54 protein-coding genes (2 of these 54 running past the window's edge) are annotated in these 55,217 nt (G+C 67.2%); 24 read left to right on the forward strand and 30 right to left on the reverse strand.

Annotation, left to right across the window (positions count from 1 at the left end):
• Positions 1–2,542: the 5' portion of a 2-oxoglutarate dehydrogenase E1 component gene (locus tag H3309_RS15950; protein ID WP_182295979.1), read on the reverse strand. It extends 287 nt beyond the left edge of the window; only the first 2,542 of its 2,829 coding nucleotides appear in the window; it begins with the start codon at positions 2,540–2,542; its stop codon lies beyond the left edge, outside the window.
• Between the two features lie 446 nt (positions 2,543–2,988).
• Between H3309_RS15950 and H3309_RS15955 the strand changes: the two genes are divergently transcribed.
• The gene (locus tag H3309_RS15955; protein ID WP_182295981.1) at positions 2,989–3,693 is read left to right on the forward strand and encodes a DUF5343 domain-containing protein; all 705 of its coding nucleotides are present in this window, start codon (positions 2,989–2,991) and stop codon (positions 3,691–3,693) included.
• A 76-nt stretch (positions 3,694–3,769) separates the two neighbouring features.
• Positions 3,770–4,246 (forward strand): TIGR02391 family protein, encoded by a 477-nt coding sequence (locus H3309_RS15960; protein ID WP_182295983.1) that lies wholly within the window; start codon positions 3,770–3,772, stop codon positions 4,244–4,246.
• Between the two features lie 480 nt (positions 4,247–4,726).
• On the opposite strand, the gene H3309_RS15965 is transcribed toward H3309_RS15960, so the two are convergent.
• From H3309_RS15965 to sucC, 3 genes are all read right to left on the reverse strand, one after another.
• Positions 4,727–5,041, reverse strand: a complete 315-nt coding sequence (locus H3309_RS15965) for a GIY-YIG nuclease family protein (protein ID WP_182295985.1) — start codon at positions 5,039–5,041, stop codon at positions 4,727–4,729.
• A 190-nt stretch (positions 5,042–5,231) separates the two neighbouring features.
• Positions 5,232–6,116 carry a succinate--CoA ligase subunit alpha gene (gene sucD, locus H3309_RS15970; protein WP_182295987.1) on the reverse strand — a complete coding sequence of 295 codons (885 nt, stop codon included), beginning with the start codon at positions 6,114–6,116 and terminating at the stop codon, positions 5,232–5,234.
• On the reverse strand, positions 6,116–7,315 hold the full coding sequence (gene sucC / locus H3309_RS15975) for an ADP-forming succinate--CoA ligase subunit beta (RefSeq protein ID WP_182295989.1): 1,200 nt from the start codon (positions 7,313–7,315) through the stop codon (positions 6,116–6,118). Before sucC ends, sucD begins: the two co-directional genes overlap by 1 nt.
• 182 nt (positions 7,316–7,497) lie before the next feature.
• On the opposite strand from sucC, the gene H3309_RS15980 reads away from it, so the two are divergent.
• Positions 7,498–8,508: a DUF2853 family protein gene (locus H3309_RS15980; RefSeq protein ID WP_182295991.1), complete on the forward strand. Its 1,011-nt coding sequence runs from the start codon at positions 7,498–7,500 to the stop codon at positions 8,506–8,508.
• A gap of 3 nt (positions 8,509–8,511) precedes the next feature.
• Here H3309_RS15980 and H3309_RS15985 read toward each other — a convergent pair whose 3' ends face one another.
• The 5 genes from H3309_RS15985 to H3309_RS17485 all read right to left on the reverse strand — a co-directional run bounded on the left by H3309_RS15985 (position 8,512) and on the right by H3309_RS17485 (position 12,065).
• Positions 8,512–8,697 (reverse strand): hypothetical protein, encoded by a 186-nt coding sequence (locus tag H3309_RS15985; RefSeq protein ID WP_182295993.1) that lies wholly within the window; start codon positions 8,695–8,697, stop codon positions 8,512–8,514.
• Positions 8,694–9,359 (reverse strand): MT-A70 family methyltransferase, encoded by a 666-nt coding sequence (locus H3309_RS15990; protein ID WP_182295995.1) that lies wholly within the window; start codon positions 9,357–9,359, stop codon positions 8,694–8,696. Before H3309_RS15990 ends, H3309_RS15985 begins: the two co-directional genes overlap by 4 nt.
• Positions 9,349–9,933, reverse strand: a complete 585-nt coding sequence (locus H3309_RS15995; protein WP_182295997.1) for a BglII/BstYI family type II restriction endonuclease — start codon at positions 9,931–9,933, stop codon at positions 9,349–9,351. The genes H3309_RS15990 and H3309_RS15995 overlap by 11 nt, the downstream gene beginning before the upstream one ends.
• Before the next feature lie 3 nt (positions 9,934–9,936).
• Positions 9,937–10,899 carry a malate dehydrogenase gene (mdh, locus tag H3309_RS16000; RefSeq protein ID WP_182295999.1) on the reverse strand — a complete coding sequence of 321 codons (963 nt, stop codon included), beginning with the start codon at positions 10,897–10,899 and terminating at the stop codon, positions 9,937–9,939.
• 134 nt (positions 10,900–11,033) lie between these two features.
• A complete protein-coding gene (locus H3309_RS17485) occupies positions 11,034–12,065 on the reverse strand; it encodes a PEPxxWA-CTERM sorting domain-containing protein (RefSeq protein WP_243453777.1) in 1,032 nt (343 codons plus the stop codon).
• Here H3309_RS17485 and H3309_RS16010 point away from each other — a divergent pair.
• Positions 12,053–13,324 (forward strand): helix-turn-helix transcriptional regulator, encoded by a 1,272-nt coding sequence (locus H3309_RS16010; protein WP_182296001.1) that lies wholly within the window; start codon positions 12,053–12,055, stop codon positions 13,322–13,324. The two genes, H3309_RS17485 and H3309_RS16010, sit on opposite strands and share 13 nt — an antisense overlap.
• Positions 13,325–13,400: 76 nt before the next feature.
• On the opposite strand, the gene H3309_RS16015 is transcribed toward H3309_RS16010, so the two are convergent.
• From H3309_RS16015 to H3309_RS16030, 4 genes are all read right to left on the reverse strand, one after another.
• On the reverse strand, positions 13,401–15,008 hold the full coding sequence (locus H3309_RS16015) for a DHA2 family efflux MFS transporter permease subunit (RefSeq protein ID WP_182296003.1): 1,608 nt from the start codon (positions 15,006–15,008) through the stop codon (positions 13,401–13,403).
• The gene (locus tag H3309_RS16020; protein WP_182296005.1) at positions 15,008–16,036 is read right to left on the reverse strand and encodes an HlyD family secretion protein; all 1,029 of its coding nucleotides are present in this window, start codon (positions 16,034–16,036) and stop codon (positions 15,008–15,010) included. Before H3309_RS16020 ends, H3309_RS16015 begins: the two co-directional genes overlap by 1 nt.
• A gap of 129 nt (positions 16,037–16,165) precedes the next feature.
• Entirely contained in the window at positions 16,166–17,287 is a 1,122-nt protein-coding gene (gene zapE, locus H3309_RS16025; protein ID WP_182296007.1) for a cell division protein ZapE, read from the reverse strand.
• Complete coding sequence (locus H3309_RS16030; RefSeq protein ID WP_182296009.1) at positions 17,284–17,733, reverse strand: PaaI family thioesterase; 450 nt, start codon at positions 17,731–17,733, stop codon at positions 17,284–17,286. The genes zapE and H3309_RS16030 overlap by 4 nt, the downstream gene beginning before the upstream one ends.
• Positions 17,734–17,906: 173 nt before the next feature.
• Between H3309_RS16030 and clpA the strand changes: the two genes are divergently transcribed.
• A complete protein-coding gene (gene clpA, locus H3309_RS16035; protein ID WP_182296011.1) occupies positions 17,907–20,243 on the forward strand; it encodes an ATP-dependent Clp protease ATP-binding subunit ClpA in 2,337 nt (778 codons plus the stop codon).
• A 4-nt stretch (positions 20,244–20,247) separates the two neighbouring features.
• Here the strand turns inward: clpA and H3309_RS16040 are convergent, their stop codons facing one another.
• From H3309_RS16040 to H3309_RS16055, 4 genes are read right to left on the reverse strand one after another with little or no spacing between them, the layout of a single operon-like run.
• Positions 20,248–22,515, reverse strand: coding sequence for an ATP-dependent helicase (locus tag H3309_RS16040; protein WP_182296013.1), 2,268 nt, complete (start codon positions 22,513–22,515; stop codon positions 20,248–20,250).
• A 17-nt stretch (positions 22,516–22,532) separates the two neighbouring features.
• A complete protein-coding gene (gene rsmD / locus H3309_RS16045; protein WP_182296015.1) occupies positions 22,533–23,090 on the reverse strand; it encodes a 16S rRNA (guanine(966)-N(2))-methyltransferase RsmD in 558 nt (185 codons plus the stop codon).
• Between the two features lie 3 nt (positions 23,091–23,093).
• Positions 23,094–24,134, reverse strand: coding sequence for a pseudouridine synthase (locus H3309_RS16050; RefSeq protein WP_182296017.1), 1,041 nt, complete (start codon positions 24,132–24,134; stop codon positions 23,094–23,096).
• Positions 24,127–24,615, reverse strand: a complete 489-nt coding sequence (locus tag H3309_RS16055) for an Lrp/AsnC family transcriptional regulator (protein ID WP_182296019.1) — start codon at positions 24,613–24,615, stop codon at positions 24,127–24,129. Before H3309_RS16055 ends, H3309_RS16050 begins: the two co-directional genes overlap by 8 nt.
• Before the next feature lie 99 nt (positions 24,616–24,714).
• On the opposite strand from H3309_RS16055, the gene trxB reads away from it, so the two are divergent.
• Together trxB and H3309_RS16065 are read left to right on the forward strand one after the other, a co-directional pair.
• Positions 24,715–25,653 carry a thioredoxin-disulfide reductase gene (trxB, locus tag H3309_RS16060; RefSeq protein ID WP_182296021.1) on the forward strand — a complete coding sequence of 313 codons (939 nt, stop codon included), beginning with the start codon at positions 24,715–24,717 and terminating at the stop codon, positions 25,651–25,653.
• Complete coding sequence (locus H3309_RS16065; RefSeq protein ID WP_182296022.1) at positions 25,653–26,555, forward strand: LysR family transcriptional regulator; 903 nt, start codon at positions 25,653–25,655, stop codon at positions 26,553–26,555. Before trxB ends, H3309_RS16065 begins: the two co-directional genes overlap by 1 nt.
• A gap of 9 nt (positions 26,556–26,564) precedes the next feature.
• Here H3309_RS16065 and H3309_RS16070 read toward each other — a convergent pair whose 3' ends face one another.
• From H3309_RS16070 to H3309_RS16080, 3 genes are read right to left on the reverse strand one after another with little or no spacing between them, the layout of a single operon-like run.
• Positions 26,565–27,431 carry a phytanoyl-CoA dioxygenase family protein gene (locus tag H3309_RS16070; protein WP_207791530.1) on the reverse strand — a complete coding sequence of 289 codons (867 nt, stop codon included), beginning with the start codon at positions 27,429–27,431 and terminating at the stop codon, positions 26,565–26,567.
• Entirely contained in the window at positions 27,413–28,210 is a 798-nt protein-coding gene (locus H3309_RS16075) for a phytanoyl-CoA dioxygenase family protein (protein ID WP_182296025.1), read from the reverse strand. Before H3309_RS16075 ends, H3309_RS16070 begins: the two co-directional genes overlap by 19 nt.
• A gap of 10 nt (positions 28,211–28,220) precedes the next feature.
• Positions 28,221–30,557, reverse strand: a complete 2,337-nt coding sequence (locus tag H3309_RS16080; RefSeq protein WP_182296027.1) for a TonB-dependent receptor — start codon at positions 30,555–30,557, stop codon at positions 28,221–28,223.
• A gap of 230 nt (positions 30,558–30,787) precedes the next feature.
• Here H3309_RS16080 and H3309_RS16085 point away from each other — a divergent pair, with 230 nt between their 5' ends.
• Genes H3309_RS16085 through H3309_RS16110 form a run of 6 tightly spaced genes read left to right on the forward strand, consistent with a single transcriptional unit; the run spans position 30,788 to position 38,122 of the window.
• Positions 30,788–31,363 carry a TetR/AcrR family transcriptional regulator gene (locus tag H3309_RS16085; RefSeq protein WP_182296029.1) on the forward strand — a complete coding sequence of 192 codons (576 nt, stop codon included), beginning with the start codon at positions 30,788–30,790 and terminating at the stop codon, positions 31,361–31,363.
• Positions 31,360–32,877, forward strand: coding sequence for a hypothetical protein (locus tag H3309_RS16090; protein WP_182296030.1), 1,518 nt, complete (start codon positions 31,360–31,362; stop codon positions 32,875–32,877). The genes H3309_RS16085 and H3309_RS16090 overlap by 4 nt, the downstream gene beginning before the upstream one ends.
• Complete coding sequence (locus tag H3309_RS16095) at positions 32,874–34,202, forward strand: sulfatase family protein (protein WP_182296032.1); 1,329 nt, start codon at positions 32,874–32,876, stop codon at positions 34,200–34,202. The genes H3309_RS16090 and H3309_RS16095 overlap by 4 nt, the downstream gene beginning before the upstream one ends.
• 8 nt (positions 34,203–34,210) lie before the next feature.
• The gene (locus tag H3309_RS16100) at positions 34,211–36,319 is read left to right on the forward strand and encodes a beta-glucosidase family protein (RefSeq protein ID WP_182296034.1); all 2,109 of its coding nucleotides are present in this window, start codon (positions 34,211–34,213) and stop codon (positions 36,317–36,319) included.
• 4 nt (positions 36,320–36,323) lie between these two features.
• On the forward strand, positions 36,324–36,761 hold the full coding sequence (locus H3309_RS16105; protein ID WP_182296036.1) for an SRPBCC domain-containing protein: 438 nt from the start codon (positions 36,324–36,326) through the stop codon (positions 36,759–36,761).
• Positions 36,758–38,122 (forward strand): MFS transporter, encoded by a 1,365-nt coding sequence (locus H3309_RS16110; RefSeq protein ID WP_182296038.1) that lies wholly within the window; start codon positions 36,758–36,760, stop codon positions 38,120–38,122. Before H3309_RS16105 ends, H3309_RS16110 begins: the two co-directional genes overlap by 4 nt.
• Here H3309_RS16110 and H3309_RS16115 read toward each other — a convergent pair.
• From H3309_RS16115 to H3309_RS16130, 4 genes are read right to left on the reverse strand one after another with little or no spacing between them, the layout of a single operon-like run.
• Entirely contained in the window at positions 38,085–38,477 is a 393-nt protein-coding gene (locus H3309_RS16115; protein ID WP_182296040.1) for a hypothetical protein, read from the reverse strand. The two genes, H3309_RS16110 and H3309_RS16115, sit on opposite strands and share 38 nt — an antisense overlap.
• The gene (gene gloB, locus H3309_RS16120; protein WP_182296042.1) at positions 38,461–39,183 is read right to left on the reverse strand and encodes a hydroxyacylglutathione hydrolase; all 723 of its coding nucleotides are present in this window, start codon (positions 39,181–39,183) and stop codon (positions 38,461–38,463) included. The genes H3309_RS16115 and gloB overlap by 17 nt, the downstream gene beginning before the upstream one ends.
• Positions 39,183–39,599, reverse strand: coding sequence for a VOC family protein (locus H3309_RS16125; RefSeq protein ID WP_182296044.1), 417 nt, complete (start codon positions 39,597–39,599; stop codon positions 39,183–39,185). Before H3309_RS16125 ends, gloB begins: the two co-directional genes overlap by 1 nt.
• Positions 39,596–40,030, reverse strand: coding sequence for an acyl-CoA thioesterase (locus tag H3309_RS16130; protein ID WP_182296046.1), 435 nt, complete (start codon positions 40,028–40,030; stop codon positions 39,596–39,598). The genes H3309_RS16125 and H3309_RS16130 overlap by 4 nt, the downstream gene beginning before the upstream one ends.
• 85 nt (positions 40,031–40,115) lie before the next feature.
• On the opposite strand from H3309_RS16130, the gene H3309_RS16135 reads away from it, so the two are divergent.
• The 3 genes from H3309_RS16135 to H3309_RS16145 are packed head-to-tail and all read left to right on the forward strand — an operon-like array spanning position 40,116 to position 42,882.
• Positions 40,116–40,829, forward strand: a complete 714-nt coding sequence (locus tag H3309_RS16135) for an SIMPL domain-containing protein (RefSeq protein WP_182296048.1) — start codon at positions 40,116–40,118, stop codon at positions 40,827–40,829.
• 44 nt (positions 40,830–40,873) lie between these two features.
• The gene (locus H3309_RS16140; protein WP_182296050.1) at positions 40,874–42,256 is read left to right on the forward strand and encodes an MATE family efflux transporter; all 1,383 of its coding nucleotides are present in this window, start codon (positions 40,874–40,876) and stop codon (positions 42,254–42,256) included.
• Positions 42,256–42,882: a queuosine precursor transporter gene (locus tag H3309_RS16145; RefSeq protein WP_182296052.1), complete on the forward strand. Its 627-nt coding sequence runs from the start codon at positions 42,256–42,258 to the stop codon at positions 42,880–42,882. The genes H3309_RS16140 and H3309_RS16145 overlap by 1 nt, the downstream gene beginning before the upstream one ends.
• Here H3309_RS16145 and H3309_RS16150 read toward each other — a convergent pair whose 3' ends face one another.
• From H3309_RS16150 to H3309_RS16170, 5 genes are all read right to left on the reverse strand, one after another.
• Complete coding sequence (locus H3309_RS16150) at positions 42,883–43,347, reverse strand: cell wall hydrolase (protein ID WP_182296054.1); 465 nt, start codon at positions 43,345–43,347, stop codon at positions 42,883–42,885.
• A gap of 304 nt (positions 43,348–43,651) precedes the next feature.
• On the reverse strand, positions 43,652–43,975 hold the full coding sequence (locus H3309_RS16155; RefSeq protein ID WP_182296056.1) for a DUF1491 family protein: 324 nt from the start codon (positions 43,973–43,975) through the stop codon (positions 43,652–43,654).
• The gene (locus H3309_RS16160) at positions 43,972–44,412 is read right to left on the reverse strand and encodes a PaaI family thioesterase (protein ID WP_182296058.1); all 441 of its coding nucleotides are present in this window, start codon (positions 44,410–44,412) and stop codon (positions 43,972–43,974) included. The genes H3309_RS16155 and H3309_RS16160 overlap by 4 nt, the downstream gene beginning before the upstream one ends.
• Entirely contained in the window at positions 44,405–45,724 is a 1,320-nt protein-coding gene (gene purB / locus H3309_RS16165; protein WP_182296060.1) for an adenylosuccinate lyase, read from the reverse strand. Before purB ends, H3309_RS16160 begins: the two co-directional genes overlap by 8 nt.
• Before the next feature lie 82 nt (positions 45,725–45,806).
• Entirely contained in the window at positions 45,807–47,462 is a 1,656-nt protein-coding gene (locus H3309_RS16170) for an alkaline phosphatase D family protein (protein WP_182296062.1), read from the reverse strand.
• Positions 47,463–47,547: 85 nt separating this feature from the next.
• Between H3309_RS16170 and H3309_RS16175 the strand changes: the two genes are divergently transcribed.
• Together H3309_RS16175 and H3309_RS16180 are read left to right on the forward strand one after the other, a co-directional pair.
• The gene (locus tag H3309_RS16175; protein ID WP_182296063.1) at positions 47,548–47,706 is read left to right on the forward strand and encodes a DUF2256 domain-containing protein; all 159 of its coding nucleotides are present in this window, start codon (positions 47,548–47,550) and stop codon (positions 47,704–47,706) included.
• A 5-nt stretch (positions 47,707–47,711) separates the two neighbouring features.
• A complete protein-coding gene (locus H3309_RS16180; RefSeq protein ID WP_182296065.1) occupies positions 47,712–48,488 on the forward strand; it encodes a class II aldolase/adducin family protein in 777 nt (258 codons plus the stop codon).
• Between the two features lie 204 nt (positions 48,489–48,692).
• Here the strand turns inward: H3309_RS16180 and H3309_RS16185 are convergent, their stop codons facing one another.
• Positions 48,693–51,173 (reverse strand): penicillin-binding protein 1A, encoded by a 2,481-nt coding sequence (locus H3309_RS16185; RefSeq protein WP_182296067.1) that lies wholly within the window; start codon positions 51,171–51,173, stop codon positions 48,693–48,695.
• A 112-nt stretch (positions 51,174–51,285) separates the two neighbouring features.
• Here H3309_RS16185 and cobA point away from each other — a divergent pair, with 112 nt between their 5' ends.
• The 6 genes in view from cobA to H3309_RS16215 are tightly spaced (at most 32 nt apart) and all read left to right on the forward strand, a layout consistent with a single transcriptional unit that may run on beyond the window.
• Positions 51,286–52,068 carry a uroporphyrinogen-III C-methyltransferase gene (cobA, locus tag H3309_RS16190; protein ID WP_182296069.1) on the forward strand — a complete coding sequence of 261 codons (783 nt, stop codon included), beginning with the start codon at positions 51,286–51,288 and terminating at the stop codon, positions 52,066–52,068.
• Positions 52,065–52,346 (forward strand): DUF2849 domain-containing protein, encoded by a 282-nt coding sequence (locus H3309_RS16195; protein WP_182296071.1) that lies wholly within the window; start codon positions 52,065–52,067, stop codon positions 52,344–52,346. The genes cobA and H3309_RS16195 overlap by 4 nt, the downstream gene beginning before the upstream one ends.
• A complete protein-coding gene (locus tag H3309_RS16200; RefSeq protein ID WP_182296073.1) occupies positions 52,346–53,968 on the forward strand; it encodes a nitrite/sulfite reductase in 1,623 nt (540 codons plus the stop codon). Before H3309_RS16195 ends, H3309_RS16200 begins: the two co-directional genes overlap by 1 nt.
• Positions 53,961–54,353, forward strand: a complete 393-nt coding sequence (locus H3309_RS16205; RefSeq protein WP_182296075.1) for a DUF934 domain-containing protein — start codon at positions 53,961–53,963, stop codon at positions 54,351–54,353. The genes H3309_RS16200 and H3309_RS16205 overlap by 8 nt, the downstream gene beginning before the upstream one ends.
• Positions 54,346–55,068 (forward strand): phosphoadenylyl-sulfate reductase, encoded by a 723-nt coding sequence (locus tag H3309_RS16210; RefSeq protein ID WP_182296077.1) that lies wholly within the window; start codon positions 54,346–54,348, stop codon positions 55,066–55,068. The genes H3309_RS16205 and H3309_RS16210 overlap by 8 nt, the downstream gene beginning before the upstream one ends.
• Before the next feature lie 32 nt (positions 55,069–55,100).
• On the forward strand, positions 55,101–55,217 hold the 5' end (the start) of the coding sequence (locus H3309_RS16215; protein WP_182296079.1) for a VOC family protein. 558 nt of this gene lie beyond the right edge of the window; the window shows 117 of its 675 coding nt (coding positions 1–117); it begins with the start codon at positions 55,101–55,103; its stop codon lies off the right edge, out of view.

The following is a 55,217-nucleotide window of genomic DNA, read 5'->3' on the forward strand; positions in this document are numbered from 1 at the left end:
CATAGTCGCGGATCACGTCCGCCGGGAAGGGATAGAGCTGCTCGACCCGCAGGATATAGACATCGTCCCGCCCCTCGGCATCGCGCGCGTCGGCCAGTTCGAAATAGAGCTTGCCGCTGCACAGCACCAGCCGCTTCACCTTGTCCTTCGGCCCGGCGCCCTCGTCGTCCAGGCAGCGGTGGAAGCTGCTGCCGGTCGACAGCTCCTCCAGCCGGCTGACCGCCTTCTTGTGCCGCAGCAGCGATTTCGGCGTCATGATGATCAGCGGCTTGCGGAACGGCCGCAGCATCTGGCGGCGCAGGATGTGGAAATAGTTGGACGGTGTGGTGCAGTTGGCGACCTGGAGATTGTCCTCCGCGCAAAGCTGCAGATAGCGTTCCAGCCGCGCACTGCTGTGTTCCGGCCCCTGGCCTTCATAGCCGTGCGGCAGCAGCATGACCAGGCCGTTCGCCCGCAGCCACTTGGCTTCGCCGGCGGCAATGAACTGGTCGATCATCACCTGTGCGCCGTTGGCGAAATCGCCGAACTGCGCCTCCCACATCACCAGCGTGCGCGGGTCGGTCAGGGAGTAGCCATATTCGAAGCCCAGCACGCCGAATTCCGACAGCGGGCTGTCGAGGATTTCCGCCGCGCGGGAGATGGCGGAGAAAGGGAAATATTTCTCGCCGGTCACCTGGTCGTTCCAGCGCGCGTGGCGCTGGCTGAAGGTGCCGCGGCAACTGTCCTGCCCGGACAGGCGCACGCCCCAGCCCTCGTGCAGCAGGCTGCCGAAGGCCAGCGCCTCGGCGGTCGCCCAGTCGAGACCCTGGCCGGTGCGCAGCATCTCGGCGCGGCCGTCCAGGATGCGCGCCAGCGTCTTGTGGATGGTGAAGCCCTCAGGTGGCGTGGTGATGACCTTGCCGACCGCCTGCAGCACGTCCGGCGAGACGCCGGTGTCGGCGCCGCGGCGGGCGGTGACGGGGTCCGCCGGCTTGTGCAGGCCGCTCCAGCGCCCCTCGAACCATTCCGCCTTGTTCGCCTTGAAGCCGGCGGCCGCGGTGAAATCATCCTCCAGCCGGGCGATGAAGGCATCGTTCATCGCGGCCGCGTCGCCCTCGCTCAGCACGCCTTCGCCCACCAGCCGGCGGGTGTAGAGCGTGGCGACCGAGGGCATCTCCCGGATGCGGGCATACATCTGCGGCTGGGTGAAGCTCGGCTCGTCGCTCTCGTTGTGGCCGAAGCGGCGATAGCACCACATGTCGATCACCACGTCGCGGCCGAAACGCTGGCGGAACTCGGTCGCCACCTTGGTGACGAAGGTCACCGCTTCGGGATCGTCGCCGTTCACGTGGAAGATCGGCGCCTGCACGATCTTGCCCATGTCCGACGGATAGGGGCTGCTGCGCGCGAATTGCGGGCTGGTGGTGAAGCCGACCTGGTTGTTGACGACGAAATGGATGGTGCCGCCGGTGTTGTAGCCGCGCAGGCCGGAAAAGCCGAAGCATTCCGCCACGATGCCCTGGCCGGCGAAGGCCGCGTCGCCATGCATCAGGATCGGCAGCACCTCGATGCGCTTGCTGTCGCGCCGGATGGTCTGCGTGGCGCGCACCTTGCCCAGCACCACGGGGTCGACCGCCTCCAGATGGCTGGGGTTGGGGGTCAGCGACAGGTGCACCTTGTTGCCGTCGAACTCGCGGTCGGTCGAGGTGCCCAGGTGATATTTGACATCGCCTGATCCGCCGACATCGTCCGGGTTGCTGCTGCCACCGCCGAATTCGTGGAAGATCGCCTGGAACGGTTTCTGCATGACGTTGGCCAGCACGTTCAGCCGGCCGCGGTGCGGCATGCCGATGACGATTTCCTTCACGCCGAGCGCGCCGCCGACCTTGATGATCGATTCGAGCGCCGGGATCGCAGCCTCGCCGCCTTCCAGCCCGAAGCGCTTGGTGCCGACATATTTCTTGGCGAGGAAGCGTTCGAAGCCTTCCGCCTCGTAGAGCTTGTTCAGGATCGCCTTCTTGCCTTCGGGGGTGAAGGCGATTTCCTTGCCGCGCCCTTCCAGCTTGTCCTGCAGGAAGCGGCGCTCCTCCACATCGTTGATGTGCATATATTCCAGGCCGACGTTGCCGCAGTAATTCGCGCGCAGCGTCGCCACCAGTTCGCGCACGGTCGCCGTCTGGTAACCGAGCACGCCGCCGACCCAGACCGGCGTGTCGAGGTCGGTGAGGCCGTGGAATTCGGGTGTCAGGTCGGCGGGGAGGTCGCGCGTTTCCAGGCCGAGCGGATCGAGATTGGCGGCAAGGTGGCCGCGCACGCGATAGGTGCGGATCAGCATCATCACCCGGATCGACAGGTCGCTGGCGGCGCGGATGGCGTCTGCGTCGGGGGCGGCGGCCGGTGCGGCGACCGGCGCGCCCTTGCCGGGCTTCGGCGCGGGCGGTGGCGGGATCATGTCGCCGGCGTCCAGCGCGCGGGTCAGCTCATCGGCCGGCGGCAGCGGCCAATCGGCCCGCCCCCAGCTGGGCCGGGGCAGCGGCTCGCCCCACAGGCCGGTATCGGTCATGTCCACATCACTCACGTCTGTTGGATACGCCCCTTACCTAGCGGCGCCGAGGCGGTTTTCCAACCGCTGGCGCGGAGAGGGGTGCGATTTATTCGCACAAGCCCCACGCTCCACGTCTGGCCGATACTGAGCGAATCGAGGAACGCAGGCGCGTAAAGTCGTGCGCAGTGATGGAAGGGCAGCCCCTAGCTGGCCAGCGATATGTCAGGGGAAAACATGCGGCAAATTCGAGCTTTGTCCCCGAAATAATCGAAAGGCGCCAACCATCGACGTGTGGCCTAAATACTCAGAACATAAGAAAAACATGAGCACTCGCCATTTTGGTGGTACCTTCAACGGAAGGTGATGGTGTCGACCATTTACGCGCTAACCATCTGACATATAAAAGGGAAATTACCCTTGCCTTAAGCTTGATTGTGTGGAATATCTCACACTGAGGAGTCCACATGGCTGATAAAAACCGATATCCGCAGATCCCGAGCACTGTTTGGTGGGGCGTCAGATCCATATTGAACAGGACGCCAAATGCCACAATCGATGAGCGCCTCTTAGGCGTTCAGCTCGGCGTGCAGGAGGTGGCTGCAAAAGCATATATCAACGAGCTTCGGCATGTGGGCATCGTCACGGAAGAGGGAAAAGCCACTCCACTCGCTCAACGCTGGCGATTGGATGACTCATATGGTGATGCAGTCAGCGAACTAATCCAGGCAACTTATCCAGAGGGGTTGGTGCATATTGCTCCGCCTGGTGAAGCAGAGCGGCAGAAGGTCGTGTCATGGTTTCAACGAGCGGGTTTGGGGCAAGGTGCCGCCGGGAACAAGGCCGCGACATACCTTCTGTTGTCGACTCCAACGCCTAACGAGGCGCCGAGGCCAGCAGCGAAAGCCGGGCAGTCGGATAGCCCCGCGCGTGCTCGCCCCCCACGTCGCCAAACCAGCGGCGGACGAACGAGTGATGCTGAGGAAACTCGGACCACGTCCGAGGTGGGAGTCAGGCGGGAAATGAAAACCCCGCCGCCGGGTCGAAGCGGGGATACCTTTCCTCTCAACATAAACGTCCAAATCCACATTAGTGCCGATGCGGGCAGCGAGCAGATAGAGTCTATTTTTCAAGCGATGAGGCGCTATCTCTATGACGTTCCGGCTACTTGAAGGTATTCGGCGCTTTCAAGAGCACCTACTCGAAGTTGGACTAGCCAGATCCGTTCTAGCGCTTCCAGCACCGCGGATGCTTGCCCTGCCGTCACCTACAGCGGAAGGCTCTGAGCCAGCAAGCGTGTTCGCACGGCTCGTGACTGAGCCTGAAATTCGAAGTGTGTCATCTGATCTATTTGTTTCAGGTCACTATAATTTATCGGTAGCAGAAGCATATAAAGCCGTCGACAAGTTTGTGGCTGGCCGAGTACCGGATGTAGTGCAGAACGGCACGACTCTTATGGATCAGATATTCTCTCCCACTGCGCCTTATCTTCGTTGGTCTGAAATGCAGACCACATCTGAACAAGATGAACAGAAGGGGTATCATCGACTATATTCAGGAGCGATGTTGGGGATACGCAATCCTACAACGCATGAATTTGGATGGGTCGACGAACCAGAGCTCGCACTTGAATTGATCATTTTCGCACAACACCTTTTGCGGAAAGCGAAGGCTGCGCATCTGGGCGCTGTAAAAGCCAAGTCAGGGAAGAGGGTGCCCACTTAGTAACCAACGGGGGGCCAAGAGTTAGTATGGCAATTTACTTGACAAAAGCCACATCGAATCACCGGTCACTAGCATCCGTGATTATGGCATATACCACTTTTCGAAGGGGCGCTGCATCACGATTGCTGATCCGTCCCGGCCAGCGGATCACCAGACGCGCCTCCAGCGTCGCGATGACCCGTTTGACAGCCGATGGTTTCAGCCATTCTATCCACTGCCAGTTGGCAAGCCAGACCTCGCGAAACGCGACGCTCTCGTGCAACTGCCTCGTTATCGCCATTACCAGCGCGTCCGGACTCAGTGCGTCATCCGGGTCCAGCCAGAGCGCATATGTGCAAAACTATTCAGTCGTCACCCCGGGCTTGACCCGGGGCCCAGACTTTTTCTCTTGGTGGCGGTCTTTGGCGGGGAATTTGAAAAAGATAGCTGGGCCCCGGGTCAAGCCCGGGGTGACGGGATTTTGTTGGAAACAAGTGCTTGTTAGGGCGGAAGTAGCATGTTTGCTGGGAACCAATCGTCCCACAGATCGTGCCAGTCGGGGTTGTGCGCTTCGATCAGGGCGAATTTCCACTCGCGCCGCCATTTCTTCAGCTGTTTTTCGCGGGCGATGGCCGGCAGGATTTCTTCGAATCGTTCGGCGTAGACCAGCCGTGTCAGGCCATAGCGTGCCACGTGGCGGGAGCCTTCACCCTCGCGATGCTGTTGCACGCGATTGACCAGGTTGGCGGTGACGCCAGTGTAAAGCGAGCCGCGATAACGGTTGGCCATCAAATAGACCCAGCCGCCTTTTTCCATGAGACGCTGTTAGCGACACACCATGCATACGTCACCCCGGGCTTGACCCGGGGCCTAGCTTTTCTCTCTCGGTGGCGGATTTCGGCGGAACGTTTGGAAGAAGCAGCTGGGCCCCGGGTCAAGCCCGGGGTGACGGGGGATTGATGGGGTCAAGCTCAGGTGATGTCCGGGGCACCGGGCAAAGGGTTTGCTACCCCCGCAGAACCGCCGCCAGCGTCGTGCCCAGCGCGCTCGGGCTGGGGGAGACGCGGATTCCCGCCGCCTCCATGGCGGCGATCTTGTCTTCGGCCTTGCCCTGGCCGCCGCTGACGATGGCGCCGGCGTGACCCATGCGGCGGCCGGGGGGGGCGCTGGTGCCGGCGATGAAGCCAACCATCGGCTTCCTCCGGCCGGCGCGGGCTTCGTCGGCGATGAACTGCGCCGCCATCTCCTCGGCATTGCCGCCGATCTCGCCGATCATGATGATGCTCTGCGTCGCCTCGTCCGCCATGAACAGTTCCAGCACGTCGATGAAGTTGGTGCCGTTCACCGGATCGCCGCCGATGCCCACCGCCGTCGTCTGCCCCAGGCCGACCGCGGTCGTCTGGTGAACCGCCTCGTAGGTGAGCGTGCCGGAGCGGCTGACCACGCCGACCGAACCCTTCGAAAAGATGTTGCCCGGCATGATGCCGATCTTGCACTCACCGGGCGTCAGCACACCGGGGCAGTTCGGCCCGATCAGGCGGGTGTTGCTGCCGGAAAGCGCGCGTTTCACCCGCACCATGTCCAGCACCGGGATGCCCTCGGTAATGCACACCACCAGCGGGATGTCGGCGTCGATCGCCTCCAGGATGGCGTCCGCCGCGCCCGGCGGCGGCACATAGATGACGCTGGCGTCGGCGCCGGTCGCCGCGCGCGCCTCCGCCACGGTATCGAACACCGGCAGGCCCAGATGCGTCTGGCCGCCCTTCCCCGGCGCCGTGCCGCCGACCATCTTCGTGCCATAGGCAATGGCGGCTTCGGAATGGAACGTCCCCTGCTTGCCGGTGAAGCCCTGGCAGATCACGCGCGTGCTGTGGTTGACGAGAATGGACATCAGGCAGCCTTCTTCACTTCCGCGACGATCTTCGCCGCCGCATCCCCCAGGTCATTGGCGCTTACGATCGGCAGGCCGCTGTCGGCCAGGATCTGCTTGCCGAGTTCGACATTGGTGCCCTCCAGCCGCACCACCAGCGGCACGCCCAAATTCACCTCCTTCGCCGCGGCGATGATGCCCTCCGCGATGATGTCGCAGCGCATGATGCCGCCGAAGATGTTGACGAGAATCCCCTTCACCGCCGGATCGGCTAGGATCAGCTTGAACGCCGCGGTCACCTTCTCCTTGCTGGCGCCGCCGCCCACGTCCAGGAAGTTCGCCGGCTCGGCACCGTTCAGCGCGATGATGTCCATCGTCGCCATGGCGAGCCCGGCACCGTTCACCAGGCAGCCGATGTTGCCGTCCAGCTTGATGAAGGCGAGGTCGTATTTGGACGCCTCCACCTCCGCCGGGTCTTCCTCGGTCAGGTCCCGCAACTCCATCAGGTCGGGGTGGCGATAGAGCGCGTTCGAATCAAAGCCGACCTTGGCATCGAGCACCAGCAGCTCGCCACCCTCGGTCACCGCCAGCGGGTTGATCTCGATCTGGCTGGCATCGGTGCCGACAAAGGCATCATACAGTTTCGACGCGACAGTGCCGGCCTGCTTCGCCAGGTCGCCGGTCAGTTTCAGCGCGCTGGCCACGGCGCGGCCATGGTGCGGCATGAAGCCGGTGGCCGGGTCGATCGCCAGCGTCACGATCTTCTCCGGCGTGTCGTGCGCCACCGTCTCGATGTCCATGCCGCCCTCGGTGGAAACCACCATGGCGATCCGGCCGGAGCCGCGATCCACCAGCAGCGCAAGGTAATATTCCTGTGCGATGTCAACGCCATCGGTCACGTAGAGCCGGTTGACCTGCTTGCCGTGCGCGCCGGTCTGGATCGTCACCAGCGTGTTGCCCAGCATGTCCGCCGCCGCCGCGCGCACCTCTTCCCTGCTGCGCGCCAGGCGGACGCCGCCCTTGGCCTCGGGGGGCAGCTCCTTGAACTTGCCCTTGCCGCGCCCGCCGGCGTGGATCTGCGCCTTCACGACATAGAGCGGCCCGGGCAGCGAATCGACCGCGGCCACCGCCTCCTCCACGCTCATCGCCGCCACGCCCCTGGGGACCGGCACGCCGAACGTCGCCAGCAATTCCTTTGCCTGATATTCGTGGATGTTCATGAAGGCCTCTTGATGGCGGAGATGGATGTCGCGGCTCTATGGATTGCCGCCGTGACGACCGCAAGACGCGAGACGCCCCCCCCGCATCAAGACCGTTTACCATCCGGCGTTTCGCGGATAGCCTGCACGGGCTGCATGCCCGCAGTTGCTGCGGCCGGCGGCGTGGGAGAGGGAGAAGAGCCATGGCCGAGGACTGGGCAATCGACGTGCGCAAATATGCGCCGGACGCGGACGACGCGGTGATCGCGGGAATCGTGCGCTATTGCGGCATCGCGCTGCGCACGCGGGACGCCTCGCTCGTCTCCTTTTCCGACAAGGCCGAGACCGACCGGGTGCGCGACGGCTTCTGCCGCAAGAAGCTGGCGCTGACCGAGCCGGACGAGGTGGTGGATGCCGCCATCGCGCGCGTTGGCGAACGGATGGCGGGAGATCCCACGAAGAACCGGGTCACTGTCTATTATCTGCTGGCCGAGGCGTTCGGGAAGCTGGGCCTGTTCGGCGCGGCCTCCGCCGCGGTCGCGGAGCCCGTGGTGGCGCCGGCCGCGGCGCCGGTGATGGCGCCCGCGATGGCAACGGTGGCGGCGATGCCCGCCGCCGCCATGGCCGCACCGGCCCTTGCGGTGCCCGCCGCGCCGGCGGACAACCGGTCCGACACCGGCTTCATGCTGACGGTGCTGGGCACGCTGGGCGCGATCATCGTGGGCGCGGCCATTGTCAGTTCGCTGGCCACCGGCCGGTCGGACGATGTGCCGACACTGCCATCAGCGCCCCCGGTCGCTGTTGCTGCCCCGGTCGTGGCGCCGGCCCCGGCCGCGCCCGCGGCACCCGCCATCCCGGACGGCGCCGGCGTGATTGCCGCGGAGGTCGAGGGCAAGCCGATGGTGTCGGTCTATTTCGACACCGCCAAGACCGACATCGCCCCGGATTTCGTCACCGCCACAGCATCGGTCAAGGCCTACCTCGCCGCCAATCCGAGCGCCCGCGCGGCCGTTTCCGGCTACAACGATCCCACCGGCGATGCCGCGTTCAACGCCGAGCTGTCGAAAAACCGCGCCCAGGCGGTGAAAGCCGCGCTGGTGGCGAGCGGCGTACCCGACGCCAGCATCGACCTGGTGAAACCCGCCGACACGACGGACTCGACGACCGATATGGCGAACGCGCGGCGGGTGGACATTGTGGTGACGGGCGGGTGAACTTCAACTGGCGGATGATTGGGGGGCTATTTCCGGTTCGTCTTGTTCCGCGGCACGCGAGAGATAAACCCTGTCGCCGATTTTCTCGATCATGACCTTCACCCCGATGCCAAAGGCGAATGCGTCGGGTATGCAGATGGCCATGTCATCACCGTCAGCAGATGTTGTAGCCAAATAAGTGTCGTTCATTTCGCGAACATCAACTCCGGCTCTTCAATAGGCACACGGCTGTTGTGAGCGTAAGTCTTCCAGCCGATCTCATAGCTTTCCGCCTGATCGCCCCATACCGTCCAGCCCTTGCGACCGCCACGTCCAAAGAGTTCCAATCGCGGTCCGCTACTGCAGGCCTCTACGATATCGTAGAGCTCATCGGGCTTCCGGCTGTGTTCACGCTTTCTCGTGCTCAACAGGTTTACCTGTCTGCGTCCCGCCGCAAGGGTACGTGCCCCGACCCCACGAGTGCCAAACAGCACCAGTTCGGTGACGTTGCGAAAATAGAAGCCGACGCCGCGCCCGTCCGAGCCGCCGTCCTTGCGAACCTTGTGCCACACGATATTGGATTTATACGCAAACCCCCACGCCTCCATGACCGCCAAACCCTCCGGCAACAGTGCGTTGGGAACCCACAAATAAAGATGGGCGGGTTGCGCCGCGGCCGTCGCAACCGGAATACGCTTTATGGCCTCCAGATCCAGCGTGCCATATCGTGCCAGTCGCCGATGCTCAGGGGCCATCTTGCCGGTACGGTTTTGAAACCGCCATGGTGGATCAGCCAATATGGTACCAAAGCGACGTCCGGCTGCGAAAGCTAGAAAGTCCGCTGCTGCGTCCAATGGTTCGTCAGTCGACATAGAGACCCTTGGATATGCCCAAAACGAGAAGCGGGCAACCGCCGCCACCGCCGCCGAGCACTCGAGGCAGCAATTTCGACATGTGCGTTGTCGACGCACCATAAGAAGTGCCTCGACCCAGACTTCGAAAGATCGTCTGCAACTCGTCAGAGCGCGTGACGATCACGCCAACAGAAACGACGCGCAGATCGAACAACAAGCGGAAATTATTGAGATCACGATCAAAAAAGGGATCCTTGTTATTCCATTCCACCTCGAGCGCCACACGATTTTTGAAGCAGTCAACCTCATGCGTCGGCGAGGGCATCGAATGATCGTCAACCTCCACCCGCGTATCGAAGGCTTTCGCCTGCCACCCTCGTTCGGCCAGAAAGCCATCGATGGCCATTGCGACCTTCGATCGGTTGCCGCCGCCAACTTCGATCCATTCACGCCGTAGCCGGAATGCCTGCATCATTGCGAGGATATCAGCCCATTCACTGGGAAAGTCGCCGTTCAGGATGGCGCACGCATGCTTCCATTCGTGGACTTCCCATCCATCCGAAACTTCAGCCGGGATCAATTCGATACCCATGCCTTACCCCAATGACGGATCAATCCCCCGGCACGCCACCAGCAATTCCTTCACCGCGTCCACGCTGACCTGGAAATTCGCCTTCGCCTCGTCGGAGAGCGCGATTTCCACCACCCGTTCCACGCCGCCGGCGCCGATCACGCAGGGGACGCCGACGTAGAGGTTGTCCACGCCATATTGCCCGGTCAGGTTCACCGCGCACGGGATCACGCGCTTCTGGTCATAGAGGAACGCCTCCGCCATCGCGATGCCGCTCGCCGCCGGCGCATAGAAGGCGCTGCCGGTCTTCAGCAGGCCCACGATCTCGCCGCCGCCGCTGCGCGTGCGCGCCACGATGGCGTCGATGCGCTCCTTGCTGCTCCAGCCCATCTTGATGAGATCCGGCAGCGGGATGCCCGCCACGGTCGAATATTCCACCACCGGCACCATCGTGTCGCCATGGCCGCCGAGCACGAAAGCCGTCACGTCCTGCACGCTCACCTTGAACTCGTCCGCCAGGAAATGGCGGAAGCGCGCGCTGTCCAGCACGCCGGCCATGCCAACGACCATGTGGTGCGGCAGGCCGCTGAATTCGCGCAGCGCCCATACCATGGCATCCAGCGGGTTGGTGATGCAGATCACGAAGGCGCCCGGCGCATGGGTCTTGATGCCCTCGCCCACCGCCTTCATCACCTTCAGGTTGATGCCCAGAAGGTCGTCGCGGCTCATCCCCGGCTTGCGCGCCACGCCCGCGGTCACGATAATCACATCGGCGCCGGCGATGTCGGCATAGTCGTTCGTGCCCTTCAGGCTTACGTCGAACCCTTCGACCGGGCCGCATTGCGCCAGGTCGAGCGCCTTGCCCTGCGGCACGCCCTCCACCACATCGAACAGCACCACATCGCCCAGTGCCTTTTGCGCCGCCAGATGCGCCAGCGTCCCGCCGATGTTGCCCGCGCCGATCAGCGCGATTTTCTTGCGTGCCATGATGTTGGTTCCCGTGATGAGGGGTGGAAGGGTGCGCGCGCGGCTTATCCGCCCGGCTTCACCGGCGTCAACCGCTCAATCGACTGCACCGCCGGCCGGCGGCCTGCCGGACGGCGGTGCACATGGCGGTTGGGTCAGGCCTGACGTGCGCGCGTCCTGCGGCGCGCGACGGCGCCGACCAGCCCAAAACCCGCGATCATCATCGCCCACGTTGCAGGTTCGGGGATACTGGGAAGCGACGTCGGGTAAAGATCACCGAATTCGCTGAGATAGCCGGTGCCGGGCGTCAGCATTTCCAGCATCACATAGCCAGACTGGCCGAAATTGTTGAAGCTGCGAATAACCGTGCGCGAGCCTTCAGCATACATGTCATAGCGGACGAAAATCTCGCTATACAGGCTGAGGTCATTTTGGATGAACATGATGTCGTCGCTGTCCACGAAAAACAGCCTGGACCGGGTCAGATACCCGTTCGACAGCGTATTCGTTCCACACGCATTGGGGAATTCCGACGAATTGCATACCCGCCACGCAGACGAGAGCTTTGCCACAGGCTCCGGTTTCCGGAGCTCGGCAAGGCTATCGAAGATATTGAGATTGCTGGAATAAGCGAACCGGTTGATGGCAAAGCTTTCAGCCACGGGGTCGTTGACCATCTTCACGATCCCGCTGCTTACCTGCGCATAGTCCGTGACCTTCAAGACCGCCAGTTGCCCCGGCGCAATGCCGGTAAAGCTGATCCGATCGACCATCGATGTCTCGATGGTGTTGAGGGCATGGACGTTGTTCCGTTGGACAAAGGGGTCGTCCATCGCAACCCTGGTGATTTGGGTCGCCTTGGTCACCCCTGCCTTAAGGCTGACGTTGTTCAGCGACGATGCTGATCCAAAGCGATAGTCATAGCATGGCCGACCATATTCGCAGGGGCTCTGATAGAGCGACCGCGATGACTGGGACTGCGAGCTGGAAAAGACCCCGCCCGCGCGCGGATTGGGATCGACCTTGTTGACATATTCCCACGACCGTTCGGTCACGCCCCGGATATCGTCGCGAAAACTTTCCGCGTAGGCATAGCTGTCGATCTGGCGCCCAATGGTTTGCGCGTCCGTCGGAGCCGAGACTGCCAGCGCCGCTGCAGCAAGCGCGAATTGAATTGCCGCTTTCATTGTTGCCTCCCCGTTGCTGCCAACCGCCCCGTGCAATCGGCACCCATCATGATCGCAATCGTTGGCCTGCGCCTCTCGTGCGCACATCCCCTGATCGGGTGATCAAACCAAAAATATTTGCAAATGGTGGATCGCGCCGCCTATTGTACCTCGCCATGTCGATTGATCTGCGGCAGACCTTCCTGCAGGCGCCGTTCACGGCGGAGGGTTGGCAGCGGGGGCTGACGGCGCTGGCCGATGCGATGCGGTCAAAGTTCGTGAACATCGGGGAGTTCACGCCCGAGACCGGCATCATGCGGCCGTTCCTGTCAAACACGCTCGACCGCAACCTGATGCGCGATGTGGAAGCTGTGCGCGCCTATTCCGACACGGTGAACTGGCGCCTGACGGCAGTCACCGCGCCATTTGTGACAATCGCGGAGGATGTGTTGAACGCGGCGCGGCGCGAACGGCGGTACGCGCGCTCACCCTATCATGATCTGACCTCGACACACGATCTCCCCAACGGCTGCCAGACCGTGCTTTCAGCCGGATCGGATTCGATGCTCGCGATGTGGACTCACCGCGGTCAGACCGAGGGTGTGACAGCAGCGGACGAGCTTGCGCTGTTCGGTTCGGTCGCCCATGACGTATTGCAGGTCATCCGGCTGGAGCAAGCGGTCGCAAGCCAGGGCGTCGCCATGGTCAACGGCGCGCTCGAAACCATGCAGGCGGCAGCATTCATTCTCGATCGGTCGGGACGCATGCTGGCGATCACGCCCGCAGGCGCCCGCCTGGCCGCGCGGCAGGACGTGATAGGGGTCATGCACGGCGCGCTGCGGGCGATCGACCGCCCGTCAGACAACAGATTGCAGGCGGCGATTGCCGAGGCATTGCAGGCGGGTCCAGCGGCGGTCGCCCGCCGTCTGTGGCTGCGCGCAACGGACGGGCTTTGCGACGGCCTGACGGCGGAGGTGTATCCCCTTCCACGCCGGGCATGGAATTTCGATTTCGAACCCCGCGCGATTGTCGTCTTGCGCGCACCCGCCGGTATCGACCGCGTGACGACGATGACACTGCTGCGCCAAAATTTTGACCTTTCCCCCGCCGAAGCCGACATTTCCCTTGCGCTTGCCCAGGGCCAATCGCGCGCCGCGATCGCCCGCAACCGCGATGTCAGCCTGGACACGGTCAACGCCCAGCTGAAAAGCATCTATCGCAAGACCGACGTGCGGCGCGAAGCAGAATTGGTGGCGCTGGTGGTGCGGATGGCAAATTAAGCAACGGGCTGTTCTCCGACGAACAACGCCCACCGCATTCGTGCAATGGCGATGCAGCCTTGGGTGGCCGCCCCCCTCAATGCACCTCTTGCGCATCCGCGAATGTCCCGGGCTTTTTCAGGAACAGCGGCACGACGGAGAAGGCCACGAACAGCAGGCTGAGCACCCAGAAGGCGTCGGCATAGCTCATCACCAGCGCCTGGCGGTTCACCTCGTTGGCCAGCGCGCGCAGCGCGAAGCCTTCGGGGTCGGGCATGCCGCGCGCGGCGGCAAGCCCGGTCATCATGTCATAGCGTTCGACGATTTCCGCCCGGCCGGGATTGGTCGCCTCCCCCAGGCGGCTGTAATGGTGGTTGAACCGTTCCAGCACGATGGTGTTGATGATGGCGATGCCGATGGCGCCGCCGACGTTGCGGAACAAGGTGAACAGGCCGGTCGCGTCCTTGATCAGCGGGTTGGGCAGCGTGCCGAAGCTCATCACGCTGACGCTGACGATGCAGCACATGATGCCCAGCCCGCGCAGCGCCTGCGGCAGCACCAGTTCGTTGAAACGCCATTCGATATCGATGTAATGCGTCATCCAGGTGCTGGTGGCGAGCAGCAGGAAACCGATGCAGGCCATCACCCGCACGTCGATGCGCTGGCTGACCCAGCCGGCGATCGGCGCGCCCAGCGCCATGAACAGGCCGGTGACGAACACCGTATTGCCGATCTGGCCGGAAGACAGCCCGGCGATCCGCGCCAGATAGAGCGGATAGAGATAGACGAGGCCATAGAGGCCGATGCCGAACACCGCCCCCATCAGGGAGCCGCCGAGGAAGTTCAGGTTGCCCAGCGGCCGGAAGCTGACGATGGGTTCCTCCGCCGTCGTCACCCGCCACCACAGCAGCAGCGCGGCGCAGAGCGCGACGCAGGCCATGGTCAGCACCGTGCGATCCTCGAACCACTGGTAGCGCGCGCCTTCCTCCAGCACGAACACCGCACCGCCGCAGGTCGCCGCCAGCGCCACCAGGCCGAGGAGGTCGATCTTCTTCAGCAGCGGCAGGTTGGGCGCGTCCAGCTTCACCAGCGTCGCCACGCCGAAACTGATCAGGATGCCGGGGATGATGTTGATCAGGAACAGCCAGTGCCAGCTGAGCACGCTGGTGATCCAGCCACCCAGCGCCGGGCCCAAGGTGGGTGCCAGCGTGACGATGAAGCTGACGGTGACGGTCACGCCGGTCTGCCGCTTGCGCCCGAACATCAGGAAGCTGGCGGCATAGACGGTCGGGATCATCGCGCCGCCGACGAACCCCTGCAGCGCGCGCGCGGCGATCATCTCGCCGATGCTGGTGCTGAGCGCGCACAGCAGGCTGGCAAGCGTGAAGCCGGCACAGCTGAACACGAACAGCCAGCGGATCGACAGCGCGCGGCTGAGGAAGCCCGAGAGCGGGATCATCACCACCTCCGCCACCAGATAGCTGGTCTGCACCCAGCTGATCTCGTCGGCGCTCGCCGCCAGCCCGGCCTGGATCTGGCCCAGCGAGGCGCTGACGATCTGGATGTCCAGGATCGCCATGAACATGCCGAACGCCATCATGATGAAGGCGAAGAACACCGGCAGCGGCGGGAAGGCGCTCTCGTCCTGCACCTCCGCAGGCATGGCATCCGCCCCGGCCGCCGCCAGCCGGGCGCCGGTGGCCATTATTCCGCGTCCCTGAGGTCGATGCTGGCCGTCACCGACAGGCCCGGCACCAGCCGCACACCCTGTGGCAGCGGCCGCACGATCTCCACCTTCACCGGCACCCGCTGCACGATGCGGGTGAAATTGCCGGTCGCATTCTCTGGCGGGATCAGGCTGAACCGGCTGCCCGCCGCCGGCGACAGCGACAGCAGTCGGCCCTTCATCGCCACATCCGGGAAGGCATCGACCTTCAGCGTCACCGGCATGCCCGGTTTCATGCGCGCGATCTGTGTTTCCTTGAAATTGGCGACGACATAGGCCGCGTCCAGCGGCACCACCACCATCAACTGCAACCCCTGCCGGGCATATTGCCCCACGCGGGCACTGCGGTTGCCGACCACGCCGTCCACCGGCGAGCGGATGACCGTGTTGGCGAGGTCCAGCGCCGCCGCGTCGCGCGCCGCAATCGCCGCCCGCAGCGCCGCGCCGGCACCGCCCTCGCTGCCGCTTGCCGCCGTTGTCTGCGCCCGCGCCATGCTGACCGCCGCGCGGGCGCTGGCGATCGCCGCCTCGGCCGCCTTCGCCTCCGCGGTGCGGCTGTCCATCAGCGCCTTGGTCGCCCAGCCGGCCTTGACCAGATCGGCGGCGCGCGCCGCGTCCGCCCGCGCCCGCACCGCCTGCGCCTCCGCCGAGCGCAGTGCCGCTTCCGCTTCCGAGATGCCGCTCTGCTGCGCCGTCACCGTCGCCGCCGCCGTTCCCAGCGCGCGCCGCTGCCGGTCCACCTCCGCCTCCGCCTTCGCCAGCGCGGCGCGATAGTCGGCATCGACAATGGTCAGCAGCGGGTCACCGGCCTTCACCGGCTGGTTGTCGGTGACAGGGACGCTGGCGACATAGCCCGGCACCTTCGGCGCGATGACGGCGATGTCCGCCTCGACATAGGCATTGTCGGTCGATTCGACATAGCGGCCCTGGGTGAACCACCAGATCGCCACGCCCAGCGCCAGCAGCATGACCAGCGCCAGGATTCCGGGAAAGATGAAACGTCGCAACGAACCGTCCTGCTGTCACCCTTCCCGCATCACCTATTGACCCCGGGTGTCCGCGGCGCAAGCCTGACGAAAGCGGGAAGGCGGCGGGGGCCCAGCGCGAACGCGCCGGATGGCCCGCGCCGATGCGCGTCAAACCGTGGCCGCCCCATGGCCCAGCGCCAGATAGCTTTCGGACTGCATCTCCATCAAGCGGGACGATGTGCGCGCGAACTCGAACCGCCCGTCGCCCGCCGGATAGAGCGCGTCCAGCGCGGCGTCGGCGGCGACCAGCAGCTTGCAGCGATGCTCATAGAGCGCATCGACCAGCGTCACGAAGCGTGCCGCCTCGTTGCGGTTTTCCGGGCCCATCACCGGCACGCCGACCAGGATCACGGTGTGATAGCGCCGCGCCACTGCCAGATAATCCGCCGCGCCGAGCGGCTGCCGGCACAGCCGCGCGAAGCTGAACACGCAGACGCCCTTCAGTGATTTCGGCACGAACAGCGTGCGGCCACCGGGGACGGGGATGGTCTCGCTGGGCACGTTCGCCCGATCCTCGACCGGAAAGTCGGTCAGGCGGAAGAAGGCCTCGGCGAGCGCCGCCGTCGCCGCGGCGCCGTTGGGCGTGTAATAGGTCGGCATGCCGCCCAGGCGCTGGAGCCGGTAATCGGTCGGGCCGTTCAGGCCGACCACGTCCAGCCGCGCCCGCAGCAGCGCGATGAAGGGCAGGAACAGCTGGCGGTTCAGCCCGTCCTTGTAAAGGTCCTCGGGCGGGCGGTTGCTGGTGGCGACCACCGTGGTGCCGCCGTCCAGCAGGGTGGTGAACAGCCGCGACAGGATCATCGCATCCGCCACATTGGTCACCTGCATCTCGTCGAAACACAAGAGGCGGGCACCGGCCGCCCATTGCGCCGCCACCGCGGGAATCGGATCGCCGGGATCCGCCTGCCGCGCGGCATGGAGGCGGGCATGCGTCTCCAGCATGAATTCGTGGAAATGGATGCGGGTCTTCCGGTGCACGGGGGCGTGGGCGAAGAACAGGTCCATCAGCATCGACTTGCCGCGCCCGACCCCGCCCCACAGATAGACCCCGCGCGCCGGCGCCGGGGGCCGCGCCAGCAGCCGGGCGAACAGCCCCTGCGGTTTCGGGCGTGCCAGCGCCGTCGCCAGTGCGTCCAGCCGCGCCGCGACCCCAGCCTGTTCCGCGTCCGCGCGCAGCTCCGCGCGCGCCACCAGCCCGCCATAGGCCGCCCTGACCGCACCCGCGCTCATCGCGGCGTGCGCGGCACTTTCCGCAGCAGCGCATGCCATTGCGCCACCAGATGGGCGCCGCCGTCCTGCGTCAGCGTGCCGGCCACCCACACCAGCTTGCCGGTTTCGCGCACGATATGGCCGCGGCCCTCCAGCACCTTCCCGACCGCGCCGGCGCCCAGGAAATCGGTGGAGGCATTCAGCGTCACCGCCGCCTGCGTGTCCAGCATGTGGCGGATCGCCGCGAAGGCCACGACATCGACATAGGCCATGATGAAGCCGCCGTGCAGCGACCCCAGGCCATTGCTGTGCTGGCGCCCGGTTTCGATGGCGGTCTCGATGCCGCGGCCGGCGGGATCGTCGCGGTAGTAAATGTTGCCCAGCCCGTCGACGAAGCGCCCCTCGGGCCGCGCATGCCAGCTTTTCCAGCCAGTAAAGGGACCGTCGGTGACAAGAAGTGCGGGCATCGCCGGGGGGTTAGCCGTGTGATCCGCAACTGGCAACGCAGCATTGTGCGACAGTGCGGCCTTGTTGCGCTTCGACGCAGGCGACGCGACCCCCTTGCGCTTCGGCGCAAGCAACGCGACATTGCGCCGTGACAGCATGGCGAGTCTGTCCCGCTGTCCCGAAAGGGCCCTGAATGCCGTCGTTCTCCCGCGACCTTGAAACCACACTCCACAACGCGCTTGCCGAGGCGAGCCGCCGCCGCCACGAATATGCGACGCTCGAACATCTGCTGCTGGCACTGATCGCCGACAATCATGCCGGCGCGGTGATGAAGGCGTGCGGCGTCGATCTCGACGAGCTGGGACGGCAGGTCACGCGCTATCTCGATACCGAGCTCAACAGCCTGAAGGCCGACGCCAGCGTCGACCCCTCCCCCACGGCCGGCTTCCAGCGGGTGGTGCAGCGCGCCATCCTGCATGTGCAGAGTTCGGGCCGCGAGGATGTGACCGGCGCCAATGTGCTGGTGGCGCTGTTCAGCGAGCGCGAAAGCCACGCCGTCTATTTCCTGCAGCAGCAGGACATGACCCGCCTGGATGCCGTCAGCTACATCAGCCATGGCATCGCCAAGTCCGGTGACAGCGCGCCGAAGCCGCCGCGCGGGACCGAGGAGGCGACCGAAGCGCCCAAGGAAGCGAAGCAGGGCAATGGCAAGGCGGCGGAAAGCGCGCTGAAGCAGTTCACGATCAACCTCAACGACAAGGCGAAGAAGGGCAAGGTTGACCCGCTGATCGGGCGCGGCGCCGAGGTCGATCGCACCATCCAGATCCTGTGCCGGCGCAGCAAGAACAACCCGCTCTATGTCGGTGACCCCGGCGTCGGCAAGACCGCCATTGCCGAGGGGCTGGCGCGCAAGATCGTGGAAGGCGCGGTGCCCGACGTGCTGCGCCCGGCGACCATCTATTCGCTCGACATGGGCGCGCTGCTGGCCGGCACGCGCTATCGCGGCGATTTCGAGGAGCGGCTGAAGAATGTCGTCGCGGAGCTGGAGAAGCTGCCGCACGCTATCCTGTTCATCGATGAAATCCACACGGTGATCGGCGCCGGTGCCACCAGCGGCGGGGCGATGGATGCCTCCAACCTGCTGAAGCCGGCGCTGTCGTCGGGCAGCATCCGCTGCATCGGCAGCACCACCTACAAGGAATTCCGCAACCATTTCGAGAAGGACCGCGCGCTGCTGCGGCGGTTCCAGAAGATCGACGTCAACGAGCCGACCGTCGAGGACACGATCAAGATCCTGACCGGGCTGAAGCCGTCGTTCGAGGAGCATCACAAGGTCCGTTACACGCCCGAGGCGATCAAGACCGCGGTCGAGCTGTCGGCGCGCTACATCAACGACCGCAAGCTGCCGGACAAGGCCATCGACGTGATCGACGAAAGCGGCAGCGCGCAGATGCTGGTGCCGGAGGCGAAGCGCAAGAAGGTGATCACGGTGAAGGAGATCGAGGCGGTGGTGGCCACCATGGCGCGCATCCCGCCGAAATCCGTTTCGACCGACGACAAGAAGGCGCTGGCAACACTGGAAGCCGACCTGAAGCATGTGGTGTTCGGCCAGGACAAGGCGATCGAGCTGCTGGCATCCGCCATCAAGCTCAGCCGCGCCGGGCTTCGCGAGCCGAACAAGCCCATTGGCAATTACCTGTTCAGCGGGCCGACGGGCGTCGGCAAGACCGAGGTCGCGCGCCAGCTGGCGAGCATCTTGGGCATTCCGCTGACCCGCTTCGACATGAGCGAGTATATGGAGCGCCACTCGGTCAGCCGGCTGATCGGCGCGCCCCCGGGCTATGTCGGCTTCGACCAGGGCGGGCTGCTGACCGATGCGGTCGACCAGAATCCGCACAGCGTGCTGCTGCTGGACGAGATCGAGAAGGCCCACCCCGACCTGTTCAACATCCTGTTGCAGGTGATGGACAATGGCAAGCTGACCGACCACCACGGCAAGACGGTGGATTTCAGGAACGCCATCCTGATCATGACCACCAACGCCGGCGCCGCCGACATGCAGCGTGAAGGCATCGGCTTCGGCTCGACGGTGCGCGAGGGTGAGGACGAGGAAGCGATCAAGCGCATGTTCACGCCGGAGTTCCGCAACCGGCTGGATGCGGTGGTGCCCTTCGATTACCTGCCGCCGGCGATCGTGGCGCGCGTGATCGACAAGTTCATCATCCAGCTGGAGCTGCAACTGTCCGAACGCGACGTGCACATCAGCCTGGCCGACGATGCCAAGGACTGGCTGATCGAGCGCGGCTATGACCGGCTCTATGGCGCGAGGCCGTTGGGGCGGCTGATCCAGGAGACGATCAAGCGTCCGCTGGCCGAGGAGCTGCTGTTCGGCAAGCTGGTGAGCGGCGGCGAGGTGCGGGTGCACATCAAGGAGGACAAGCCGGCCTTCGAGATCATCTCCGCGGCGCCCAAGGCACGGCGCAAGCCGAAGAAGCAGGCCGCGCTGCCGGCGCCGAGCGAAGAGGCCTGAGGCGCTAACCCAGCGGCTCGACGAAGCTGTCCAGCACCAGCTTGTCGCCGCTGGCGTCGAAGCTGACGGTCAGCTTGTTGGCGTCGACGGCGCGCACCGTGCCTTGGCCGAACTTCTGGTGGAACACCCGCACGCCCACGGCGAATTCGCCGCGGGCGCGGCCGCCGACGGTGACATGCGTCGCCCGGCCCTCGATCACGCCGGGACGCTTGACGCCGCGGCTGGCTGCACGCTCCCACCCTGGCCCGCGCCCGGAGCCGCGTTCCAGATGCGCGAACGGGTCGCCATCCCCCAGCGCCGCGCGCCACAGGCTGGGGCCGCCGGACAGCGTGGTTTCGCTCTCGACATGCTCCGCCGGAAGCTCGGCGACGAAGCGGCTGGGAATGCTGGACGTCCACTGGCCATAGACCCGACGGTTGGCGGCATGCAGGATGGTGGCGCGCCGCCGCGCGCGGGTGATGCCGACATAGGCCAGCCGCCGTTCCTCCTCCAGGGACGCCTGTCCGCCTTCGTCCAGCGCGCGCTGGCTGGGGAACAGCCCCTCCTCCCAGCCGGGCAGGAAAATATGGTCGAACTCCAGGCCTTTCGCGGCGTGCAGCGTCATGATGGTCACCTTCGCCTCGCCTTCCGACCGGTCATTGTCCATCACCAGGCTGACATGCTCCAGAAAGGCCTGAAGGTCGTCATAAACCTCCATCGCGCGCACCAGTTCGGCGAGGTTGTCCAGCCGGCCCGCGGCCTCGGCGCTCTTGTCGGCCTGCAGGGCGGCGACATAGCCACACTCCTCCAGGATGATCTGCGCCAGCTCGGGATGCGGCGTGGTGTCGGCCATCGCCCGCCAGCGCCGCAGGTCGCCGACCAGCGTCGCCAGGTTGCGCCGCGCCGCCGCCGGCAGCTCGTCTGTCTCGATGATGCCGGCGGCGGCGTGGCTCAGGCTGCTGCCGGTGGCGCGTGCATGCGCGGCGATCAGCGCCTGCGCCTTGTCCCCCAGGCCGCGCTTGGGAACATTCACGATCCGCTCGAACGCCAGCGCATCGTCGGCGCTGTTCACCAGCCGCAGATAGGCGAGCGCATCGCGGATTTCCGCGCGCTCGTAAAACCGAAAGCCGCCGACGATGCGATAGGGCAGGCCGATGGCGATGAAGCGATCCTCGAACTCCCGCGTCTGATGCTGCGCGCGCACCAGGATGGCCACCTGCTCCAGCCCCGCCCCTTCGCGCGCCAGCCGCTCGATCCGCTCGCCGACCAGCCGCGCCTCCTCCGGGCCGTCCCACACGCCGACGACATTCACCTTCTCGCCGCCGTTCATCGCGGTCCACAGCGTCTTGCCCAGCCGGCCGCTGTTCTTCGCGATCACGCCCGAGGCCGCCGCCAGGATATGCGGCGTGGAACGGTAATTCTGTTCCAGACGGATGATGCGTGCGCCGGGAAAGTCCTTCTCGAAGCGCAGGATGTTCGACACTTCCGCGCCGCGCCAGCTGTAGATCGACTGGTCGTCGTCTCCCACGCAGCACAGGTTGTGGCGTTCGCCGACCAGCAGCTTGAGCCAGCGATACTGCGCGGCGTTGGTGTCCTGATACTCGTCCACCAGGCAATATTTGAACTTGCGCTGCCATTCGGCGCGCAGGTCGGCGTGGCGTTCCAGGATGACGATGCCGTGCAACAGCAGATCGCCGAAATCGGCGGCGTTCAGCGTCGCCAGCCGTTCCTGATAGCGGGCATAGAGCGTCGCCCCCTGCCCGTCGGCGAAGGCGAAACTCTCCCCCGCGGGCACATCCGCCGGCACCTGGCCCTTGTTCTTCCAGCGGTCGATCAACCCGGCCAGCGCCTTCGCCGGCCAGCGCTTCTCGTCCAGGTTCGCCTCGGCGATCACCTGTTTCAGCAGACGCAGCTGATCGTCGGTGTCGAGGATGGTGAAGTTGCTCTTCAGTCCGACCAGCTCGGCATGACGGCGGAGCATTTTCGCAGCGATGGCATGAAATGTCCCCAGCCACGGCATACCCTCGGCCGCCGGCCCGATCATCGTGCCCAGCCGGTGCCGCATCTCCCGCGCCGCCTTGTTGGTGAAAGTGACGGCCAGCAGCTCCGACGGCCAGGCCAGCCGGTTCGCCAGGATCCACGCCAGCCGCGCCGTCAGCGCCTTGGTCTTGCCGGTGCCGGCGCCGGCCAGCATCAGCACCGGGCCCTCGGTGGTCAGCACCGCCTCGCGCTGCGGCGGGTTCAGGCTGGATAGCCAGTCCGGTTCGCTTGCCAGGGGATGTACCGACGCCATGTGAACAGATAGCGAACTCACGGCACAGATGGCAAGGGGAAGCCGAGCCGCAGCAGGCTGATCTTCGCCTTGCCATGCACCCGCTCCACCTCAACCGCGAACCCCGGCACGTCCACCCCTTCACCCTTCCCGGTCTCCACGCTGCACAACGTCGCCGGCGTCAGCCAGCCCAGGCGCGCCAGCCGGTCCAGTGCCACCGCGCCGGCGCCGCTGCCATAGGGCGGGTCGAGCAGCAGCAGGTCGAAGGGCGCGTCGACTGCGCGCAGCGTCATCACCGACTGCATGCGGACCTCCGCCACCGCGCCCAGCCTGGCGATATTGGCCTTCAGCGCCGTCACCGCCGCGCCATCCTGCTCCACGAAGGTGCAATGCGCCGCCCCGCGCGACAGCGCCTCCAGCCCCAGCGCGCCCGAGCCTGCGAACAGGTCGGCCACCCGCAGCCCCTCGAAACTGCCCAGCCGGCTGGTCAGCATCGAAAACAGCGCCTCGCGCGCGCGGTCGGCGGTCGGCCGCGTCGCCTCCCCTTTCGGCGCCAGCAGCGGCCGGCCGCGCCATTGCCCGGCGATGATCCGCATGGCTCAGCCCTTGCGCGGCGGACGCGGGCGCGACGGGCGAAGCACTTTCGCGCCGCCACGCGGTGGTCGCGTCGTCAGCTCGCCGCCATCATCCTTCAGCGCCCGCGGTGTCCTGCGCGGACGCTCGGCCGCCACCGTCTCGCGCCGCGGTGCCGCCGGGCGCGCGGGCTTCGCGCCAGCATCCTTGGGCGCGGGCCCCGCCACCTTTAGCATCCGCCGCAGCTCCCGCACATGGTCGGGCGTCGCTTCCCCCACGGCGCGCGGCGGCAGGTCGGCGAGCGCGAAGGGGCCATAGCCGACGCGGATCAGCCGGCTGACCTGCAATCCCATCGCCTCGCACAGCTTGCGCACCTCGCGGTTCTTGCCCTCCGCCAGCGTCATCGTCAGCCAGAAATTGCGCCCGGCGCCGCTGCGATCCACGTCCGCGGTGACCGGCCCGTACCGAACACCCGCCAGCGTCACGCCGGTCGCCAGCGCCTCCAGATCGCGCTGCTTCACCTCGCCATAGGCGCGCACGCGATAGGTGCGCGGCACGCCCGAGGCCGGCAGTTCCAGCGCGCGTTTCAGCTCGCCGTCGTTGGTCAGCAGCAGCAGCCCTTCGGTATTGAGGTCGAGCCGCCCCACCGGCATCAGCCGCGGCAGGCCGGGGGGCAGCGCGTCATAGATGGTCGGCCGCCCGGCGGGATCGCGCGCGGCGGTCAGGAACCCGGCCGGCTTGTGGAACAGGAACAGCCGGGTCGACTCCGCCTCCGCCACCGGATGGCCGTCCACTGTCACGCCGGCCAGGTTCTGCAGCACGGTCGCCGGCGTGGTCAGCGGCACGCCGTTCAGCGCCACCCGCCCCTCCGCGATCATCCGTTCGATGTCCCGCCGGCTGCCTGCGCCGGCGCGCGCCAGCAGCTTGGCGATGCGGTCGCCCTTGCCATCCGGCTTCGCCGCCGCTCGTTCCGCCATCGCCACGCCGCGGTTGCGCCCGCGCCGCCCACCCGGCGCCGCCGGTTCGCGGGGGACATGAGATGCCCGTGGCGGGCGCGGATCAGCCATCGACCGGCACGCCGATCTCGGCCTTGGACGTGCGGATGGTCAGGCTGGTCTTGACGCTGGCGACGTTCGGCGCACTGGTCAGCTCGCTGGTCAGGAAGCTCTGGAACTCCTGCAGGTCGTGCGCCACCACCTTCAGGATGAAATCGATCTCGCCGTTCAGCATGTGGCATTCGCGCACCGGCTCCAGCGCCGCGACATGGTTCTGGAAGGCCTGAAGGTCGGCCTCCGCCTGGCTTTTCAGGCTGACCATGGCGAACACAGTGATCGGCCAGCCGAGCGCACCGGGTGCCAGCCGGGCATGATAGCCGGCGATGATGCCCGCCTCCTCCAGCGCCTTCACCCGGCGCAGGCAGGGCGGAGCGGTCAGGCCCACGCGGCTTGCCAGCTCGACATTGGTCATGCGGCCATCGGCCTGGAGTTCGCGCAAAATCTGGCGGTCGATCTCGTCCAGGATGTGGCGGCGGTGGTTTGTTTCGGTCATGCACTGCCGACTAGAACATCGTTACGCCCACGCCAAGGGAGCGCGGCGGTTGCACCGCCCGCCACCGCGCCTTAAATCGGGCGCGCAAAGGGGAAGCGCATGCACAGCAAGGTTCTGATCATCGGTTCCGGCCCGGCCGGCTATACCGCGGCGGTCTATGCCGCGCGCGCCGCGCTGAACCCGGTGCTGGTGCAGGGGCTGCAACCCGGCGGCCAGCTGACCATCACCACGGACGTGGAAAACTGGCCCGGCGACACGATGGTGATGGGCCCCGACCTGATGGCGCGCATGGCGGCGCAGGCGGAGCATGTCGGCACCAGGCTGGTTTCCGACATCATCGAATCGGTGGACCTGTCACAGCGGCCGTTCGTCGCCATGGGCGATGGCGGCACGCGCTACACCGCGGACGCGCTGATCATCGCCACCGGCGCCTCTGCGCGGTGGCTCGGCCTGCCATCGGAAACATCCTATCGCGGCAAGGGCGTGTCGGCCTGCGCCACCTGCGACGGCTTCTTCTTCCGCGGCAAGAAAGTGGCGGTGGTCGGCGGCGGCAACACCGCGGTCGAGGAGGCGCTGTTCCTGACCAATTTCGCCAGCGAGGTGCTGCTGATCCACCGCCGCGACACGCTGCGCGCCGACAAGACCAACCAGGCGCGCCTGTTCGCCCACCCCAAGGTGCGGGTGCGCTGGAATGCCGAGGTCGCGGAGGTGCTGGGCGATGGCCTGACCACCACCGGCGTCCGGCTGCTGGACACGAAAACCGGCGAAAGCGAGGACCACGCCATCGACGGCCTGTTCGTCGCCATCGGCCATGATCCGGCGACATCGCTGTTCCGGGGCCAGCTGGCGATGGACGAGGACGGCTATATCCTGGTCGATCCCGGCACGCCGCGCACCAGTGTTCCCGGGGTGTTCGCCGCCGGCGACGTCACCGACAAGACCTATCGCCAGGCGGTGACGGCGGCCGGCATGGGCTGCATGGCGGCGCTCGATGCCGAGCGTTTCCTGGCGCACGCCCCCGTGCCCGAACCCGCCTGATGCCCTTCGACTGGGACAAGCTGCGCCTGTTCCAGGTGGTCGCCAGCGCCGGCAGCTTCACCGAGGGCGCGCGGCGGCTGCACCTGTCGCAACCCGCGCTCAGCCGGCAGATCATCGCGCTCGAAGAAGCGCTGGGGGCCAAGCTGTTCCACCGCCACGCCCGCGGGCTGGCGCTGACCAACGAGGGCGAGCAGCTGTATCGCACCACCGATGGCATGGCGGACGAGATCGAGCGCACCCGCATGGCGATCGAATCGACCCGCAACCGCCCCACCGGCGAAATCCGCCTCACCACCACCGTCAGCTTCGGCTCGACCTGGCTGTCGCGCAACCTTGCCGCCTTCGCGCAACTCTATCCCGACATCCGCGTCAGCCTGAACCTGCGCGACGAGGAGATCGACCTTGCCCGCCACGAGGCCGACTGCGCCATCCGCTTCCACAAACCGCACCAGGCCGACCTGATCCAGCGCCCGCTGGTCGCCATCCGCCATCACCTGTGCGCCTCCCATGCCTATCTCGCCCAGCATGGCGAGCCGCAGCGGCCGCAGGACCTCGCCGGCCATCGCCTGATCGCTTATGGTCCCGAGGCGCCCGCCTACCTCAAGAGCATCAACTGGGCGCTCGACCTCGGCCATGACGGCCCCTCGCGCGAACCGGCGCTTGCCATCAACAACAGTTTCGGCGTGCTCCAGGCGGTGGAGGCGGGCGCCGGCATCGCGGCGCTGCCCAGCTACCTCATCGCCTTTTCGGACAAGGTGAAGCGCATCCTGCCGCAATCGCATGGCGCGGTGTTCCAGACCTATTTCGTCTATCCGTCCGAACTGAAAGGCTCGGTGCGGGTGGCGGCGCTGCGCGATTTCCTGGTCGCCCGCATGACCCCGGCCGGCATGGGCGAGGCCTGAGCGAAAAGGTCAGCCCCGCAGCCGCCCGAACAGCGCCGCCGCATGCGCCGGGTTTTCCGGCCGCACGAAGGGGAAGCTGATGTCCTCCCGGCCCTTCCAGGCATAGGGATCGTCGCCCGCCACCAGCACGATATCGCGATAATCCTCGCGCAGGGTGGGCGGGATGCCGAACGCCCAGGGCAGCAGCGACCGTGCGCTCATATAATGGTTGACCAGCGCGCGCCGGAACCCGCCCGGCGCGCGGTTGTCGAGCGAGCGGTGCAGCGTATAGCCGTTGAACAGCGCCACCCCGCCGGCGCGCACCGGCACCGGCACGCCTTCCTCCCGGTCGCCGGGAAAGCCATGCGCTTCCTGCCCATTGTCGAAGCGGGGATCGCCATGGTCGCGCACCGGCCACAGGATGCCATCGTGATGGCTGCCGGGCCGCATCCACAGGCAGCCATTCTCCGGCGTCGCGTCATCCAGCGCGATCCACACGCCGCACAGTGAGCGGTCGCGCGTCGGGATATAATGCTCGTCCTGATGCCAGGCCTGTCCGGGCTTGCCCGCGCTCTTCACGAACAGCATGGACTGCATCGCCTTCACATCCGGGCCGACCAGCTGCGTCAGCAGCGCCACGATCGCCGGATGCGCCAGCATCGCCGCCATCAGCGGGCTGGCCTTGTGCGGGAAATGGATGGCAAGGATCTCGGGCAGCGCCGCCTCTCCCCGGCCGGCGAAGGCTTCGGCACCCAGGATCGCGCCGCGCCCGCCGGTGGCGATCGCCGTCGCCTCCTTTCGCAGCGCGTCAATTTCCGCCGGCGTCAGCACATCCTGCACCACGACATAGCCATCGCGCGCGTAATCCGCCGCCAGCGTCATGCCGCCCGCCGCCACACCGGTTTCCAGATGTTGATCCGCGCCTGCATCGCCGCCACCGCCGGTGGCGCCAGGTTGCGGGTGCCGGCGCGGCCGTAGTGCCACACCATCGCCGCGCGGCGGCTGTCGGCCACATTGTCCGAGGATTTGTGCAGCAGATAGCTGTCGAACACCAGGAGGTCGCCCGGTTCCATCGTCACCGGCACCGCCGCGCGCTCATCCAGCCCCTCCACCTCCAGATAGCCATGGTTGGCCCCCGGCCGCCGGTCGGGCGCATGGGCATGGAGGTGCCGGTCGCGGTGGCTGCCGGGCAGCACCCACAGGCAGCCATTGTCCAGCGTCGCCGCCGAAATCGCCAGCCACAGGCCGATCTGCGGCTGCTGGTCGAAATTGAAATAATGGCTGTCCTGATGCCAGGGCTGTCCCCAGGCGCCCGGATTCTTCAGGATGAACATCGACTGGAAGACATCGACATCGGCGCCGCCCAGCAGGTCCGACAGCATCGGCCCGACGCGTGGATCGTCGCTGAACGCCGCGGTCGCCCCGAACAGGTGCGGGTTGAACAGTTTCGACACATGATCTTCCGGATTCACCGCACCCGCCACCGGCTTCGCCTCCGGCTGCACCAGCAGGCCTTCGGCGGTGGCATAGGCCGGTTCACCGGCATGGGCGGCGGGCGGATCGGCGCGGATGGCGGTGATGCATTCCGCCGCCATCGCCTCGCCGGTCCCCGCGAAGCCGCGCCGCAGGAAGAACCCGTCGCGGTCGAAAGCCTCGCGCTCCGCCTCGGTCAGCATCCCCTTGCCCCTACCGCAGTTTCAGGTCCAGCGAAACGCCCACGATGCGTCGCGCGTCCGCGCTCGGGAACTGGCTGTAGCTGCCCAGCCCGTTCGTGCCGGCCGCGTTGAGCACCGGCTGGGGAATGATCCGGCTGACGAAATGCTTGTCGAGCAGGTTGCGCGCGAACAGCGTCACCCGCCAGCGGTCGTCCGCCGCCGCCAGCGCCAGCGAGGCGCCCAGCAGGCCATAGCTGTCCTGCCGCAGCCCCGGATCGCCGTTGCTGGAATAGACCACATCGTCCCGCCAGAACCAGTTGACATTGGCGCCCACCTTCAAGGCATCGCTCACCGGCGTCTCATAATTCGCTTGCAAGGTGTAGGTGAACTTCGGCGCGTCCGTCAGCGGCAGGCCGTCGCCGGTCGTCACGCCCCCGCCCGTCGGGCTGACGCGAATGCACTGGCGCGGGTCGGTCCGCGGCGTGCCGAACGGCAGGATGGTCGCCCCCACAAAGCAGGCGATGTTCTTGAAATCCTTGTATTCGCTGTCGAGATAGGTGGCGGCGCCCGACAGGCTGAGGCCGGCCACAGGCCGCAGCATGATATCCGCCTCGATCCCCCGGGTGCTCAGCTTGCCGGCGTTGACGGTGGTGAAGCGCGACGGGAACACATTCTGGTCGAAGGCCTGCGCCTGGAAATTCTCGAAGTCGGTCTTGAAGGCGGTCAGGTTGAGCGTCAGTTTCCGGTCGAACAGGGTCGAGCGAAGGCCGATCTCGTAACTGGTCGGAATTTCCGGCTGCACGAACACCGGCGTCGCCGACACCAGCTGCTGGTCATAGGCCGGGCCTTTATAGCCGCGTGCGACCGAGGCGAAGGCCATCACGTCCGGCGCGGGATCGACTTGCGCGATGACCCGCCAGCTGAAATTGTCGGTGGTGATCCGGGCGCCCCGCACGTCCAGCGTCGGCCGGCCCGGGATCGCGCCCAGGGTACCCGACGGGCGCTGGCGCCAGTCGAAGCGCAGGATTTCGTCGGTATAGCGGCCCGATGCACTCAGCTTGAACCAGTCCGTGAACGCATAGCTGAGCTGGCCGTAGAGGGCCTTGTTGTAATTGTAGGTTTCGCTGTCGCGGCGGTTTCCCAACGTGCCGCCGGGCGGCAGCGGGACCCCGAGCGTGCCGGTCTGTTCATTGCCGCCGCGGTTGGCGACGTCGAAATAGAAAGCGCCGACCAGCCACTGGAACGCCGATTCGCCACGTGACGTCAGGCGGAGCTCCGCGCTGAACTGCTGCACCCGCGAATCACCGGCATTCACGTCCAGCACGTTCAGCGGCAGGATGTCGGGGTCATTGTTGTCGAACGCATTCCACTCGCGATAGGCGACGATGCCGGTCAATGTCGCAAAGCCGGCATCATAGTTCACCTCACCCGACACCCCCAATGTGTCGAGGTCCTGGAAGAAGCGCGCGCCGGCCGCGTTCCTGAGGTTGGTGGCGGATGGGACGATGCCCTGCGCCGCGTTCAGCGCGGCGAACGGCGTGCCGGGCGCCGCCACCCGGGCGGTCCAGGCGCAGCAGCGGGTGCGGCTTTCCGACCAGTCGCCGATGATCAGGATCGACAGGTCATCGACCGGTTCCGCCAGCAGCTGGCCGCGCACGATCCGTTCCCGCCGGTTGTTCAGCGTTTCGTTGCGGTTGATGTTGGTGATGATGCCGTCGCGGTCGGTGCTGGAGACCGCCAGGCGAAAGGCGCCGGTGGTGCCGATCGGCACATTGACCACGCCGTTCAGCCGCAGATCATCCCAGGTGGCATAGCTGGCACCGAGGTCGAGCGACAGCTCGTTGAGCCGGGGCCGCCTGGTCGTGATCACGATCAGCCCGGCCGACGCATTCTTGCCGAACAGCGTGCCCTGCGGCCCGCGCAGCACCTCCACGCGGTCGACATCGATCATGCTCATCGTGCCCATGCCGTTCCGCGACATGGGAATGCCGTCCACCACCACGCCGACGCTCTGCTCCACCCCGTCGCCGAAGATGGAGGTGCCGACGCCGCGGATCGACAGCCCCTCGCCGCGGGTGTTGGCGCTGTTGGCGAAGTTCAGGCTGGGGGTGACGAAGCGCAGGTCGGTGGGATTGTTGATGCCCTGGTTCAGCAGCGTGTCGCCGGAAATCGCGCTGATCGCCAGCGGCACGTCCTGCAGGCTCTGCCGGCGCAACTGCGCGGTCACCACGATCTCGTCGGGCGCCGCCTCCTCGGTCGCGGCGCGGGTCGGGGCATTGCCCGCGGGCTGGGCCAGGAGCGCGCTGCCCGGCAGGATCGCTGCCCCCAGCAGCAACAGCGTCCGGCGTGCAAAGGCGGTTGCGTCCATGATCACTCCCCTTCAGATGGTCCCTGTCAACGCCGTTGCCCGGCCCTGTTTCGCCAAGGGTTGCGCGTGACGGAAAAACAGTCAATCCTGTTTTTAACTTTGGGGAGGATGGGTCGGGCATGAGCATGAAAGGGTCTGCGAAGCCCGTTGCGCCGCGTGCGACCCGCCGGTCCACGCTACCACTCGTTGCGCCGCACCGCCCGCGCACCCAGGCCGAGCGGTCAGCGTCGATGCGCGCGCGCCTGCTGGAGGCGGCGATCGACTGCCTCAGCCGGCTGGGCTATGCCGCGACCTCCACCATCCTTGTCGCCGATGTCGCCCGGGTTTCGCGCGGCGCGATGCTGCACCATTTCGCCAGCAAGACGGCGCTGATGGGCGCCGTGTTCGAGCATATCTACACCGTCCACACCGATGCCTACGCCCGCATCGAGGTGCCGCGTGACCGCCCGCTCGAATGGCTCGACCGGCTGTTCGACACGGCGTGGGCGCTGTTCCGCGGCCCGACCGGGCTCGCCCAGTCGGAGCTGCTGCTGGCGACGCGGGCCGATCCGGAACTCGCCGCCGTGGTGCTGCCGCTGCATACCGCCATCCTCGCCCGCAGCGCCGATGGCCATGCCGCCGCCTTCGCCGCTGCCGGTTGCGCCGACCGGGCGCTGTCCGACACGCTGCTCAAAACCAATGTCGCCCTGCTGCGTGGTCTCGCTATGGACTCGGCGCTCGGCATGCCGCTCGCCGACTGCCAGCAGGTGATCGACGCGGCAAAGGCGCAGGCACGCGCCGCCATCCGCGCGGGGCGAGGCGCATGATGGGCCAGCGCACCCTGACACTGATGGCTGCCGCGCTGCTGGCGTGCGCGTTGCCTGCCAAGGCGACTGTCATGCCGCCAGCTTTGGACCCTTCCACGCTGCCGGCCACCGGCACCGTGCACCCGCGCTTCCAGTCCTACAATATCGAGATGGTGGAGGTGACCGGCGGCCGCTTCTGGAAGCCCTACCGCCTCGGCCCGCCCGCCTCGCCGGAGGACCGCTATGCCTACCGGCCGCCGCTCGACCTCGCCAATCCCCGGCTGGTGCGCCTTGCCGCCGCGCTCGGGCCGGCCATCGTGCGGGTCAGCGGCACCTGGGCCAACCGCACCTGGTTTCAGGCCCAACCAGGCACAACCCGCCCGCCCGGCTTCGACCAGACGCTGACCATGGCGCAGCTCGCCGGCCTCGCCCGCTTCCTGCGCGCCACCGACGGCGAGCTTTTGCTTTCCTTCGCGGGCGTTCCCCGCCTGCCCGACGGCCGCTGGGATCCGGCGCAGATGCAGGCGCTGGTCGCCGCCTCCCGCCGCGCCGGCATCCGCCTCATCGCCGGCCATTATCTCAACGAACCCAATCTGGTGCACCTGACCGGCACCCCCAAAGGCTACAGCGCCAACGAGTTCGCCCGCGATTCGGACCTTTTCGCCACCGCCTTCCGCCGCGCCGCCCCCGGCGCCCTGGTGCTGGCGCCCGATGCCGTCGGCCAGGGTCCGGCGATCGAGGCGCTGGCCCGCGCCGCCAACCAGCCCGTGCTCGGCGTCGAAGCGATGATGGCGCCGATGCGCGTGACGGTAGATGCCGTCGCCTACCACCATTATGGCGGCGTCTCCGAACGCTGCGCCACCTCCGGCCCGCTGGCGCTCACGGCAGCCTCGGCCTTCGACCCCGCCTTCCTCGCCCGCACCGACGCCACCGCCGCCTACTACGCGGCCCTGCGCGACCGCTTCGCGCCCGGCGCGCCGCTGTGGCTGACCGAGGTGGCGCAGGCGGCCTGCGGCGGCAGCCGCTGGGCCGCCACCTTCGCCGACACGCCGCGCTACATCGACCAGATGGGCCGCCTCGCCCGCGCCGGCGTGCAGGTCATCCTGCACAACACGCTCGCCGCCAGCGACTATGCCCTGCTCGACGAACGGGATTTCGCGCCGCGGCCGAACTACTGGGCGGCGCTGCTCTGGGCGCGTCTGATGGACCGGCGGGTGCTGACGACCGACCACCCGTCCCCCACGCTGCGGCTCTACGCCCATTGCCTGAAGGGCCGCAGGGGCGGCGTCGCGCTGGTCGCGGTCAATCTGGAGGCTGAGCCGAGAACGATCGCGCTGGCGCAGCGCGCCGAAATATACGCGCTGGCCGACGCCGACACGGGCCGCGCGGTGACGCTGAACGGCACGCGGCTGGCGCTGGGCCCGCGCGATGCGTTGCCGGCGCTGAATGCGGTCGGCGCGGACGCGCTGACGGTCGCGCCGCGCGGTGTCAGCTTCGCCGTCGTGCCGGACGCCGGCAACCGGGCCTGCCGGTGAGCCTGTCGCGGCGCGACATGATCGCCGCCGGCGCCGCGCTCGCCGCCCTGCCGGCCGCCGCCCGCGCCGTCCGCCCGCCGAACATCATCCTGATCGTCGCCGACGACCTCGGCTGGGGCGATCTCGGCTGCTATGGCTCGCCCTTCATCCGCACGCCGCACCTCGACCGGCTCGCCAACGCCGGCGTGCGCATGACCGATTTCTACGCCAGCGCCAATGTCTGCACCCCCAGCCGCGCCGGCATGCTCACCGGCCGCTACCCGATCCGCACCGGCCTGGCGCACGAGGTCATCACAGTTAAGGACAGGCATGGCCTGCCGCTCTCCGAAGTCACCATCGCCGAGGCGCTGAAGCCCGGCTATGCCACCATGCTCGCCGGCAAATGGCATCTGGGCCACGCCGCGCCGCACTGGCCGCCGATGGTCCATGGCTTCGATGCCTTCGCCGGCATCCCCTATTCCAACGACATGCGGCCGCTGTCCTTCTTCCGCAGCCGCGCCGACGGCACGCTGGCGGAGGAACCGGTGGTGCAGGAGCGCCTGACCGACCAGTTTTTCGACGCCGGCATCGACTTCATCCGCGCCAGCGCCGCCCGCCCCTTCTTCCTGATGCTCACGCCGTCGGCGCCGCACATCCCGCTGCGGCCCGGCAAGGCGTTCGCCGGCCGCTCGGACGCCGGCAGCTATGGCGATGTGGTGGAGGAACTGGACGCCGCCGTCGGTCGCCTTGTCGCCGCGCTGAAAGGCGCCGGGCTGGAGCGCGACACGCTCATCCTCTTCACCTCCGACAATGGCCCCTGGTTCGAGGGGTCGGCCGGCCCTGCGCAGGGCCGCAAGGGCGGCGCCGGCTGGGACGGCGGCTATCTGGTGCCGCTGATCGCGTCCTGGCCCGGCACGCTGCGCCCGCGCGTCACCGACGCGATCGCCATGAACATCGACCTGCTGCCGACGCTGTGCACCCTTGCCGGCGCCCCGCTGCCGCCGGTCACCCTCGATGGCCGCGACCTGTCCGGGGTCTGGCGGCGCGGCGCCGCCAGCCCGCACGAGCAGCTGATCCTGTTCAACAACGAGCGCGTCGCGGCGCTGCGCACCCCGCGCTGGAAATTCGTGGGCCGCAGCTATTACCGCAGCTACAATGTGCCACTCGCCGCCATCGGCTATCCGCTGCTGTTCGATGTCACGCGCGACCCCGGCGAGACCATCAACCTCGCCGCCCGCCAGCCCGAGGTCATGGCCGACCTCAGTGCCCGCTTCATCGCCGCCCGCGACAGTTTCGAACCGCTGGGCCTGCGCCAGGTGCCCGATTTCCTTCCCTCCGCCAGCTGAGAGTGCGCATGACCGACCTGTCCCCCACCAAAGGCATGACCCCCGCCGAGATCGCCGCCCGCGTCGATGCCATCCTGGCCGAGGCCACCCTGGAGGAGAAGGTCGGCATGATGTCAGGCCGGGGTTTCTTCGACCAGATCCGGGATGACGGCGGCATCTGGGGGGCGCGCCCCTATCGCGCCGGCGGCGGCATGGAGCGGCTGAACGTGCCCGCCTTCTGGTTCACCGACGGCCCCCGCGGCGTGGCACGCGGCGAATCCACCTGTTTCCCCTGTACCATGGCGCGCGGCGCCAGTTTCGACACCGACCTGGAACGCCGCATCGGCGAGGCGATGAGCATCGAAATCCGCGCGCAGGACTGCAACCTGACCGGCGCGGTCTGCGTCAACCTGCTGCGCCACCCGGCCTGGGGGCGGGCGCAGGAAACCTATGGCGAGGATCCGCACCATCTGGGCGCGATGGGCGCGGCGCTGGCGGTCGGCCTGCAAACCCACAATGTCGCCGCCACCGTCAAGCATTTCGCGCTGAACAGCATGGAAAATGCCCGCTTCAAGGTGAATGTCGAGATTGACGAGCGCGCGCTGCACGAAGTCTATCTGCCGCATTTCAAGACCATCCTGGACGCCGGCTGCATGACCGTGATGAGCAGCTACAACAAGCTCAACGGCGAATATTGCGGCCAGCACCGGCATCTGCTCACCGACATCCTGCGCGGCGAATGGGGCTTCACCGGCTTCGTCCATTCGGACTGGGTGATGGGCGTATACAAGCAATATGGCGCCAGCGCGGGCCTCGACGTGGAGAATCCCGAACCCCTGGTGTTCGGCAAGAAGCTGGTCGCCGCGGTCGAGGCCGGCCACATCGCGCCCGGCGACATCGACACCGCCTGCCGCCGCATCCTGACCACGCTCTACACCATCAGTGCGGCGGAGGACCCGCTGCCCGCCTATCCCCTGTCGCTCGTCGCCAGCGAGGCGCACGCGGCATTGGCGCTGGAAGCGGCCGAGAAATCCGCCGTGTTGCTGGCGAACGATGGCACCTTGCCGCTGAAGAAGGGCGCGCGTCTGGCGGTGCTTGGCAAGCTCGCGGCCATGGTCAACACCGGCGACAATGGCAGCAGCCGGGTGCGCGCGCGCCATGTCGTCACCGCGCTCGAAGGGCTGCGCGCGGTCGCCGAGGTGGTGACGGGCGACGAGGACGACCTGGCCGCCGCGACCGCCGCCGCCGGCGGCGCCGACGCCGCGGTCGTGGTCGTCGGCTATACCGCCGAGGACGAAGGCGAGTTCATCCCCGGCGACATCACGCTGGGGCAGGAGGACCAGCTCGACCCGGTGCTGGAAAACGTCCCCGAGGAGGTGAAGGCCGCGCGCAAGCGCCGGCCCTTCTCGATCGGCGGCGACCGCCTCGACCTCGGCCTGCGGCCCGAGCAGGTGGCGCTGATCCACGCCGCCGCCGACAGTGGCAGGCCGGTGATCGTCGTCATCGTCGCCGGCAGCGCGGTGATGGTCGAAGGCTGGCACGACCGCGCCGCCGCCATCCTCCAGACCTTCTACAGCGGCCAGGCCGGCGGCACCGCGCTCGCCCGGCTGCTGTTCGGCGACGTCTCACCCAGCGGCAAGCTGCCCTTCATGGTGGCGCAGCGCGCGGAAGACTATCCCTTCTTCGACCGCGATGCCGACCGCATCACCTATGACCAGTGGCACGGCTATGCCAAGTTCGACCGGGAGCGGCTGACCGCACGCTACGGCTTCGGCCACGGCCTGAGTTATGCCCGCTTCGACACACGCGCCCCGCGCGCCCGGGTCACGCCCGTCGCCATCGAACTGGAGGCGACGGTGGCCAATCTCGGCGAATGCGCGGCCGAAACGCCCGTCCTCGCCTTCGTCGCCCCGCCCGGCAAGGCCGTCGAACGCTGGTCCTTCATGCTGAAGGCCTTCACCCGCGTCGCGCTGGCGCCTGGCGAAAGCCGCACCGTCCGCCTTGCCATTCCCCTCGACACGCTGCGCTACCGGGATGTCGACAGCCATGGCTGGCGGCTCGAACCCGGCGATTACACGCTCTACGTCGGCCACGGCAGCGGCAGTGGCGAGCAGCAATCCCTGACGGTCAGGCTTTGAGCCGGTGACCCCGCCGCTCACCATCGCGACCGAGGTGGAGATCGCGGCAACGCCGGAGCGTGTCTGGGCCATCCTGACCGATTTCGCCGCCTACCCGCAATGGAACCCCTACATCGTCGCCATCGAGGGCGACGCCACGCCGGGCACGGTGATGCAGGTGCACAGCGTGCCCCTTCCCGGCGCGCCTGAAATGGTGGCCCCGGTCCTGATGGTCAGCGCCGATTTCCCGCTGATGTGCTGGGAAGGCGGCCTGGCGGACCGTGGCCAGTTCCGCGGTGACCACCGCTGGCGGCTGGAGGCCATCGCCGGCGGCACGCGGGTTGCCCATGTCGAGGATTTCAGCGGCACCCTGGCGCCCGACATCCTGGCACGCCATGGCGACACCGTCCGCGCGGCGTTCGAGCGCTTCGACGCCGCTCTCAAAACGCGCTGCGAGGCATGAGCGGCGCGCTCACCCCGCTGCGGCGCGTCGGCTATGGCATCGGCGACATCGGCTTCAACCTTTTCTTCACCACCGCCAGCCTCTACCTGCTGTTTTTCTATACCGAGGCGATGGGCCTGCCCCCCGCCACCGCCGGCTGGATTTTCGCCGTCGCGCTGGTGTGGGATGCCGTCACCGATCCCGTCATGGGCTATCTCGCCAGCCGCACGCGCAGCCGCTGGGGCCGGTATCGCCCCTGGCTGCTGTTCGGCACGGTGCCGCTGGCCGCCAGCTGGGTGCTGATGTTCGTGCCCACCGGCCTTGCCGGCCTGTCGCTCACCCTGTTCGCCCTTGCCACCCACATGCTGTTCCGCACGCTCTACACCGTCGTCTCCATGCCCTACCTCTCGCTGTCGGCGGCGATGACCGCAGACAGCAACGAGCGCGGCCTGCTCGCCAGCATCCGCATGCTCAGCGCCACCGCCGCCGGCCTGTTCATCGCCTTCTTCACATTGAAACTGGTGGCGGCGTTCGGTGGTGGTGATGCCCGCACCGGCTGGCTGTGGGTCGCCATCCTTTATTCGGCGCTGTCCTGCCTGATCCTGTTCACCACCTTCGCCGCCACGCGCGAGGACACCGACATCGACGAGGGGCCGCTGCCAACGATCGCCGACATGATCCGGATGTTGCGCGCCAACGGCGCCTTCTGGCTGATCGCCTGCTGGCTGCTGATGGGTTCCATCGCCTCCACCCTGTTCGGCAAGACGCTCCCCTACTGGTTCAAATATGGCCTCAATGACGAGGCCGGCATCGGCCCCGCGCTCGCCACCATCACCGCGACCGCGATGCTCGGCATCCCGCTCTGGACGCTGGTGATGCGCCGCACCTCCAAACGCTTCATCACCATCGCCGGCGGCCTCGTCGGCATGGTCGGCTATACCGGCTTCTTCCTCGGCAGCACCGGCGCGCCGCTCTACGCCGCGCTCGCCGTCATGGGGTTGGGCGCCGGCGCCGGCTATCTCGCCTTCTGGGCGATGGTGCCGGACACGGTGGAACTCGGCGCCTTCCGCACGGGCGTGCGCGCCGAAGGCATGATCTTCGGCGTCATCAGCTTCGTGCAGAAGGCCGCGCTCGGCATCTCGGTCGGGCTGCTTGGCGAGCTGCTCGCGGCGATCGGATATGTCGCCAACCGGCCGCAAAGTGCCGACACGCTGCTCGCCATGGAGCGGCTGATGCTGTGGGGCCCGATCGGCTGCGGCCTCGCCGGTCTGGCGCTGATCGCCCGCTATCCCCTGGACCGCCGGCTGCACGGCCGGCTGGTCCGGGCACTGGCCTGGCGCAGGATCAGAACTTCATCCCCTTCGGCACCGCCACCGGCGTGAACTTGCCCAGCTTGCAGAAGCCGCGGTTCATCTTGGTGAACGGGTCCACGACATCGATGGTGTCGATGCTGCACAAATTGCCGATGCTCGACTTGATCACGAAGGTCGTGCTGCTGTCGGCATTGCAGCTGAACGGCAGGTCGCTGCGCAGCCAGCGGTTCACGCCGGTGCGGAACATGATGATGTTCTTGCCGACGGGCCGCGTCTCCTGAATCTCCCGCAGTTGCAGGCAGTCGCGCACCTTGCCGCTCGCCGGCAGGTCGGCCACGGCCTTCACCTCCTCCGGTGTCAGCGGTTTCGCCATGGCAGGCGCCGCCAGTGCCAGCAGAAGCATCGTCTTAGCCACGAAACGCATCTTTTGCCCTCCTTCTTGCCGCCAGTTCATCCACGGAATCCGCCCGAACAAAAGGATTAGTGGCAGCTTCCAGCGCCAGGGTGGTCGGCACCGTCGGCTGATTGTTGCGCCGCGCTTCCTGAACCGCGGCATAACGGGCCAGCAGTGCCGCATTGTCCGGCTCCACCGTTACCGCAAACGCCGCGTTCGACAGCGTATATTCATGCGCGCAATAGACCTCCGTCACCGGCGGCAGCGCCATCAGCTTCTTCAGCGCGGCGTGCATGTCGGCGGCATCGCCCTCGAACAAGCGCCCGCAGCCCATGGCGAACAGCGTGTCGCCGCAGAACAGCGCGCCGGCAAAGGCATAAGCAATATGCCCCGCGGTGTGCGCGCCGACGAACAGCACATTGCCGCTGGCATCGCCCAGCGTGACGATGTCGCCCTCGTCCACTGTCCCGTCGATGCCGGGGATGCGGAACGCCTCCCGTGCCGGCCCGATGATGGTGCAACCGGTCGCCGCCTTGATGGCCAGATTGCCGCCGACATGGTCCGGGTGCCAATGCGTGTTCAGGATGTGGGTGACGGTCAGTTCCCGCGCCGCCGCCGCTTCCAGCACCAGCTCGGCCACCGCCGGGTCCACCACCGCGCAGCGGCCGGCGGCATATTCATACAGCCAGACATAATTGTCGGTGAGCACCGGCACGCGGTGGACGGGGCGCGCCATCACCAGCTGCCGATGTTGGGCGCGCTGGCCCAGGGTTCGGCGGGCGCCAGCGCCGGGCCGGCCTGCAACAGCTCGATGCTGATGCCGTCGGGCGATTTCACGAAGGCCATGCGGCCGTCGCGCGGCGGGCGGTTGATCGTCACGCCGCCCTCCGCCAGCCGCGCGCACGCCGCATAGATATCCTCCACGGCATAAGCCAGATGTCCGAAGTTGCGCCCGCCGCCATAGCCGCCCTCGTCCCAATTGTGCGTCAGCTCCACCTGCGCGCCCTCATCCCCCGGCGCCGCCAGGAAGATCAGCGTGAAGCGCCCGGCCTCATTGTCGAACCGCCGCAGCTCCTTCAGCCCCAGCAGCCCGAAGAAGCGCAGCGTCGCGTCCACATCGGACACGCGGATCATGGTGTGGAGATATTTCATCTGAGCGCTCTTCGTTCATAGGTCTCGAACAGCTGAACCGCCCAGTCGGGCACCGGTGCCGGCGCCCCCCGCACCTCGGCCACATGCACCTGCACCTCCTCGCCGGTGGCGCGCAGGTCGTCCCGCCCGGCGCCGTGAATCTCGAACAGGAAGGTCATGCTGCTGCGGCCCACCCTTGCGCAGCGGACGCAGATGTCCACCTCCTCGTCCAGCAGGATCGCCGCCTTATACTGCACCTCGGCCTTGGCGACATGGAATTCCGGCCCGCCCGCCAGCGTCATCTTCTGGTACATGCCGACCGCGCGCCAATATTCCACCGCGCCGATGTCGAAATATTCCAGGTATCGGCTGTTGAACAGCACCGCCTGCGCGTCGATCTCGGCATAGCGCACGCGTTTGCGGAACGCGAAACGGAAATCGGCGCGGGGCATATTCCTCCTGTTCAACAACCGGACAGATGCGGCAGGATAGCAGCCATCGGGCCGGGGCCAACCCGGCAAAGCAAGAGGACGCGTGATGAGCCAGCCGCTGCAATCCCCCGTCATCGCCGGCGGCCTCGTCGCGCTGGGCCTCGCGCTCGCCGGGCTGCTGGTGGGCAATGGCATCGCCCGCATCAAGAGCGGCGACGCCGTCGTCAGCGTCCGCGGCGTCGCCGAGCGCAACGTCACCGCCGACCTTGCCACCTGGACCATCGCCACCCAGGCCGCCGGCAGCGACCTCGCCAGCGTGCAGGCGAAGGCCGATGCCGACGCCGCCGCCGTCCGCGCCTTCCTGAAAGCCAATGGTTTCGCCGGCGACGAGGTCAGCAACCGCGGCATCAGCGTCAGCCAGTACATGGACAGCAACAGCGGGCGCCTCAACATCACCATCCGGCAGCGCCTGCAGGTCCGCACCACCCGCATCAACGACATGGTGAAAGCCTTCGCCAACCAGGCGGAGATCATCCGGCAGGGGGTGGCGCTGGACAGCGACGGTGGCGGCGGCCTGACCTACAGCTTCACCAAGCTCAACGAGGTGAAGCCGGCGATGATCGCCGAGGCGACAAAGAGCGCCCGCGCCGCCGCCGAGCAGTTCGCGAAGGACAGCGAGACGGCGGTCGGCGGCATCCGCACCGCCACCCAAGGCCTGTTCAGCATCGAGGCGCGCGACGGCGAGACCGGCAGCGGCAGCGACACGCCGAACCAGAAGGTGCGCGTGGTGACCACCATCGAATTCTATCTCGACGAGTGAAGCCCCCCTATCGCAGACGCTTTGCCATCGGCTAACGCTGCCGGATGACGTCCGCGCACCCTTCCCACCCCGACAGCGGCGAGCCCGACGGCTCGCTGGGGGAATTGCTGCGCCTCGCCGGCCCGATCGCGCTGTCGCGGCTGGGCATCATGGGCATGGGCCTGACCGATGCCATCGTCGTCGGCCAGTATAGCGCGACGGAGCTTGGCTATCACGCGCTCGGCTGGTCGCTGACCGGCCCGGTGCTTTATGGCGGCATCGGCCTGTTGATCGGCGTGCAGGTGATGACGGCGCGGCTGATCGGCGCCGACCGGCCGCAGGACACCGGCGCGGTGTTGCGACGCGGCCTCAGCTATGCCTTCTGGCTGGGCGTGGGCTTCACGCTCGCGCTGCTGCTGATCGGCGACTGGGCGCTGCACCATGTCGGCCTCGAAGAGTCGCTGGCGGATGGCGGCGGCGCGGCGCTGAAGGTCTTCGCCCTGTCGATCACCTTCTACATGCTGTCCGACACGCTGCTGTTCTGGTTCGAGGCGCATGGGAAACCGGAAAAGGGCACCATCGCCATGTGGGCGGCCAATGTCGTCAACCTGGTGCTGAACCTGTGGATGGTGCCCGGCCATTCGCCCTTTGGCATCGATGGCGCCATCGCCAGCGGCTGGGCCACCTTCGGCGCGCGGCTGTCGCTGCTGCTGTTCCTGCTGGCCTTCCTCATCAGCTGGGACCGGTCGCGGCCCTATGGCGCCTATGCCCGGGCGCCGCGCGACCCGCCCGCCGAGCGCGAACAGCGCCGCATCGGCTATGCCAGCGGCGCCAGCTTCCTGATCGAGGGCGGCAGCTTCAGCGGCCTCAACATCCTCGCCGGCTGGCTGGGAACGCTGGTGGTGGCGGCCTGGGCGGTGACGCTGAACGTCGCCGGCATCGTCTTCATGATCCCGCTCGGGCTCGCCGGCGCCACCTCGGTGCTGGTGGCGCGCGGCATCGGCGCGCGGTCGATCGTGGCGGTGCGCCGCGCCTTCCGGCTGGGGCTGCTGGTGACGGCCGCGGTGCTGGTGCTGCTGTCCTTGGGCGTCTGGTTCGATCCGGCGCTGATCGCCCGCGCCTATGGCAGTGATCCGGCGCTGATCGCGCTCGCCGCGCCGGCGCTGCTGCTCTCCTGCCTGTTCTTCCTGGCCGATGGCCTGCAGGTGGTCGGCGCCAATGCGCTGCGCGCGCGCGGCGATGTCTGGTGGCCCACGCGGATGCACTTCATCAGCTATATCGTGGTGATGTGGCCGATCGCCTATGGCCTTGCCATTCCGCTCGGCATGGGCCTGAATGGCATCGTCTGGGGGGTCATCATCGCCAGCCTGGTGTCCGCCACCGCGCTCATCTGGCGCTTCTACGCTCTGGGCGAGCGCCTGCCCGAAAAAGCCGGAGACGTGCACTGATGCCCACCATCCCGAAAAGCCTGCAAGCCTTTGCCGTCCTCTATGGCGGCCTGCTGGTGGTGGCCGGCGTGCTGGGGTTCAAGCTGATCGGCCTGCCCGCCGGCCTCGCGGTCCCCGGCGGCGTGTTCGGCTTCCTGCTCGCCATCGCCGTCACCAACGCGGTTGCCGAGCTGCACGGCCGCGCCGTTGCCCAGCGCATGGTGATCATGGGCTTCGTGCCGCTCCTCACGGCAATCGCGCTGATGCAGCTGGTGCTCGCCCTGCCCCCCGCCGACGGCTGGACCGGCCAGGCGACGGCGGAGGCGGTGTTCGGCTCGTCGATGCGCCTGATCGTCGCCGGCATCGTCGCCTATGGCATCTCGCAGACGCTGGACGTCACCATCTTCACCTGGATGCGCGGCCAGCCCGGCGGCCATATGCTGTGGGTGCGCGCCACGGTCGCCGCGCTGATCGCGCAGACGGTCGACACGCTGATCTTCGTCACCATCGCCTTTCTGGGCGTGTTCCCGATCCTGCCGGTGATCGGCGGGCAGCTGCTGGCAAAGGCCGCCATCTGGGGCCTCGCCGTGCCACTGCTCTACTTGGCCGTCGGGGTCGGACGCCGGCTGGACTCACCAGCCGCCTGATTACCTATAGAAGATGTGGTTGCCGATGGTGGCAACCCGCTTCTTGTCCCAGTTCGGGTTGACGCGGGTGGCGTGGAAGCTGGTGGCATTGCCGACCATGTCCTTCCAGCTGTCGCTCATCGCAATGATCGCCAGCGCCTGCGCGGTTTCCCAGGGATCGGCCTCGCGCGGCGTTTCCCAGCGGCCCGAGCGGACGAAGCCGAACTGGCGCGGCTGCTTGATCACGCCGCAGACGCTATCCGCCCAGCGACCCGATTCCAGCCGGTTCATGATCACTTGCGCCACCGCCAGCTGGCCGGCGAGCGGTTCGCCCTTGGCTTCCCAATAAATGGCGATGGCCATGCATTTCTGCTCGGCCGTCAGCTTCAGCGGCGGCAGGTCGCGCACCGCATCGACCAGTTGCCGCAGGCTCTCGCTCTGCGGGGCGGGGGCGTCCACCGCCTTCTCCGAAATGTCGTCGTGCATCGGCAAGACATTTGCCGAAACCGGCTGGAACCCGGTGCCCTCATCCGCATTGGGAGCTTGTGCTGCTGCCACCAGAAGCACCGAAGCTGCAACCAGCAGCGAGACCCGTATTCTGCGACCCATTCAACCACTCATCGTTCGCGCGATCATGGGGCTGTCCGCCGGGGGCTGGAGCAACGGGGGGAAACCCGGTTGATCGAGCGGCCGTATCAGACGCGATCCGCGGTTGTCATTCCAGCCGATCTGCCCGGACCAGCCGACGCCGTGGGGCGTTCACCGCGTCTGGCGGCGCATTCATGTCCGGTCAACTTTTGTCACACATCCCGTCGATGAAGCGTTGCAGATGCGGGACGTCCAGTTCCACGACCCACAGATCGGGATCAAACCGCTGCTGGCGCGCAACGAAGCGTGTCACCGATTCGTCATCTTCCGCCGCCACCCGCCAGCGATGCCCACTGCCCACATCCGGCACCCGCTCCCATGCCCTCACGCCACCGGCGTCGCGGTGCAGCAGCAGGATGTTGCCGCGCTCCGCCTCGCCCCGCGCGATCAGCGTCGCAAAGCCGCCGGCCGCCTGCACCCGCCGCATCAGCCCGCTGACCCACAGGCCGCTGGGCAGGTCGCTCACGCGCGATAGCCGGGCAGGTCGGCAAGCGCGATGCGGCTGCGCATGAAGGTGCCCTGCCCGCGCGCCACCTCCTCCCCGGCGGCATCCAGCAGGCGGCTCTCCGCGATGATCACCCGCCGGCTGCCGCTCACCCAGCGCCCGCGCGCGGTCAGCGCCTCGTCATGCACCGGGCGGGTCAGGAACAGGTTGAACTGGGTGGTCAGCACGAAATGCTCATGCACCATCGAGTTCGCCGCATAGAAAGCGGCATCGTCGAGCATCTTGAAATAGATGGTGCCGTGCGCCGCGCCGGCGGCGTGGAACATGGTGGGTGGCACGGCAAAGCTGATGCGGCTCTGCCCCGCCTCCAGGATTTCCAGCTTCGACGGGAAGGCATGGTTGATCGCGGCCGCCGCATACAGCCGCTCCAGCCCCCGGAAATGCGCCTCCTCAGCCATGCGGCCCGAACACCCGGTCGAAGATGACATCCACCTGGCGCATGTGATGGTCGAGTGTGAACAGCGCGTCGAGCGCATCCGGGCCAAGATGCGCGGTCACCTCGGCATCGGCGCCCAAAAGGTCGCGCAGCTGCAAGGCGCCATCGCTCTGCCACACCTTCATGGCGTTGCGCTGCACGATGGCATAGCTGTCCTCCCGGCTCACGCCCGCCTGGGTCAGCGCCAGCAGCACGCGCTGCGAATGGATGAGGCCGCCCATCCGGTTCATGTTCGCCGTCATGCGCTCCGGATAGACCAGCAATTTGTCGATCACGCCGGTCAGCCGAACCAGCGCGAAATCCAGCGTGATGGTGGCGTCCGGCCCGATCATGCGCTCGACGCTGGAATGGCTGATGTCGCGTTCGTGCCACAGCGCCACATTCTCCAGCGCCGGCGTCACCATGCCGCGCACCAGCCGGGCAAGGCCCGTCAGATTCTCGGTCAGCACCGGGTTGCGCTTGTGCGGCATCGCGCTCGACCCCTTCTGCCCGGGCGCGAAATATTCCTCCGCCTCCAGCACTTCGGTGCGTTGCAGGTGGCGGATTTCCGTCGCCAGGCGCTCGACGCTGCCGGCGATCACCCCCAGCGTCGCGAAGAACATGGCATGCCGGTCGCGCGGGATGACCTGGGTGGAGATGGGTTCCGGCGTCAACCCCAGCTTCGCCGCGACATGCGCCTCCACCGAGGGCGGGATGTTGGCGAAGGTGCCGACCGCGCCCGAAATCGCGCAGGTGGCGATGTCGGCGCGCGCCGCTTCCAGCCGCGACCGGCAGCGGGCGAATTCGGCATGCGCCTGCGCCAGCTTCAGCCCGAAGGTGACGGGTTCGGCGTGGATGCCATGGCTGCGGCCGATGGTCGGCGTGAACTTATGCTCGAACGCCCGCCGTTTCAGCGCCGCCAGCAGCGCGTCCAGGTCGGCGAGCAGGATGTCGGACGCGCGCGCCAACTGCACCGCCAGCGCGGTGTCCAGCACATCGCTGCTGGTCATGCCCTGGTGCAGGAAGCGCGCCTCCTCGCCGACATGGTCGGCAACCCAGGTCAGGAAGGCGATGACGTCATGCTTCGTCACCGCCTCGATCGCATCGATGGCGGCCACGTCGATGGCCGGCTTCGTCGCCCACCAGGCCCAGACCGCCTGGGGCGCGGAGGCGGGCACCATGCCGATCGCCGCCATGGCGTCCAGCGCATGGGCCTCGATCTCGAACCATATATGAAACCGTGTTTCAGCGCTCCACAGCGCGACCATTTCGGGGCGGGAATAACGGGGGATCATGCCGTGGCGGTTAGAGCATTTTCAGAAAAAGTGGGAACCGGTTTTTTGCCCCGAAAATGCGACAAACAAAAAAACCCGGGCATCATCCAAGCTGCAACCGGTTCGTCCCCGCCGCCACGCTGGCCCGGCTGGTGCCTGCCAGTGCCGCGTTGCGGCTGCGCACGTCGGCGCTCCAGCGCCATTCGCAGCTGGCCCGGTCTTGCGTCAGCATCACTGCCATATAACCGCGCCGCGACGTGTCGCACCATTTCAGCTGCGGACTGGCGGCGATCAGCCCGGCGGCGACGTCGGCCGGTGGCGCCGCGCGCAGCGCCCATTCGAAGCCCGGCGATGTCACCGAACTGCCGGCGAACTCGACGCCTGAGGTGCGGCCGCAGCAGTCGAGATCGAACGCCCAGGCATTGTGGCTGTCGCCCGACAGCACCACCAGATTGGCGTTCGCATCCTGCGCGGCATAGAGCACCCGCGCCTTCGCCGCCGGATAGCCATCCCAGGCATCCAGGTTCATCGGCAGCCCCGCCTTTGCGGCCGCAACGCCCGCGCCGATGAAGCTCGCCACCCGCTTGTCGGGATTGAGACCGGCCCATTGCATGGCATTCAGCGGCGTGTTCACCCGCCCCATCACCACCTGCTGCGCCAGCAGCTGCCAGCGGGCGCCGCGCGCGGTCGATGCCTTCAATCCGGCTGCCAGCCATTCATCCTGTGCCGGGCTGATCAACGCCCGGTTGCCGGCCTGCCAAGTGGTGTCACGCACGCGGGCCAGCGCGGTCGCCACATCGGGCCCGGCCTTGATCACCTCCTCCAGCTCGATCTGCCGGTCGCGGCCTTCCGTGCGCGTGTCCAGCCGGAACAGGGTCGCCAGGGCGCCGATGTCATAGCTGGCATAGGGCGCGTTGCTGATCGGCAGCCAGTCGCGATGCGCCTTGGTCGCATTGGCCAGCCGCACGTCCCACGGCCCCTGGGTTTTCGGGTCATGGTTCTCCGCGCCGCCCTTCCATGTGTCGTTGGCACTCTCATGATCGTCCCAGATCGTGACGGTCGGATAGCGGGCATGCAGCGCCTGCAGGTCGGGATCGGCGCGATAGCTGGCGTAGCGTGCGTGATAGTCCGAAAGCGAGACGATCTCGCCGGCGGGATTGATGGTGCGGCCGGCGACGGTTTCCGCCGCCGAGGGATATTTGCCGCGGGCATATTCGTAGAGATAGTCGCCCAGATGCACCACCAGGTCGAACTGGTCGTCGGCAACGGCGTGGCCATAGGCGTTGAACCAGCCGTAGGGCAGGTTCGAACAGGAAAAGACCGCGAGCCGCGCCATGGCGACGCCGCCCTCGGGCAGTGTCTTGGTGCGCCCGACCATCGAGCTGGCGCCGCCGCGCCGGCCTTCGCCCGGGGCGGTAAAGCGGTAGTAATGCAGCCGGCCGGGTTCCAGGCCCGAAACGCTCACCTTGGCGCACCCGTCATTGGCCGGATCGGCGACGGTTTCGGCGCGGGCGACGATGCGGCTCATGCGCGGATCGGTCGCCACCTCCAGCTTCAGCGGCGTGGCGCGCGGGGCGACGAAGCGCGTCCAGAACAGCATCGAGCGCGCGCCGGGTTCGCCCGAGGCGACACCATGCGTGAACCCGGCAAGCGGCTGCGCCGACAGCCGACCGGGCAGCAGCAGCCCGGCGCCCAGCGCGACACCGCCGGTCAGCAGGGCGCGACGTTCCAGCGACAGTTTTTCCAGCCCATGCAGCATCGACTCGCTCCCTCTGTCCGCCCGCTACGCAAGCAGCATGACAGGCATGTTGCAAGGCAGGCCGAGGCTTGGCAGGGCAGGCGCCATGGCGAAGATGCGCAAGAAAGCCGACTTGCCGCAAAAGCAGTGCGCGCACTGCGGCCGGCCGTTCGCTTGGCGAAAAAAATGGGCGCGCGACTGGGACAATGTGCGCTATTGTTCGGACGCCTGCCGCGCCGGGAAGGTGCCGGCCCAAGGGGAGTGACGATCATGGCGACGCAATTGAAAGCGCTGGGGGACGTGAAATCACAAGTGAGCGCCGAGGAATGGAAACTGCGCGAGGAACTCGCCTGTGCCTATCGGCTGGTGGCGCACCATGGCTGGGACGACCTGATCTTCACCCACCTCAGCGTCCGCGTGCCGGGGCCGGAGCATCATTTCCTGATCAACCCCTATAACCTGATGTTCGACGAGATCACCGCCTCCTCGCTGGTGAAGATCGATGTCGATGGCCATCCGGTGATGGAAACGCCCTATCTCACCAACCCCGCCGGCTTCACCATCCATTCCGCCATCCACATGGCGCGCGAGGACGCCCATGCCGTCATCCACCTGCACACGCCGCACGGCCAGGCGGTCAGCGCGATGGCCGACGGGCTGATGCCGCTGACCCAGACGGCGATGCTGATCCGCGACGAGGTCGCCTACCACCATTATGAGGGCGTTGCGACCGACCTCGAGGAGCGGGAGCGGCTGGTGGCGGACCTGGGCACGAAAAGCGCGATGATCCTGCGCAACCACGGCACGCTGACCGTGGGCGAAAGCGTCGGCGAGGCGTTCCTGAAGATGTATTTCCTGGAACGCGCCTGCGAGGCGCAGGTCCACACGCTTGCCGGCGGGGTGGCGCTGGTGAACCATCCGCCGCAGGGCACGCCGGAAAAGGCGGCGGAGCAAGGCCGCATGGGGCTGAAAATGGTGAGCACCCTGCTCGCCTGGCCGGCGCTGATGCGCAAGATGGACCGGCTGGACCCGAGCTATCGCAACTGAGGGCCGTCAGCCCACCAACCATCACCTCTTTTGCGGCGAGCACAGAGGAAAATGGCGGATGGGAAACCGTTCGGAAAATTGTTCAGGCTGTGGCGAGAACGTTGATTGTCGAGCACCGGAGCGCAGCGTGCTGAGGCACGTGAGCACCGGAGCGCAGAGAATCGACGTTTGCAGCCCGGCTTGGACGATTTGCCGGACGGTTTCTCAGTAAATTCCGCCGGTCGATTTCAGGAAATCGGCGTCGCTGCGCACCACGCCCACGCGCCCGGTCAGCGCGGTGTTGGCGCGCGTCAGCCGGCGGGGTTCGCTCTCCGGCTTGAACGCCTCCCAGATCACCGCCGGCCGCGCTTCGCCGAAACCCGGCCAGACGCCGAACACCCGTTTGCCGCTGCGCCGGTCGATGCGCACCATGCGCACCCCGGCGGGCGCCAGGAAGGGGGTCTTGTCGGGGTCCTTCAGCGCCAGCTGCGCCCATTGCTTCCACACCGGCGCCGCGAACGTCCCGCCCTGGATCCAGCCGCCCAGATTGCGCGGCCGGTCATAGCCGATGTAGAGGCCGGCGACGAGGTCGGGCGTGCCGCCGACAAACCACACGTCGGTCGGCCCGCTGGTGGTGCCGGTCTTGCCGGCGATCGGATAGCCGAGATCACGCAGCGTCACCGCGGTGCCGCGTTCCACCACGCCCTCCAGCATGTGCACCACCTGATAGGCGGTGCGCGCGTCCATCACCTGCCGTGCGGTATCCGCCGGTTGCGGCATCGGCTGGCCGGTGTAGCCCGGCCGGTTGCAGTCCGCGCAGGCGCGCGCATCGGCGCGGAAGATCGCCTTGCCCTGCCGGTCCTGCACCAGGTCGAAGAGGATCGGTGTCACCTGCCGGCCGCCGTTGACCAGCGTCGAATAGGCGTTCACCAGCCGCATCGGCGTGGTCTCCCCGGCGCCCAGCGAGATCGCCAGCACCGGCTGGTAATTGCCGATGCCCAGGTCCTTCGCCAGCGCCACCACCTTGTCCATGCCGGTGTTGTAGGCGACGCGCACCGTCATCAGGTTGCGCGACTGTTCCAGCCCCCAGCGCATGGTCTGCGGCCCGGCATAGCCGCCGGTGAAGTTGCGGAAACATTTTTCCCCCAGCTGCCGCGTCTGGAACACGCAATAGGGCGCGTCCAGGATGATCGAGGCCGGGGTCATGCCATTGTCCAGCGCGGCGGCATAGACAAAGGGCTTGAAGCTGCTGCCCGGCTGGCGCTGCGCCTGGGTGGCGCGGTTGAAGGCGGAACCGCGCATGTCGAAGCCGCCGACCATCGCCAGGACGCGGCCACTGTGGGGGTCCTGCACCACCATCGCGCCCGAGACCGCCGGGATCTGCCGCAGCGACCAGCCGGCAAAAGCGCCGCCGCCGGACCGCGCGACAGGCACGACATCGCCGGCCTTCAGCAACTGCCACGCCGGGCGACCCACCCCGGCGCGCGGCATGGCGGCGTCGCCCAGCGCCATGCGGCCGGTGCTGCCATCGGTGAAGCCCAGCGTGATGGCATCGCCCCGGGCCAGCACCATCGCCGCCCGCCATTCCGGATAGCCCACGCCCAGGCGCAGCGCCGCCAGCCGGCCCTGCCACCCCTCGCCGGGATCGATCCGCGCCGCCGGCCCGCGCCATCCCTTCGCGCGGTCATAGCGCACCAGGCCATCGCGCAGCGCCTTTTCCGCCGCCTTCTGCATCACGGGGTCGATGGTGGCGCGCACCCACAGGCCGCCGGCATAGACGCTGTTCGGCCCGTCCGCCGCGCTTTCGCCAAAGCGCGCCATCAGCTGGCGCCGCAGTTCCTCCATGAAATAGTCGCCGTTGCGGTCGATCACCCGCACCGCCTGCCGGATGGTGGTGATCGGCGTCGCCCGCGCGGCGTCGCGCTCGGCCGCCGTGATCCAGCCATTGTCCGCCATCTGCCCCAGCACCCAGTTGCGCCGCGTCAGCGCCCGGTCATAGTTGGTGGTGGGGTTATAGTTGCTGGGCGCCTTGGGCAGGATCGCCAGAAACGCCGCCTCGGCCACGTCCAGCTCCCGCGCCGGCTTGCCGAAATAGGCCTGCGCCGCCGCCTCCACCCCATAGGCGTTGCGGCCGAGGAAAATCTCGTTGAGGTAGAGTTCGAGGATCTGCCCCTTGCTGAACTGCTGCTCGATGCGGCGCGCCAGGATCGCCTCGCGCAGCTTGCGTCCCAGCGTCACCTCGTTGGTCAGCAGCAAATTCTTCGCCACCTGCTGCGTGATGGTGGAGGCGCCGACCGGCCGCTTGTCGCTCGCCATCGATTCGATGTTGGTGACGACCGCCTGCGCGATGCCGAACCAGTCCAGCCCGCTGTGCTGGAAGAAGGTCTTGTCCTCCGCCGACAGGAAGGCCTGGATCAACAGCGGCGGCGTTTCGCCATAGGGCAGGAATACCCGCCGTTCACGGGCGAAGCTGCGGAACGGCGTGCCATCCACCGCGCGCACGTTGGTGGGCAGCGGCGCCTGGTAATTGGCGAGCGTGGAGGCATCGGGCAGCCCGCGCCCGATCAGATACCAGAAGAAGACCAGCGCCACCGCCAGCAGCCCGGCCACGAAGGCGCCGATCCGCCCCCAGCGCCGCTGCCGCGGCGACAGTGCCGCCCAGCGCGATGCGACACGGGCAACAAAGGGGGAGGAGGACGCCGACACACCGGCCTTTTAGCCCCGACGGGGCGCAAGGCAAAGCCGGGAAAGCCCAGCTTTACCCCCCTGTGGCGCAAAGTGGGTCGCGCCGGCCGCCCGGCTCCGCCATCTGGCAGGAATGACGAAACTTTCGCCCGGACGGGCCATTCTGGTGGGCGCAGGGCCGGGGGATCCCGACCTGTTGACCGTGCGCGCGGTGCGCGCGCTCGCCGCCGCCGATGTGGTGGTGCATGACGGGCTGGTCGATCCGCGCGTGCTGGCACTGGCGCCGCCCGCCGCGGCGCGCATATCCGTCGCCAAGTCCCGCGCGCGGCACACCCTGCCGCAGGAAGCCATCAACGCGCTGATCGTGGGGCATGTGCGGCTGGGCGAGACGGTGGTGCGGCTGAAGGGCGGCGATCCCTTCATCTTCGGCCGCGGCGGCGAGGAGGTGGAGGCGCTGCGCGACGCGGGGCTGCCGGTGGAGATCATCCCCGGCGTGTCGGCGGCGCTCGGCTGCGCCGCGGAGGCGCAACTGCCGTTGACCCACCGCGACCATTCGAGCGTGGTCAGCTTCGTCGCCGGCGTGTGCCAGGGCCTTGCCGAGCAGAATTGGATCGGCCTTGCCGGGCCGGGGCGGACACTCGTCGTCTATATGGGTGTCGCATCCGCGACGATGATCGCGGAGAAGCTGATGGGCGACGGCCTGTCGCCGGAGACGCCGGTCGCGGTGCTGGAGCGTGGCACGCTGCCGGGATCGCGCGCGCTGCGGACGCTGCTCGCCGACCTCGGCTCGATGGTGGCGCGGGAGGGCGTGCAGAGCCCGGCGATCCTGGTGATCGGCGAGGTGGTGCGGCTGGCGGAGGCCGAGGACAAGCTGCCGCTGCTGGCGGTGCAGGCAATGGAGCGTTACGGGGCATGAAATTGTTGACGGGAAATATCACGCTGACCGGCGAGGTGGTGTGGTGGGGAACCGAGGGCTGGACGCCCTTTCTGCGCGACGCGCTGCCGCTGGAAGCGGATGCAGCCGACGCACTGATGAAACAGCAAGCCATTGGTGAAACGATCAATGACCTGGCGGTCATCGACGCCGAGGCCACCGACGTCGGCCCGCGCCCGTTGCACATCCGGGAACGGATCCGGGGCTTCGGGCCAACGGTGCGCGCCGACCTGGCGGTCGCCCAAGCGGAGTGGCGCTGATGTATCGGTATGACGAATATGACAGCGCGATCGTCAATGCACGGGTCGAGGAATATCGCGAGCAGGTGGAACGCCGCCTGTCCGGCGCGCTGGACGAGGCGCATTTCCGGCCGCTGCGGCTGAAGAACGGCCTCTATCTGCAACTGCACGCCTATATGCTGCGCGTCGCCATCCCTTATGGCACGCTGTCGGGCGCGCAGCTGCGCATGCTGGCGCATATCGCCCGCCGCTATGACCGCGATTATGGCCATTTCACCACGCGGCAGAACATCCAGTATAACTGGATCAAACTGGAGGAGAGCGCCGACCTGCTCGCCGACCTCGCCAGCGTGGAGATGCATGCGATCCAGACCAGCGGCAATTGCATCCGCAACATTTCGAGCGACCAATATGCCGGCGCCGCGGCGGACGAGCTGGAAGATCCTCGCCCCTGGGCCGAGCTGCTGCGGCAATGGAGCAGCTTCCACCCCGAATTCAGTTACCTGCCGCGCAAGTTCAAGATCGCGGTGATCGCCAGCGACACCGACCGGGCGGCGATGCGGCTACATGACATCGGCCTGCAACTGGTGCGGCGGGATGGCGAGACCGGGTTCAAGGTGTTCGTGGGCGGCGGCATGGGGCGCACGCCGATCATTGGCCCGCTCATCCGCGACTTCCTGCCGGGCCGCCACTTCCTGAGTTACTGCGAGGCGATCCTGCGCGTTTATAACCGCCACGGCCGGCGCGACAACATCTACAAAGCGCGCATCAAGATTCTGGTCAGCGAACTGGGGGCCGAGGAGTTCACCGCCCAAGTGGAGGCCGAGCATGCCGCGCTGCTGCCGCTGAACATCGATCCGCCGGCCAGCGAGATCGAACGCATCAAGAGCTATTTCCCGCTGCCGCCGCTGGGTGATGGCGGCGAGGTGCCGGCGGTGAACGATCCGGCCTTCGACCGCTGGCGGGCGCGGCAGGTGGCGCCGCACAAGGTGGCCGGCCATGCCATCGTCAACATCAGCCTGAAGCCGGTGGGCGGCATTCCGGGCGATGCGTCATCCGCGCAGATGGATGCGGTGGCGGAGATCGCCGCCGCTTACGCGCATGACGAGATCCGCGTGACCCACGCGCAGAACCTCGTGCTGGCGCATGTCCGCAACGCCGATCTCTATACGGTGTTTCAGGCACTGGCGGCGGTCGGCCTGACCGATGCCAACCTCGATCGGGCGAGCGATGTCATCGCCTGCCCGGGCCTGGATTACTGCACGCTGGCGAATGCGCGCTCGATCCCCGTGGCGCAGAAGATCGCCGCGCTGCTGGCGCCGCAAGAGGATGATTTGGGCGAGCTGAAGATCAAGGTCTCGGGCTGCATCAACGGCTGCGGCCACCACCATGCCGGGCACATCGGCGTGCTGGGCGTCGACCGGAAGGGCGTGGAGAATTACCAGCTGCTGCTGGGCGGTTCGGGCGCAGAGGACGCCAGCCTGGCCAAAATCCTGGGACCGGGGTTCAACGAGGACGGCATCGTCGCCGCGGTCGGCAAGGTGACGGAACGCTACCAGGCGATCCGCGATCCGGGCGAGCGCTTCCTGGACACCTACCGCCGCGTCGGCGCGGAACCCTTCAAGGAGGCGGTCTATGGTTGAGCGATCGGGGGCTGAGTGGCTGGCGCTCGACCCGCGCGCGCGGGAGGTGGCGGATGCGCCGCTGGTCAACCCCGGCGACGATGTGCGCGGCATGCAGGGGCTGCATCAGGCGGACGCGATCTTCATCGCCTTCCCGACCTTCCGCGACGGGCGTGGCTACAGCAGCGCGCGGCTGCTGCGGGAGGCCGGCTTCGACGGCGACATCCGCGCCGTGGGCGACGTGACGCTCGACCAGCTGGTGTTCCTGAAGCGCAGCGGTTTTTCCAGCGTTGCACCGGACAGGCCCATCGATCCGGCCGACGCCCATCGCACGTTGAACCGCTTCAAGGCCGTCTATCAGCGCGCCGCCGACGACGCCGAACCGGTGTGGGCGGCGCGTGGCTGAGGCCGCGCGCCGCATCGACGAATGGAGCGGTGCCGACGCGCCGGCGCTGAACGCGCATTATGGCGCGCTGACCGCGAAGGAACTGCTGGCGCTGGTGCTGCGTTCGGGCGCGTTCGGGCGGGTAGCGCTGGTCAGCAGCTTCGGTGCGGAGTCAGCCGTGCTGCTGCACATGGTCGCCGCCATCGACCGGCAGTTGCCGGTGCTGTTCGTGGAGACGGGCAAGCATTTTCCCGAGACGCTGATCTATGCCGGGCGGTTGATGGGGCATCTGGGGATGACCGGCCTGACGCTGGTGAAACCCGATCCGCAAGCGCTGCGGGTGAAGGACGAGACCGGCCTGCGCTGGAGTTACGATCCCGACGGTTGCTGCGACCTCCGCAAGACGCAGCCGTTGCAGCGCGCCATTCCCGGCTTCACCACCTGGCTGTCCGGCCGCAAGCGCGGCCAGGCGGCGACACGCGCCGACATGCCACTCTTTGAAAACGATGAGGGCCGCATCAAGCTGAACCCGCTGGCGCGCTGGACCGGCGAACGGCTTGCGCTCTACGCCCGCGAACATGGTCTGCCGCCGCACCCGCTGGTGGCGGAAGGCTACCCCAGCATCGGCTGCGCGCCCTGCACGTCGAAAGTGGCGCCGGGTGAGGACCCGCGCGCCGGACGCTGGCGCGGCTGGGACAAGGTGGAATGCGGGATTCACGAGCTGCCCGCCTTTTGACCGCAGGCTGATTTCCCGGCAGCGTGGCGCGCATGCAGCTTTCCCGCCCCGATCTCGACATCGCGCTGTTCACCGCGGACCCTGCCGTGCTGGATTTCTGGCGCGGCGCGGTGGGCTTGGCGGAGAGCGGCACCATGGCGCTGACGGCG

It is taken from the genome of Sandaracinobacteroides saxicola, from assembly GCF_014117445.1.
GTDB classification, from domain to species: Bacteria; Pseudomonadota; Alphaproteobacteria; order Sphingomonadales; family Sphingomonadaceae; genus Sandaracinobacteroides_A; species Sandaracinobacteroides_A saxicola.

What these genes read in the sequence shown, in the direction of transcription:
- H3309_RS16130 (WP_182296046.1), bottom strand. Translation starts at nt 40,030, where the DNA reads ATGCCCCGCGCCGATTTCCGTTTCGCGTTCCGCAAACGCGTGCGCTAT.
- H3309_RS15985 (WP_182295993.1), bottom strand. Translation starts at nt 8,697, where the DNA reads ATGAACGACACTTATTTGGCTACAACATCTGCTGACGGTGATGACATG.
- H3309_RS16100 (WP_182296034.1), top strand. Translation starts at nt 34,211, where the DNA reads ATGACCGACCTGTCCCCCACCAAAGGCATGACCCCCGCCGAGATCGCC.
- sucD (WP_182295987.1), bottom strand. Translation starts at nt 6,116, where the DNA reads ATGTCCATTCTCGTCAACCACAGCACGCGCGTGATCTGCCAGGGCTTC.
- H3309_RS16170 (WP_182296062.1), bottom strand. Translation starts at nt 47,462, where the DNA reads ATGCTGCATGGGCTGGAAAAACTGTCGCTGGAACGTCGCGCCCTGCTG.
- H3309_RS16015 (WP_182296003.1), bottom strand. Translation starts at nt 15,008, where the DNA reads ATGGCCACCGGCGCCCGGCTGGCGGCGGCCGGGGCGGATGCCATGCCT.
- H3309_RS16205 (WP_182296075.1), top strand. Translation starts at nt 53,961, where the DNA reads ATGGTTGAGCGATCGGGGGCTGAGTGGCTGGCGCTCGACCCGCGCGCG.
- H3309_RS16050 (WP_182296017.1), bottom strand. Translation starts at nt 24,134, where the DNA reads ATGGCTGATCCGCGCCCGCCACGGGCATCTCATGTCCCCCGCGAACCG.
- H3309_RS16110 (WP_182296038.1), top strand. Translation starts at nt 36,758, where the DNA reads ATGAGCGGCGCGCTCACCCCGCTGCGGCGCGTCGGCTATGGCATCGGC.
- gloB (WP_182296042.1), bottom strand. Translation starts at nt 39,183, where the DNA reads ATGGCGCGCCCCGTCCACCGCGTGCCGGTGCTCACCGACAATTATGTC.
- clpA (WP_182296011.1), top strand. Translation starts at nt 17,907, where the DNA reads ATGCCGTCGTTCTCCCGCGACCTTGAAACCACACTCCACAACGCGCTT.
- purB (WP_182296060.1), bottom strand. Translation starts at nt 45,724, where the DNA reads ATGATCCCCCGTTATTCCCGCCCCGAAATGGTCGCGCTGTGGAGCGCT.
- H3309_RS16030 (WP_182296009.1), bottom strand. Translation starts at nt 17,733, where the DNA reads ATGCCCGCACTTCTTGTCACCGACGGTCCCTTTACTGGCTGGAAAAGC.
- H3309_RS16065 (WP_182296022.1), top strand. Translation starts at nt 25,653, where the DNA reads ATGCCCTTCGACTGGGACAAGCTGCGCCTGTTCCAGGTGGTCGCCAGC.
- cobA (WP_182296069.1), top strand. Translation starts at nt 51,286, where the DNA reads ATGACGAAACTTTCGCCCGGACGGGCCATTCTGGTGGGCGCAGGGCCG.
- H3309_RS17485 (WP_243453777.1), bottom strand. Translation starts at nt 12,065, where the DNA reads ATGAAAGCGGCAATTCAATTCGCGCTTGCTGCAGCGGCGCTGGCAGTC.
- H3309_RS16090 (WP_182296030.1), top strand. Translation starts at nt 31,360, where the DNA reads ATGATGGGCCAGCGCACCCTGACACTGATGGCTGCCGCGCTGCTGGCG.
- mdh (WP_182295999.1), bottom strand. Translation starts at nt 10,899, where the DNA reads ATGGCACGCAAGAAAATCGCGCTGATCGGCGCGGGCAACATCGGCGGG.
- H3309_RS16180 (WP_182296065.1), top strand. Translation starts at nt 47,712, where the DNA reads ATGGCGACGCAATTGAAAGCGCTGGGGGACGTGAAATCACAAGTGAGC.
- sucC (WP_182295989.1), bottom strand. Translation starts at nt 7,315, where the DNA reads ATGAACATCCACGAATATCAGGCAAAGGAATTGCTGGCGACGTTCGGC.
- rsmD (WP_182296015.1), bottom strand. Translation starts at nt 23,090, where the DNA reads ATGCGGATCATCGCCGGGCAATGGCGCGGCCGGCCGCTGCTGGCGCCG.
- H3309_RS16085 (WP_182296029.1), top strand. Translation starts at nt 30,788, where the DNA reads ATGCGCGCGCGCCTGCTGGAGGCGGCGATCGACTGCCTCAGCCGGCTG.
- trxB (WP_182296021.1), top strand. Translation starts at nt 24,715, where the DNA reads ATGCACAGCAAGGTTCTGATCATCGGTTCCGGCCCGGCCGGCTATACC.
- H3309_RS16195 (WP_182296071.1), top strand. Translation starts at nt 52,065, where the DNA reads ATGAAATTGTTGACGGGAAATATCACGCTGACCGGCGAGGTGGTGTGG.
- H3309_RS16160 (WP_182296058.1), bottom strand. Translation starts at nt 44,412, where the DNA reads ATGGCTGAGGAGGCGCATTTCCGGGGGCTGGAGCGGCTGTATGCGGCG.
- H3309_RS16080 (WP_182296027.1), bottom strand. Translation starts at nt 30,557, where the DNA reads ATGGACGCAACCGCCTTTGCACGCCGGACGCTGTTGCTGCTGGGGGCA.
- H3309_RS15960 (WP_182295983.1), top strand. Translation starts at nt 3,770, where the DNA reads ATGCTTGCCCTGCCGTCACCTACAGCGGAAGGCTCTGAGCCAGCAAGC.
- zapE (WP_182296007.1), bottom strand. Translation starts at nt 17,287, where the DNA reads ATGAGCGCGGGTGCGGTCAGGGCGGCCTATGGCGGGCTGGTGGCGCGC.
- H3309_RS16075 (WP_182296025.1), bottom strand. Translation starts at nt 28,210, where the DNA reads ATGCTGACCGAGGCGGAGCGCGAGGCTTTCGACCGCGACGGGTTCTTC.
- H3309_RS16150 (WP_182296054.1), bottom strand. Translation starts at nt 43,347, where the DNA reads ATGCACGACGACATTTCGGAGAAGGCGGTGGACGCCCCCGCCCCGCAG.
- H3309_RS16055 (WP_182296019.1), bottom strand. Translation starts at nt 24,615, where the DNA reads ATGACCGAAACAAACCACCGCCGCCACATCCTGGACGAGATCGACCGC.
- H3309_RS16175 (WP_182296063.1), top strand. Translation starts at nt 47,548, where the DNA reads ATGGCGAAGATGCGCAAGAAAGCCGACTTGCCGCAAAAGCAGTGCGCG.
- H3309_RS16200 (WP_182296073.1), top strand. Translation starts at nt 52,346, where the DNA reads ATGTATCGGTATGACGAATATGACAGCGCGATCGTCAATGCACGGGTC.
- H3309_RS16040 (WP_182296013.1), bottom strand. Translation starts at nt 22,515, where the DNA reads ATGGCGTCGGTACATCCCCTGGCAAGCGAACCGGACTGGCTATCCAGC.
- H3309_RS16140 (WP_182296050.1), top strand. Translation starts at nt 40,874, where the DNA reads ATGACGTCCGCGCACCCTTCCCACCCCGACAGCGGCGAGCCCGACGGC.
- H3309_RS15995 (WP_182295997.1), bottom strand. Translation starts at nt 9,933, where the DNA reads ATGGGTATCGAATTGATCCCGGCTGAAGTTTCGGATGGATGGGAAGTC.
- H3309_RS16135 (WP_182296048.1), top strand. Translation starts at nt 40,116, where the DNA reads ATGAGCCAGCCGCTGCAATCCCCCGTCATCGCCGGCGGCCTCGTCGCG.
- H3309_RS16115 (WP_182296040.1), bottom strand. Translation starts at nt 38,477, where the DNA reads ATGCGTTTCGTGGCTAAGACGATGCTTCTGCTGGCACTGGCGGCGCCT.
- H3309_RS15990 (WP_182295995.1), bottom strand. Translation starts at nt 9,359, where the DNA reads ATGTCGACTGACGAACCATTGGACGCAGCAGCGGACTTTCTAGCTTTC.
- H3309_RS16125 (WP_182296044.1), bottom strand. Translation starts at nt 39,599, where the DNA reads ATGAAATATCTCCACACCATGATCCGCGTGTCCGATGTGGACGCGACG.
- H3309_RS15965 (WP_182295985.1), bottom strand. Translation starts at nt 5,041, where the DNA reads ATGGAAAAAGGCGGCTGGGTCTATTTGATGGCCAACCGTTATCGCGGC.
- H3309_RS15980 (WP_182295991.1), top strand. Translation starts at nt 7,498, where the DNA reads ATGGCCGAGGACTGGGCAATCGACGTGCGCAAATATGCGCCGGACGCG.
- H3309_RS15955 (WP_182295981.1), top strand. Translation starts at nt 2,989, where the DNA reads ATGGCTGATAAAAACCGATATCCGCAGATCCCGAGCACTGTTTGGTGG.
- H3309_RS16145 (WP_182296052.1), top strand. Translation starts at nt 42,256, where the DNA reads ATGCCCACCATCCCGAAAAGCCTGCAAGCCTTTGCCGTCCTCTATGGC.